The sequence below is a fragment of the Amorphoplanes friuliensis DSM 7358 genome (assembly GCF_000494755.1).
GTDB classification, from domain to species: Bacteria; Actinomycetota; Actinomycetes; order Mycobacteriales; family Micromonosporaceae; genus Actinoplanes; species Actinoplanes friuliensis.
In genome coordinates this window covers 3,418,085-3,475,755 of sequence record NC_022657.1, presented here as the reverse complement: position 1 = coordinate 3,475,755, position 57,671 = coordinate 3,418,085, and the positions used below count along the sequence as shown (strand labels likewise).

The 57,671-nt window shown below is 70.0% G+C and carries 49 protein-coding genes and 1 pseudogene (1 of these 50 cut by a window edge); 25 read left to right on the top strand and 25 right to left on the bottom strand.

All coding sequences use genetic code 11. The annotated features are described in order from the left end of the window. Window positions 1–12 precede the first annotated feature (12 nt). On the top strand, window positions 13–1,248 hold the full coding sequence (locus tag AFR_RS16170) for an MFS transporter (protein WP_023361573.1): 1,236 nt from the start codon (window positions 13–15) through the stop codon (window positions 1,246–1,248). Between the two features lie 993 nt (window positions 1,249–2,241). Here AFR_RS16170 and AFR_RS16165 read toward each other — a convergent pair. Together AFR_RS16165 and AFR_RS16160 are read right to left on the bottom strand one after the other, a co-directional pair. Then, a complete protein-coding gene (locus tag AFR_RS16165) occupies window positions 2,242–3,645 on the bottom strand; it encodes an Nramp family divalent metal transporter (protein WP_023361572.1) in 1,404 nt (467 codons plus the stop codon). Window positions 3,646–3,676: 31 nt separating this feature from the next. Next, a complete protein-coding gene (locus AFR_RS16160; RefSeq protein WP_023361571.1) occupies window positions 3,677–4,525 on the bottom strand; it encodes a shikimate dehydrogenase in 849 nt (282 codons plus the stop codon). 137 nt (window positions 4,526–4,662) lie between these two features. On the opposite strand from AFR_RS16160, the gene AFR_RS16155 reads away from it, so the two are divergent. Together AFR_RS16155 and AFR_RS16150 are read left to right on the top strand one after the other, a co-directional pair. Next, the gene (locus tag AFR_RS16155) at window positions 4,663–5,313 is read left to right on the top strand and encodes a TetR/AcrR family transcriptional regulator (protein ID WP_023361570.1); all 651 of its coding nucleotides are present in this window, start codon (window positions 4,663–4,665) and stop codon (window positions 5,311–5,313) included. An 11-nt stretch (window positions 5,314–5,324) separates the two neighbouring features. Then, window positions 5,325–7,175, top strand: coding sequence for a bifunctional sugar phosphate isomerase/epimerase/4-hydroxyphenylpyruvate dioxygenase family protein (locus tag AFR_RS16150; RefSeq protein ID WP_023361568.1), 1,851 nt, complete (start codon window positions 5,325–5,327; stop codon window positions 7,173–7,175). A gap of 7 nt (window positions 7,176–7,182) precedes the next feature. Here the strand turns inward: AFR_RS16150 and AFR_RS16145 are convergent, their stop codons facing one another. Then, window positions 7,183–8,067: a sulfotransferase domain-containing protein gene (locus AFR_RS16145; protein WP_023361566.1), complete on the bottom strand. Its 885-nt coding sequence runs from the start codon at window positions 8,065–8,067 to the stop codon at window positions 7,183–7,185. Window positions 8,068–8,215: 148 nt separating this feature from the next. Here AFR_RS16145 and AFR_RS43670 point away from each other — a divergent pair, with 148 nt between their 5' ends. After that, complete coding sequence (locus AFR_RS43670; RefSeq protein ID WP_023361564.1) at window positions 8,216–8,893, top strand: hypothetical protein; 678 nt, start codon at window positions 8,216–8,218, stop codon at window positions 8,891–8,893. Window positions 8,894–8,972: 79 nt separating this feature from the next. Then, complete coding sequence (locus AFR_RS16130) at window positions 8,973–9,944, top strand: zinc-binding dehydrogenase (RefSeq protein WP_023361562.1); 972 nt, start codon at window positions 8,973–8,975, stop codon at window positions 9,942–9,944. Window positions 9,945–9,946: 2 nt separating this feature from the next. Here AFR_RS16130 and rfbD read toward each other — a convergent pair whose 3' ends face one another. Further along, complete coding sequence (gene rfbD / locus AFR_RS16125) at window positions 9,947–10,789, bottom strand: dTDP-4-dehydrorhamnose reductase (RefSeq protein WP_193786362.1); 843 nt, start codon at window positions 10,787–10,789, stop codon at window positions 9,947–9,949. Further along, a complete protein-coding gene (rfbB, locus tag AFR_RS16120) occupies window positions 10,789–11,763 on the bottom strand; it encodes a dTDP-glucose 4,6-dehydratase (RefSeq protein WP_023361558.1) in 975 nt (324 codons plus the stop codon). Before rfbB ends, rfbD begins: the two co-directional genes overlap by 1 nt. 46 nt (window positions 11,764–11,809) lie before the next feature. Between rfbB and rfbA the strand changes: the two genes are divergently transcribed. The 5 genes from rfbA (at window position 11,810) to AFR_RS16095 (ending at window position 17,475) form a co-directional block, all read left to right on the top strand. Next, window positions 11,810–12,694: a glucose-1-phosphate thymidylyltransferase RfbA gene (gene rfbA, locus AFR_RS16115; protein WP_041842277.1), complete on the top strand. Its 885-nt coding sequence runs from the start codon at window positions 11,810–11,812 to the stop codon at window positions 12,692–12,694. Further along, a complete protein-coding gene (locus tag AFR_RS16110) occupies window positions 12,691–13,320 on the top strand; it encodes a dTDP-4-dehydrorhamnose 3,5-epimerase family protein (protein WP_023361554.1) in 630 nt (209 codons plus the stop codon). Before rfbA ends, AFR_RS16110 begins: the two co-directional genes overlap by 4 nt. A gap of 320 nt (window positions 13,321–13,640) precedes the next feature. Further along, window positions 13,641–15,137 carry a sugar transferase gene (locus AFR_RS16105; RefSeq protein ID WP_041840903.1) on the top strand — a complete coding sequence of 499 codons (1,497 nt, stop codon included), beginning with the start codon at window positions 13,641–13,643 and terminating at the stop codon, window positions 15,135–15,137. Continuing rightward, entirely contained in the window at window positions 15,137–16,450 is a 1,314-nt protein-coding gene (locus tag AFR_RS16100) for a UDP-glucose dehydrogenase family protein (protein ID WP_023361550.1), read from the top strand. Before AFR_RS16105 ends, AFR_RS16100 begins: the two co-directional genes overlap by 1 nt. Window positions 16,451–16,542: 92 nt before the next feature. Then, a complete protein-coding gene (locus AFR_RS16095) occupies window positions 16,543–17,475 on the top strand; it encodes a glycosyltransferase (protein ID WP_023361547.1) in 933 nt (310 codons plus the stop codon). On the opposite strand, the gene AFR_RS16090 is transcribed toward AFR_RS16095, so the two are convergent. The 3 genes from AFR_RS16090 to AFR_RS16080 are packed head-to-tail and all read right to left on the bottom strand — an operon-like array spanning window position 17,472 to window position 20,287. After that, window positions 17,472–18,137, bottom strand: a complete 666-nt coding sequence (locus AFR_RS16090; RefSeq protein WP_023361545.1) for a polysaccharide deacetylase family protein — start codon at window positions 18,135–18,137, stop codon at window positions 17,472–17,474. The two genes, AFR_RS16095 and AFR_RS16090, sit on opposite strands and share 4 nt — an antisense overlap. Window positions 18,138–18,143: 6 nt before the next feature. Further along, window positions 18,144–19,010: a glycosyltransferase family 2 protein gene (locus tag AFR_RS16085; RefSeq protein ID WP_023361543.1), complete on the bottom strand. Its 867-nt coding sequence runs from the start codon at window positions 19,008–19,010 to the stop codon at window positions 18,144–18,146. Next, window positions 19,007–20,287, bottom strand: coding sequence for a glycosyltransferase family 4 protein (locus AFR_RS16080; protein WP_023361541.1), 1,281 nt, complete (start codon window positions 20,285–20,287; stop codon window positions 19,007–19,009). The genes AFR_RS16085 and AFR_RS16080 overlap by 4 nt, the downstream gene beginning before the upstream one ends. Window positions 20,288–20,703: 416 nt before the next feature. On the opposite strand from AFR_RS16080, the gene AFR_RS16075 reads away from it, so the two are divergent. Both AFR_RS16075 and AFR_RS16070 read left to right on the top strand, forming a co-directional pair. Beyond that, a complete protein-coding gene (locus AFR_RS16075) occupies window positions 20,704–21,672 on the top strand; it encodes a hypothetical protein (RefSeq protein ID WP_023361539.1) in 969 nt (322 codons plus the stop codon). Next, a complete protein-coding gene (locus AFR_RS16070; RefSeq protein WP_148307977.1) occupies window positions 21,669–23,048 on the top strand; it encodes an O-antigen ligase family protein in 1,380 nt (459 codons plus the stop codon). The genes AFR_RS16075 and AFR_RS16070 overlap by 4 nt, the downstream gene beginning before the upstream one ends. Window positions 23,049–23,058: 10 nt before the next feature. Here AFR_RS16070 and AFR_RS16065 read toward each other — a convergent pair whose 3' ends face one another. Then, window positions 23,059–24,123: a glycosyl transferase gene (locus tag AFR_RS16065; protein WP_023361537.1), complete on the bottom strand. Its 1,065-nt coding sequence runs from the start codon at window positions 24,121–24,123 to the stop codon at window positions 23,059–23,061. Window positions 24,124–24,646: 523 nt separating this feature from the next. On the opposite strand from AFR_RS16065, the gene AFR_RS16060 reads away from it, so the two are divergent. Genes AFR_RS16060 through AFR_RS43660 form a run of 3 tightly spaced genes read left to right on the top strand, consistent with a single transcriptional unit; the run spans window position 24,647 to window position 27,545 of the window. After that, a complete protein-coding gene (locus tag AFR_RS16060) occupies window positions 24,647–25,693 on the top strand; it encodes a glycosyltransferase family 2 protein (protein WP_023361536.1) in 1,047 nt (348 codons plus the stop codon). Then, on the top strand, window positions 25,690–26,718 hold the full coding sequence (locus tag AFR_RS43665) for an ABC transporter ATP-binding protein (RefSeq protein WP_023361535.1): 1,029 nt from the start codon (window positions 25,690–25,692) through the stop codon (window positions 26,716–26,718). The genes AFR_RS16060 and AFR_RS43665 overlap by 4 nt, the downstream gene beginning before the upstream one ends. After that, a complete protein-coding gene (locus tag AFR_RS43660) occupies window positions 26,715–27,545 on the top strand; it encodes an ABC transporter permease (RefSeq protein ID WP_023361534.1) in 831 nt (276 codons plus the stop codon). Before AFR_RS43665 ends, AFR_RS43660 begins: the two co-directional genes overlap by 4 nt. Before the next feature lie 84 nt (window positions 27,546–27,629). Here AFR_RS43660 and AFR_RS16045 read toward each other — a convergent pair whose 3' ends face one another. After that, a complete protein-coding gene (locus tag AFR_RS16045; RefSeq protein WP_158510550.1) occupies window positions 27,630–28,640 on the bottom strand; it encodes a right-handed parallel beta-helix repeat-containing protein in 1,011 nt (336 codons plus the stop codon). Between the two features lie 544 nt (window positions 28,641–29,184). Between AFR_RS16045 and AFR_RS16035 the strand changes: the two genes are divergently transcribed. The 5 genes from AFR_RS16035 to AFR_RS16015 all read left to right on the top strand — a co-directional run bounded on the left by AFR_RS16035 (window position 29,185) and on the right by AFR_RS16015 (window position 37,168). After that, entirely contained in the window at window positions 29,185–30,045 is an 861-nt protein-coding gene (locus tag AFR_RS16035; protein WP_023361531.1) for a hypothetical protein, read from the top strand. A gap of 49 nt (window positions 30,046–30,094) precedes the next feature. Further along, window positions 30,095–31,660, top strand: a complete 1,566-nt coding sequence (locus AFR_RS16030) for an acyl-CoA ligase (AMP-forming), exosortase A system-associated (RefSeq protein WP_023361530.1) — start codon at window positions 30,095–30,097, stop codon at window positions 31,658–31,660. After that, complete coding sequence (locus AFR_RS16025; protein WP_023361529.1) at window positions 31,657–32,883, top strand: pyridoxal-dependent decarboxylase, exosortase A system-associated; 1,227 nt, start codon at window positions 31,657–31,659, stop codon at window positions 32,881–32,883. The genes AFR_RS16030 and AFR_RS16025 overlap by 4 nt, the downstream gene beginning before the upstream one ends. Beyond that, window positions 32,880–33,167 carry an acyl carrier protein gene (locus AFR_RS16020; RefSeq protein ID WP_023361528.1) on the top strand — a complete coding sequence of 96 codons (288 nt, stop codon included), beginning with the start codon at window positions 32,880–32,882 and terminating at the stop codon, window positions 33,165–33,167. The genes AFR_RS16025 and AFR_RS16020 overlap by 4 nt, the downstream gene beginning before the upstream one ends. A gap of 248 nt (window positions 33,168–33,415) precedes the next feature. After that, a complete protein-coding gene (locus tag AFR_RS16015; protein ID WP_023361527.1) occupies window positions 33,416–37,168 on the top strand; it encodes a DUF4082 domain-containing protein in 3,753 nt (1,250 codons plus the stop codon). A gap of 629 nt (window positions 37,169–37,797) precedes the next feature. Here the strand turns inward: AFR_RS16015 and AFR_RS16010 are convergent. From AFR_RS16010 to AFR_RS15980, 7 genes are all read right to left on the bottom strand, one after another. Then, window positions 37,798–38,847: a TolB family protein gene (locus tag AFR_RS16010; protein WP_023361526.1), complete on the bottom strand. Its 1,050-nt coding sequence runs from the start codon at window positions 38,845–38,847 to the stop codon at window positions 37,798–37,800. After that, window positions 38,844–40,103 (bottom strand): MFS transporter, encoded by a 1,260-nt coding sequence (locus AFR_RS16005; RefSeq protein WP_238547288.1) that lies wholly within the window; start codon window positions 40,101–40,103, stop codon window positions 38,844–38,846. Before AFR_RS16005 ends, AFR_RS16010 begins: the two co-directional genes overlap by 4 nt. Window positions 40,104–40,215: 112 nt before the next feature. After that, window positions 40,216–41,316, bottom strand: a complete 1,101-nt coding sequence (locus AFR_RS16000) for a DegT/DnrJ/EryC1/StrS family aminotransferase (RefSeq protein ID WP_023361524.1) — start codon at window positions 41,314–41,316, stop codon at window positions 40,216–40,218. Window position 41,317: 1 nt separating this feature from the next. Further along, window positions 41,318–41,974 carry an acetyltransferase gene (locus AFR_RS15995; RefSeq protein ID WP_023361523.1) on the bottom strand — a complete coding sequence of 219 codons (657 nt, stop codon included), beginning with the start codon at window positions 41,972–41,974 and terminating at the stop codon, window positions 41,318–41,320. Next, window positions 41,971–43,110, bottom strand: a complete 1,140-nt coding sequence (locus AFR_RS15990; protein ID WP_041842270.1) for a DegT/DnrJ/EryC1/StrS family aminotransferase — start codon at window positions 43,108–43,110, stop codon at window positions 41,971–41,973. The genes AFR_RS15995 and AFR_RS15990 overlap by 4 nt, the downstream gene beginning before the upstream one ends. Then, window positions 43,107–44,072 carry an NAD-dependent epimerase/dehydratase family protein gene (locus tag AFR_RS15985; protein WP_023361521.1) on the bottom strand — a complete coding sequence of 322 codons (966 nt, stop codon included), beginning with the start codon at window positions 44,070–44,072 and terminating at the stop codon, window positions 43,107–43,109. The genes AFR_RS15990 and AFR_RS15985 overlap by 4 nt, the downstream gene beginning before the upstream one ends. Continuing rightward, window positions 44,069–45,142, bottom strand: coding sequence for a Gfo/Idh/MocA family protein (locus tag AFR_RS15980; RefSeq protein WP_023361520.1), 1,074 nt, complete (start codon window positions 45,140–45,142; stop codon window positions 44,069–44,071). The genes AFR_RS15985 and AFR_RS15980 overlap by 4 nt, the downstream gene beginning before the upstream one ends. A gap of 315 nt (window positions 45,143–45,457) precedes the next feature. Here AFR_RS15980 and AFR_RS15975 point away from each other — a divergent pair, with 315 nt between their 5' ends. Further along, a complete protein-coding gene (locus AFR_RS15975; RefSeq protein ID WP_023361519.1) occupies window positions 45,458–46,066 on the top strand; it encodes an acyltransferase in 609 nt (202 codons plus the stop codon). A gap of 177 nt (window positions 46,067–46,243) precedes the next feature. Beyond that, on the top strand, window positions 46,244–48,550 hold the full coding sequence (locus tag AFR_RS15970) for a tetratricopeptide repeat protein (RefSeq protein ID WP_023361518.1): 2,307 nt from the start codon (window positions 46,244–46,246) through the stop codon (window positions 48,548–48,550). A 31-nt stretch (window positions 48,551–48,581) separates the two neighbouring features. Here AFR_RS15970 and AFR_RS15965 read toward each other — a convergent pair whose 3' ends face one another. Further along, window positions 48,582–49,250 carry a response regulator gene (locus AFR_RS15965; RefSeq protein WP_023361517.1) on the bottom strand — a complete coding sequence of 223 codons (669 nt, stop codon included), beginning with the start codon at window positions 49,248–49,250 and terminating at the stop codon, window positions 48,582–48,584. After that, window positions 49,247–50,806, bottom strand: coding sequence for a sensor histidine kinase (locus AFR_RS15960; protein WP_023361516.1), 1,560 nt, complete (start codon window positions 50,804–50,806; stop codon window positions 49,247–49,249). Before AFR_RS15960 ends, AFR_RS15965 begins: the two co-directional genes overlap by 4 nt. A gap of 100 nt (window positions 50,807–50,906) precedes the next feature. Between AFR_RS15960 and AFR_RS15955 the strand changes: the two genes are divergently transcribed. Next, a complete protein-coding gene (locus AFR_RS15955) occupies window positions 50,907–51,860 on the top strand; it encodes a Bug family tripartite tricarboxylate transporter substrate binding protein (protein WP_084298049.1) in 954 nt (317 codons plus the stop codon). Window positions 51,861–51,900: 40 nt separating this feature from the next. Here AFR_RS15955 and AFR_RS15950 read toward each other — a convergent pair whose 3' ends face one another. The 4 genes from AFR_RS15950 to AFR_RS15935 form a co-directional block, all read right to left on the bottom strand. Next, window positions 51,901–53,448, bottom strand: coding sequence for a tripartite tricarboxylate transporter permease (locus AFR_RS15950; protein ID WP_023361514.1), 1,548 nt, complete (start codon window positions 53,446–53,448; stop codon window positions 51,901–51,903). Further along, on the bottom strand, window positions 53,445–53,969 hold the full coding sequence (locus AFR_RS43655) for a tripartite tricarboxylate transporter TctB family protein (protein ID WP_052359400.1): 525 nt from the start codon (window positions 53,967–53,969) through the stop codon (window positions 53,445–53,447). Before AFR_RS43655 ends, AFR_RS15950 begins: the two co-directional genes overlap by 4 nt. Then, window positions 53,970–55,019 carry a tripartite tricarboxylate transporter substrate binding protein gene (locus AFR_RS15940; protein WP_023361512.1) on the bottom strand — a complete coding sequence of 350 codons (1,050 nt, stop codon included), beginning with the start codon at window positions 55,017–55,019 and terminating at the stop codon, window positions 53,970–53,972. 113 nt (window positions 55,020–55,132) lie between these two features. Beyond that, a complete protein-coding gene (locus AFR_RS15935; protein ID WP_023361511.1) occupies window positions 55,133–55,717 on the bottom strand; it encodes a TetR/AcrR family transcriptional regulator in 585 nt (194 codons plus the stop codon). Between the two features lie 89 nt (window positions 55,718–55,806). Here AFR_RS15935 and AFR_RS15930 point away from each other — a divergent pair, with 89 nt between their 5' ends. Both AFR_RS15930 and AFR_RS46095 read left to right on the top strand, forming a co-directional pair. Next, window positions 55,807–56,811: an aldo/keto reductase gene (locus tag AFR_RS15930; protein ID WP_023361510.1), complete on the top strand. Its 1,005-nt coding sequence runs from the start codon at window positions 55,807–55,809 to the stop codon at window positions 56,809–56,811. A 22-nt stretch (window positions 56,812–56,833) separates the two neighbouring features. Beyond that, window positions 56,834–57,073, top strand: a pseudogene (locus AFR_RS46095) (chromosomal replication initiator protein DnaA); the annotation flags it as partial. Between the two features lie 240 nt (window positions 57,074–57,313). On the opposite strand, the gene AFR_RS15920 reads toward AFR_RS46095, so the two are convergent. Further along, a complete protein-coding gene (locus AFR_RS15920; protein WP_023361508.1) occupies window positions 57,314–57,595 on the bottom strand; it encodes a DUF6881 domain-containing protein in 282 nt (93 codons plus the stop codon). Between the two features lie 20 nt (window positions 57,596–57,615). Beyond that, window positions 57,616–57,671 carry the 3' end of an SMI1/KNR4 family protein gene (locus tag AFR_RS46780; RefSeq protein WP_023361507.1) on the bottom strand. 493 nt of this gene lie beyond the right edge of the window, so only the last 56 of its 549 coding nucleotides appear in the window; its start codon lies beyond the right edge, outside the window — the gene reads right to left on this strand; the stop codon is at window positions 57,616–57,618.

Below are 57,671 nucleotides of genomic sequence, written 5' to 3'. Positions count from 1 at the left end.
TCAGGGGGCAACATGGGACGCTCGTTCGGCTGGTTGTGGACGGCTTTCGCGGCGAGCACGCTGGGCACGTGGCTCGGGTTCGGGGCGTTCCCTCTGATCGCCATCCAGGTCCTCGGCACCGGCCCGGCCGCCGTCTCCGCCCTGGCCGCAGCCGGACTGGCCGCGGGTGCCGTGCTCGCCCTCCCCCTCGGCCCGTGGGTCGAAGGCCGGCGCAAGAAGCCGATCATGGTCGCCACCGACGTTCTGCGCGCCGCTGCCCTGCTGAGCATCCCGATCACGTACGCGCTCGGGCTTCTGACCTATGCCCAGCTCCTGGCCGTCTCGGTCATCGCCGCGGCCGCGAACATCGGCTTCACGTCCGCGAGCGGCGCGTACCTGAAGTCGCTCGTCCGCCCCGACCAGCTGCTGCCGGCCAACGGCCGCATCGAATCAACAATGTGGACCGCCACCGCGATCGGCCCACCACTGGGCGGCGCGGCCATCGGCCTCCTCGGCCCCGTCGCCACCCTGCTCGCCAACGCATCCGGCTTCCTGCTCTCCGCCGCCGCAATCGGCATGATCCGCAAACCCGAAGCCGCCCCACCGCCCAGCCCCACCCGCCTCCGCGCGGCCGACCTGGCGCAGGGCTGGCGTTTCATCCTCGCCGACCGCGAACTCCGCCCCCTGTTCCTCAACACCGTTGCTGTGAACGCCCTCATCCTGGCGACCGAACCACTCCTGGCCGTCCTGCTCCTGGGCGAGCTCCACTGGGCGCCCTGGCAGTACGGCCTCGCCTTCGGACTCCCCTGCCTCGGCGGCCTCCTGGGCGCCCAGCTCGCTCCCCGCCTCACCTCCCGCTACGGTCACCGCCGGGTCCTGCTGACCACGGGGGTGCTGCGGGCGGTGTGGCCGCTCGGCCTGATCTTCGTCACGCCGGGCCTGCAGGGGGTTTTGCTGGTCATCACTGTCGAGTTCGCTCTGATCACCTGCATTGGTATCTTCAACCCGCTCTACGCCACGACCCGGCTCAATCGTGTGCCGCCCGGGCGTGTCGGGCGGGTTCTGGTCTCCTGGAGCATCAGCAGCTCGATCACGATCGCTGCGTTGACCGCCGTGTGGGGCTTGCTGGCCGCGGTCACCAGTCCCCGCTTCGCCATCGGCGCCGCCGGCGTTCTTCTCCTGGCCACCCCGTTGTTGCTCCGTCGCCCGGGGTCTGAGCCTCTGCCGACGGCTGTTGACGCCCGATCAGAGGCGCAACCTACGGTGTGACTGTGGGACTCACCGCTGAGTGGTTTCAGCCCCACCATCTGCCCGTAGACCTTGTCCACGGTGCAGGACGAGAACGGCTGGACGACCGATCATCGACCACCCTGTGGGCGCCCCGACATCGTCACCGAGACCGGCTCCGCGTCGCTCCTCGTCGGGGTCGGCCGCACGCTCCACTTCGTCGCTACGTCAGCGTTTTCTGCTGGTTTCCACCCCGTCAATCTGGTCCTATGCTGCTCCCGGGAGGGCTATGGGCGTGGACCGTCCCGCACTCGCAGTCGATCGCTTAGGTCTCTCGCCGGTGGAGGCCGCGCGAATTGGACAGGGACCGCGGGTCAAGGCCGCGGCGATCGGACGAGGACCGCCGTTCAAGGCCGCAGCGAGGAAGCCGTAGATCACCACAACATCAGCGATGTCGGGGCTAAAACCGGCCCGGTTAGGCCCAACTTCAACGATGTCGGGCCAGCCCGAGCCCGCATAGCCCCAACTTCAACGATGTCGGGCCCACCCCAGCCCGCAAAGGCCCAACTTCAACGATGTCGGGCCCACCCCAGCCCGCATAGCCCCAACTTCAACGATGTCGGGCCCACCCCAGCCTGCATAGCCCCAACTTCAACGATGTCGGGCCACGGCAGCGCGGCGATCGCGGGCCTCAACAAATCCCCGTAAGCCCAAACTCACCGAAGTCGGGCCAACCCAACCCCTGAAGGCCCAACCTCACCGAAGTTGGGCCACAGCGGCGGCGAACCGCAGGCCCCCCGAACCCCCGTTGACCCAACATCACGGAAGTCGGGCCACCCCAGCCCGCGAAGGCCCAACCTCACCGAAGTTGGGCCTTAGCGGCGGCGGCGGCGAACCGCAGACCCCGCGAACCCGAAAGCCCAACATCACCGAAGTTGGGCCAACGCCCGCCCACGAAGGCCCAACCTCGCTGATGTTGGGCCACGGCGGTGGCGGATCGCGGAGGCGTTGAGGTCCAATGGGCACCCGAGGCGGTTACAGGCGTTGGAGTTGGGTGATGAGCATGGCGATGGCGAAGAAGCCGTAGAAGCCGATCGCGATGAGCATCCCGCCGAGGCGCCAGCCACGCAGGCGTACAGGGGCAGGCAGGTCTCGGGTGTTGAGGCGGACAAGAAGGACCGAGTAGAGCAGCGTGACCACCGACGCCGCGCAAGTTGAGACGATCAGGAGGCCGAGGGGCTGGGTGAAGCCGGCCAGCAGGATCAGTGAGCCCAGCACGATCTCGGCCCAGACGACGACCAGGTAGAGGCGGGGTTCGGTCCAGCGGGCCGAGTTCGTCAGGTAGTTGCGGCGCAGGAAGTCGGACGCGACCCGGCCGATGATGTCCAGCAAGCCCATCGAGGCCGCCCAGAGGGAGACCGCGGCGACGGCCAGGAAGAGGATCTTTAGCCAGGTGCCGACCTGGTCGGCGAGGATGTCGGCCTCGATGCGCAGGAACGATGCGTCGCTCTTGAGGTCGTCACGGCCGAACAGCGTCTCGTACGCGAGCAGGCACATGATCGTGATGGTTGCGAAGCACACGGCGACGAAGGTGACGAGGTGTTCGGCGTTGGCGCGCTTCCACCAGATGTTCCAGCGGCTGAGGTTGGCGTCGTCGAGGGCGAGGGCGTACCGGTCGGTGGTGCCGGCGGCTTCCTCGCGGCCGGTGATGGGTGAGACCAGGCGGGGGACGTGGGCGCCCATGCCGTAGCGCTTGTCGCGGATCCAGTTGCTCAGGACGAGGTTGTGGACGCCGCCGGCGCCGGCTGCGCCGATGGCGCTCAGGAGGAGGGTGAAGGTGATGCCTTCGGGGATGCGGCCGAAGCCGGTGACGGTTTCGCGGGCGCCTTCGCCCCAGGTGCTCAGTGAGATCACGAAGATGACCACCACGAGCAGGAAGAACAGGGTCAGGCCGACCTTGACGATCTCGACGCGCTCGACCGTGGTGTAGACGACTTTGGAGACGGAGAGCAGCACACCGACGATGACCAGGCTGGCCACTGTGATCCAGACCGGGTCACCGCCGCCGACCAGGTACGTGAAGACGGTCGAGCCGCTCGTCGCCCAGCCCGGCCACACGTACTGGAAGGCGCCCGCGAGACAGATGATGATGCCCCAGCCTTTCCACCAGCGGGAGAAGCCGGCGACGACGGTCTGGCCGGTCGCCAGGGTGTATCGCTCGATCTCCATGTTGATGACGAACTGGACGGCGAGGGTCGTGAAGGCGAGCCAGAGGAGTCCCAGCCCGCCGATCGCGGTCAGGTACGGCCACAGGATGATCTCGCCCGCGGCCATGCCGATGCCGACGGCGACCACGCCGGGGCCGACCATCCGGCGCAGGGAGAGGGGTTCGGGGAGGGACCGGGTGTCGAGGTCGTCGGTGGTCTGAGAACGGGCCATGACGCGCTCCAGGGAGAAGGTGAACGGGGGGTCACGCGGCCAGCAGCACGTCGAGGTGGCGCAGCATCCGCGTGGTGTCGGGGGTACGACCGGTGAAGAGCTCAAAGGCGGCGGCGGCCTGGTACGCGCACATCGCCGCGCCGCCGAGCGCCCGCAGGCCGGCGGCACGGGCGGCACGCAGCAGCGCCGTCTCGACCGGCATGTAGACGATGTCGAAGACCCACAGGCCGCGGTGGAGCAGCTCGGCGGGCAGGGGCAGGAGGGGGTGGTCGTGCATGCCGGCCGGGCTGGCGTTGACCAGCCCGTCCGCGTCCGCGAGCACCACCGGCAGTTCCGGAGGTGCCACGGCGGTGATGCGGGCCCGGTCGAAACGGGTGGCCAGTGCGGCGGCGAGCTGGTCACGGCGGCCCGCGTCCGGGTCGGCGATCGTCAGGTGGGTGACGCCCAGGCTGAGTTGTGCGTACGCGCAGGCGGCACCGGCTCCGCCCGCCCCCAGCTGGACGACGCGGCCCGTGGCGGCGCCGGGGAGGTTCGCCCGAAACGACTCCGTGAAGCCGTACGCGTCGGTGTTGTAGCCGTACCGCCGGCCGTCGCGGAAAGCGACGGTGTTGACCGCGCCGATCGCGGCGGCCTGGGGTGACAGGTGGTCGAGGAGCTCGATGACCTGCTGTTTGAAGGGGTGGGTGATGTTGAGGCCGGCAAAACCGTCACGTTCGGCCTCGTCCAGTGTCCGGCCGAGCTCCGCCGGGGTGTCCGGCCGGGTCACGTCGAACAGCTCGTAGGTCAGGTCGAGGCCCTGGCTGCGGGCTTCGGCCTCGTGCAACGCCGGTGACAGCGACGTGCCGATCCCGGCTCCGATCAGTCCGCACCGGCTTCCCATCCCGCACTCCCTCTCACAGATGCCAGTCAATGTACGAACTGGTACGTTAGTTATCCGGTGTGACGGCGGCCACTGTCAAGCCCCGCACGCCCCCACGGTTAACTGGATCCATGACGAGCAGCCCGGAGGAAGAACCGATGTCGGTGGATGTTGCCCCGCCCGCCACCGGGCAGCGGCGGCGCGACGCGGAACGCACCCGCGCCGAGATCCTCGACGTGGCCACCGACGAGTTCGCCGAGCGTGGGTACAGCGGCGCCCGGGTCGACGAGATCGCCGGGCGCACCCGCACCACGAAACGGATGATCTACTACTACTTCGGCGGCAAGGAGCAGCTCTACCTGGCGGTCCTGGAGCGTGCGTACGCGGAGATCCGGGCCGCCGAGCGCACCGTCGACATCGACCATCTCGACCCGGTCGCCGCGGTCCGCCGCCTCGCCGAGGTCACCTTCGACCATCACGAGGCGCATCCGGCGTTCATCCAGCTCGTCGGGGTCGAGAACGCCCAGCACGCCAAGCATCTGGCCCACGTGGCCCATCTCGTGGACCTCAACAGCTCCGCCGTCGCCGTGCTGCACGGCGTCCTGGACCGCGGCCGGCGCGACGGCGTCTTCCGCACGGACGTCGACGCGCTCGACGTCCACATGATGATCAGCTCGTTCTGCTTCTTCCGCGTCGCCAACCGCCACACCTTCGGCGCGCTCTTCGACCGGGACCTGCTCGACCCGGAGCGGCGCGGCCACTACCGCACCATGCTGGGCGACTTCGTGACCGGATATCTGCGACTCTGACAGGAGGCTCGATGACCGCACCACTGCGCCGGTCGATCGCGACGGTGTGCCTCTCCGGCACGCTGGACGACAAGCTCACCGCGGCCGCCGCCGCGGGTTTCGACGGCATCGAGCTCTTCGAGAACGACCTCGTGGTGGCGCCCTGGTCACCCTCGGAGATCCGCACCCGCTGCGCCGGCCTCGGCCTGTCCATCGACCTGTACCAGCCGTTCCGCGACTTCGAGGCGGTGCCGGCCGACCGGTTGCGGGCCAATCTGGCCCGCGCCGAGCGCAAGTTCGCGGTGATGGCCGAGCTCGGCACGTCGACGGTCCTGGTCTGCTCGTCGGTCTCCCCGGAGGCGATCGACGACGACGATCTGGCGGCCGAGCAGCTGTCGCTCCTGGCCGATCGGGCCGCGGCGCACGGGATGCGCATCGCCTACGAGGCGCTCGCGTGGGGACGGCACGTCTCGACCTGGGACCGGTCGTGGCGGATCGTCGAGCGCGCCGGCCACCCCGCGCTCGGGCTCTGCCTCGACTCCTTCCACGTGCTGTCGCGCGACGCCGACCCGGCCGGGATCGCCGGCATCACACCCGGCAAGGTCTTCTTCCTCCAGCTCGCCGACGCGCCGAAGCTGCACATGGACGTGCTGCAGTGGAGCCGCCACCACCGGCTCTTCCCCGGCCAGGGCGCCTTCGACCTGCCCCGCTTTGTCGGGTCGGTGCTCACCACCGGGTACGACGGGCCGCTGTCGCTCGAGGTCTTCAACGACGTCTTCCGTCAGTCGGACCCCGCGCGGACCGCGGTCGACGCGATGCGCTCCCTGACCGCGCTGGAGGACCGTCTCGACCCGGTCCGCGAGGTTCCCCTGCGGCGGCTGCCCGCCGCACCGGCGCTGACCCGGCACGCCTTCACCGAGTTCACGGTGGACGGCAACTCCGGTCCGGAGCTCCGCGAGGCCCTGCGCGGCCTCGGTTTCACCCACACCGGCCAGCACCGCACCAAACCGGTGGAGCTGTGGGAGCAGCAGGCCTGCCGCATCGTCCTGAACAGCGCGGTGACCCGGGCACAGGCACCGGGAGCAGCGGCGATCAGCGCTCTGGCGATCAGCAGCAGTGACCCGCTGAGCTCGCTGCGCCGGGCCGCGGCGCTGCTCGCGCCGGCCTCCCCCAACGTCCGCGAGCCCGGCGAGACCGAACTCGCCGCGATCACCGCGCCCGACGGCACCAGCATCTTCGTGACCCGGCCCGACGACGCCTGGCGCAGCGACTTCCTGCCGACCGGCGAGACGCCCGCGCCCGGAGCCGGCCTGACCGGCGTCGACCACCTCGGGCTGGCGCAGCCCTTCGACCACTTCGACGAGGCCGGTCTCTTCTACCAGTCGGTGCTCGGCCTGGACCACCTGGCGACGGAGGAATACGCGGCGCCGTTCGGGCTCACCCGCTCACGCGCCCTGGCCGACCCCGGCCGGACCGTGCGCCTCGCCCTGACCGTCTCGCTGCTGCGCCGCGGTGACTGGGCACCCGCGGTCGCCGACCCGCAGCACGTCGCCTTCGCCACCACGGACCTCGTCGCCAGCGCCGAGGCACTCACCCGGTCCGGCGCGATCCTGCTTCCGGTCCCGGACAACTACTACGCGGACCTCGCGGCCCGGTTCGGCCTTTCCGACGGTACGGTCACAGCGCTGCACCGCCACGGCATCCTCTACGACCGCGACGAGGACGGCGGCGAGTTGCTGCACCTCTACACACCGGTCCTCGGCGGCCGGGTGTTCTTCGAGCTCGTCGAGCGACGGCACGGATACGACCGCTTCGGCGAGCCCAACGCGCCGGTCCGGATGGCGGCACAACGCCACCGCCGCCTGCACCCGGCTACCCCCTGAGACGTCCTCACTCGGTCCGCTGGTGCGGGATCCGGCTCGGCACCGGGTAGCCGAGCAGCTCGACGAGGTCGCCGGTCGCCGCGGCGAAGGCCTCGTGGATGTCGTCGTCGAAATGGTTCTCCCAATCACCGGCCTCGCCTTTGCGGTAGTGCGAGATCGCACCGGCAACCTCTTTTTCACTCCGCATGCGGGAGAAGCTGTAATGGGAAAGAAGGCTGTCCAATTCAGCGGGAGGCAGGACGATCCCGCAGTGGCGCAGTAACCGGTCGACCTCCGCCCGCTGATCGGGTCCGGTCAGATCCTCGTAGCGGAACAGGCGGATGTCGTCCGCTTCCGGAGCGACCGCCCACGACCGCAGTGCCTTGAAGGAACCTTTGGCGGTCAGATGACTGATGACGTACAGCAGGCCCTCCTTCCGCGGCTTTTCCAGCAGCACCTTGCGGACGCGGGGAATGTCGCCCATGGGCGTGTGCGAGCTGCGCGTGGAGAAGTAGCTCGACACGACGATGTCGCGCGGATCGCGCATGACGAAGAAGGCCCGGCACCGCTCGGGACGGGGTATGGCCTGGAACTTCTTGTGGGAGAGGAAGAGCGACGAGACGATCCGCCCGGACGGGAAGGGCTCCGGGTGCTGCCACTTGTACGGGCGCGGATCGTAGGGCAGCAGACCCGAATGACGGTAGACGAGAGGGTCGCTGAGCATCGCCTTGATCCACTGACTCGCCGTCTTGCGCATCGCACAGTGGAAGACGTTCTCGTACGCACTCGGCGCTTGCACCGGCACCGTCATCCGCACCTTGGCGTTGTGCGCCTCGAGCAACATCCGGCGTGCTACGACGCGTACGGAATTGGGTGTGTGATGTTTGGCGAACGTGACGGTGCGATTGATCATCGCCTTTACCCCTCGCGTGCTGCAGGCATTGTCCGTCGTGCCGCCCAGCCGACGGACCATGCGAGTTCCGAAACTGTACCGCACAAGTCAACAAGGCTTTCCTGATGCCTTTCTGACTGTATTCAGCAGCCAGGAATAGGCTGACGGTGTGGCTCAACGCAAACTGGACGTGGTCGTGGTGCGCTGGTACGAGCGCCTCGACCGGTCACCGGACGTCGTCCCCCGCTGGCTCGCGGCCGCCCGCGACCACCTCCCGGAGGCGACACCCCGCCGCTACGGCGACTCCGAACCCCTGCGCGACCGCTTCGACCGCGACGGCGAGGCGGGACTGGCCCGGGCGTACGCGGAGGCGGACTCGCTGCTTTTCCTGGCCGGCACACCACCGGTGTTCCACGCCTCGCTGTCCACCCGCGGCACCGGACGCCTCCGTGGCGGCCCCGTCGGCGCGCACACCCTGCACGCCGAGCTGGACCCGGCCGACGAACGCCTGCACCGTTTTGCGCTCGCGCTGACCCACCCGGGCACCATCTACGTCTCTGCCTCGGTGTCCGGCGGCGAAACCCTCGACCGCGGCACCCTGTACGGCCCGGGCGACCGCCCCGCGGAGCCGTACCTGGCGCCGCTGGGCTTCTGGCTGGGCCTGCCTCCCACCCGTCCGGCGTGGCACTTCTTCGGAACCGCCTACACCCGCGCGCTACCGGCCGACCTCGGCACGGGCTGGGTGCCCGAACGCTTCCAGGCCCGCCTGCAGGAGGACGACATCGCCCAGCGCCACGCCCCGCGTCTCCCCCGAGGCCTCGGCCGCTCCCGCCTGCGCTTCTGGTAGTCCCCGCGCATGTTGACCTCAACCGGGCTTAATGTTCGACGATGCTCCGCACTGCTGGTGAGCGGACGGGGTGGGTCGAATGCGGGTGGTGCGGGCGACGGGATTCGGTGGACCTGAGCTCCTGGTCGTGGGTGAGGCTCCCGATCCGGTGGCCGGCCTCGGTCAGGTGGTGGTCGAGGTGTCGGTGGCGAGCATGACGTTCGTCGAGACCCAGATCCGGCAGGGTGTGGACAGGTGGCACGAACCGCCTCGGCTGCCGTACGTGCCCGGCGGGCTGGTGGCCGGGCTGGTGATCGAGACCGGGGAGCGCGTGGACCCGGCCTGGCTGGGGCAGCGGGTGGTCGCCGGCACCGGAGAGACCGGCGGCTTCGCCGAAAGGGCCGTGGCGGAGGCCGAGGACCTGTTCACGGTGCCGGAAGGGTTGGGTCTGCCGGAGGCCGCCGCCCTCTGCAGCGACGGCAGCACAGCGCAGGGTCTCGTCGAACGCGCCGGGATCAGGGCCGGCGATCGGGTCCTGGTCGAGGCTGCGGCGGGTGGTGTGGGCACGCTGCTGGTGCAGCTCTGCCTCACGGCCGGCGCCCAGGTGATCGGTGCAGCCCGTGGGCCGGCGAAGGTCGATCTGATCCGGCGGCTGGAAGCCGACGCCGCTGTCGACTATTCCGGTTCGGGCTGGACCGCGGAGGTGCTCGAGGCCACGGGCGGCCTCGGGCCGACTGTCGTGTTCGACGGCGTCGGGGGCCGGATCGGGCGGGCCGCGTTCGAGGTGACTGCTCGCGGTGGCCGGTTCTCGGTGCACGGCGCGTCCAGCGGCGAGGTCACCGGCATCGACGCGGCCGAGGCGCGGGATCGCGGCGTGCAGGTGATCGGTATCGAGCAGCTCTTCGAATTCCGCCCGCAGGTGCGGCGGTGGGCGGCACAGATCATGGCGGCGGCCGTCGGCGGGTCGGTCCGGCCCGTCATCGGGCAGACCTTCCCGCTGGAACGCGCCGCCGACGCTCACGCCGTCGTCGAGAACCACACTGCTCTGGGCAAGACCCTGCTGGTGATCTGAGGTCAGCTCAGCGTGGGCATCGCCGAGGTCAGCATCGAGCGCCAGTCGGGCAGCGGGTCGACGCCGGACCTGGACCAGGCGGCGTGGCCGAGGACGCTGTAGGACGGGCGGGGCGCCGGGCGGCGGAAGGTGGCGCTCGTGGTCGGGCGTACCCGGTCCGGGTCGAGGCCGGCCTCCTCGAAGACCGCGCGGGCGAGGCCGTACCAGGTGGTCGAGCCGGCGGCGGTGCCGTGGTACGCCCCGGGCGCGGCTCGGCCGTCCCGGGCGGCGCCGGCGAGGTCGACGAGCTGCCGGGCGAGGGCGTACGACCACGTGGGCGGGCCCTGCTGGTCGTCGACGACGTCGAGGGTGTCGCGTTCGGCGGCCAGGCGCAGCATCGTGCGCACGAAGTTGGGGCCGTGCGCGCCGTAGAGCCACGCGGTCCGTACGACGTAACCACCGGCAGCCAGGACGGCCTGCTCACCGATCGCCTTGCTCCGCCCGTACGCGTTGACCGGAGCCGGGACCGCGTCCTCCGGATAGGGGGCGGTGGCATCTCCGGCGAAGACGTAGTCGGTGGAGAGATGGATCAGGTGTTTGCCGGCGGCCGCCGCCAGGGTGTGCACGGCGTGACCGTTGACGGCGGTTGCGGCCTCCTCGGCGGTCTCGGCGCCGTCGACGTCCGTCCAGGCGGCGGTGTTGAGGACAACGTCGGCACCGGCAACCGCTGCTCGCACCGCGGACTGGTCGGTGACGTCGAGGTCGGCGCGGGTCGCCGCCACCACATCCGTCTCGCCCGCCTCGGCCAGGACCGTGCGGAGGTCCCGGCCGAGCATGCCGCCGGCACCGGTCACGAGCCAGCGCATCAGGCTGACCCGGCCTTCAGCGGCTCCCACCAGTCGCGGTTGTCGCGGTACCAGGCGACGGTCGAGGCGAGGCCTTCGTCGAGGGTCACCTGCGGGGCGTACCCGAGCTCTTCGCTGATCTTGGTGATGTCGAGCGAGTAGCGGCGGTCGTGACCCTTGCGGTCCTCGACGGGCCGCACCATGTCCCAGCCGGCGCCGCAGGCGTCGAGCAGGCGGCCCGTCAGCTCGCGGTTGCTGAGCTCGGTGCCGCCGCCGATGTGGTAGACCTCGCCGGCCCGGCCCTTCTCGAGGGCCAGCTGGATGCCGCGGCAGTGGTCGGCGACGTGGAGCCAGTCGCGGATGTTGCCGCCGTCGCCGTAGAGCGGCACCTGTTTGCCGTCCAGGAGGTTGGTCACGAAGAGCGGGATGACCTTCTCCGGGAACTGGTACGGGCCGTAGTTGTTGGAGCAGCGGGTCACGACGACGTCCATGCCGTGGGTGCGGTGCGCCGCCAGCGCCAGCAGGTCCGATCCGGCTTTCGAGGCGGCGTACGGGGAATTCGGCATCAGGGGCCAGGTCTCGGTCCACGAGCCCTCGGCGATCGAGCCGTAGACCTCGTCGGTCGAGACGTGCACAAAACGACCGATCCCCGCGGTGCGGGCCGCGTCGAGCAGCACCTGCGTCCCGAGCACATTTGTGGTGACGAAAGGGACAGCACCCGCAATTGACCGGTCCACATGGGATTCCGCCGCGAAATGGACCACGGCGTCGTGCCCGGGCAGGAGGTCGCGCAACAGCGCCGCATCGGCGATGTCGCCCTGCACAAATCGGAGTCGGGAATCTGCCACCGGCAGGTTGGCCCGATTTCCCGAATAGGACAACAGGTCCAGAACCGTCACGGAGGCCCCGGCAGCACCGGGGTACTCATCCTGCAGGAGGGCACGGACATAGGCCGAACCGATGAATCCGGCGCCGCCGGTGACAAAAATCTGCACGGCTGGCGAGTGTAGTCGCATGGTCGCTTCTGTCTAACCTTCCGTGGTGCGCGGAATCCTGCTCGCCGGTGGCACCGGCTCGCGACTCTGGCCCATCACCATGGCCATGTCGAAACAGCTCATGCCGATCTTCGACAAACCGATGGTCTACTACCCCCTCACCACGCTGGTCTCGGCCGGGATCAGCGAGATCCTCGTCATCACCACACCCGAGGACCAACCCCATTTCCAGCGGTTGCTGGGCGACGGGAGCCGTTTCGGGCTCTCCCTGACGTACGCGGAACAGCCGAAACCTGACGGTATAGCCCAGGCGTTCCGGATCGGGGCCGATTTCATCGGTGATCAGCCGGTCGCGATGGTTCTCGGTGACAACATCTTCCACGGTGTCGGCCTGGGCCGGCAGCTGGCCAAGTACGCCCAGCCGGCCGGTGGGCGGATTTTCGCTTATCCGGTGGCCGATCCGCACCGGTACGGCGTGGTCGAGTTCGACGACAACGGCAAGGTGCTCTCGATCGAGGAGAAGCCGGAACGCCCGAAATCCACGTACGTGGTGCCGGGTCTCTATTTCTACGACGCCGACGTCGTCCGGATCGCCGAGAAGCTGGAGCCCAGCGCCCGCGGCGAGCTGGAGATCACCGCGGTCAACGAGGAGTACCTGCGCCAGGGCCGGCTCGACGTGACCGTGCTGGACCGGGGCACGGCGTGGCTCGACACGGGCACGTTCCAGTCGATGGTCCAGGCGTCGGAGTACGTCCGCGTCATCGAGGAGCGGCAGGGCATGAAGATCGGGTGTGTCGAGGAGGCGGCCTGGCGGCTCGGGTTCATCTCCGACGACCGCGTCCGCGAGCTGGCGGAACCGCTGATGAAGAGCGGGTACGGCGAGTACCTGGTGCGGATGCTCGAGACCAACCGGTTCGGGGGCGCCCTGTGAAGATCCGCCAGCTCACCATCGAGGGCGCGTACGAGGTGACGCCGGTGCAGCACAGCGACTCCCGCGGCACCTTCCTGGAGTGGTACAGGTTCGACGCGCTGGCCGCGGCGGTCGGCCATCCGCTGGATCTGGCCCAGGCCAACCTCTCCACGTCGGCGCGGGACGTGGTGCGCGGCATCCATTTCGCCGATGTGCCACCGGGGCAGGCGAAGTACGTGACGTGCGTGTCGGGCTCGGTGCTCGACGTGGTGGTGGACATTCGTGTCGGGTCGCCCACGTTCGGCCTCTGGGAGGCCGTCCCGCTCGACGACGACGCGCGGCAGGCCGTTTATCTGTCCGAGGGTCTCGGGCACGCGTTCTGCGCGCTGACCGAGGGCGCGACCGTGGCGTACCTGTGCTCGTCGACCTACCGGCCGGGGCACGAGCACGGCATCGACCCGCTGGACCCGGAGCTCGGCATCACCTGGCCGGTCGGTACGCCGCTGCTGTCCACCAAGGACGCCGGGGCGCCGTCGCTGTCGCAGGCGCGGGCCGCGGGGCTGCTACCTGAATACGCTGCTTGTTCTACCTATATCGAAACAAGACGTCGGATGAAAGACACGGGGTCGTCCCCGTCGGCCGATTGACCCGTTCGTTATTCATGTAGTAGGACCGCCGTTTTGCCGTGCAATTCCGCCGGAGACCGTACTGGGAATCTTAAAAGTCCGATCTGACCACCTTGCACGGGTTTGAAAATTTGTATCATCCGATTCGCCATCCGTATCGAACGGAAAGGTGTAGCGCGAACGGGTCACAGTTGAGCAGTCTTCTCATGTGTCTCACAGGTTTCCGCCGGGCGGCAGATTTGTCGCCGTTGTCCGGCGGGGGCCGGTGTTTCGGACACCACTGACAGGCCGGGGACAACGGACGTCAGGATCGGCTGCAAAATCACTGACGGGGGCGAGGCGTGCAGACCATCGAACCAGTGTCGACGCTTGATATCACTGGGGTATCTGCGCAGTTCAACCCGCACCAGCGAGCCGGCAAGGCGCGCACAGGGTGGCAACACCGTTACGCTCTGACGCTTTACCTCATCGACTCCGCCGTGGTGCTCTGCGCGGCGGTCCTGGCATTGTTCCTGCGGTTCGGCACCGCGGGCAGCGAGCCATACATGCGCGGCTATTTGTTGCTGACCGCGATTCTGCCCGTGGCCTGGATCGCCTGCCTCGCCGTCAACCGCGCCCACGAGCCCCGCCACCTGTTCGTCGGCACCGACGAGTACGCTCGCGTATTTCGTTCCGGATTGGCGCTGACCGCCGGGCTGGCCATTGTTTCCTTTGCGTTCGACCTGCGTCTGGCGCGCGGTTACGTGATTATCGCCATGCCGCTGGTCATCATCGTCGATCTCGGCGCCCGGTTCGTCTTCCGGCAGATGCTTCACCGTTCCTGGGCCCGCGGCGAGAAACTCCACCGGGTCATCCTGGTCGGCCACGAGCGCGCGGTCGCCGACATGACCCGCCGGCTGCGCCGCGAGCACCACCACGGTCTCGGCATCATCGGCGCGTGCCTGCCTCCCGGTCAGCGCCGGCAGGGCTTCTCCCCCGGTCTGCCCCCGATCTACGGCACCTTCGACGGGGTCGCCGCGGCGGTCACCCGGTCCGATGCGGACACGGTGGTCGTCCTCTCCTGCCCGGAGATCGACGGTACGGCGCTGCGCCAGCTCGCCTGGCAGCTCGAACGTGACGACATCGACCTGATCGTGGCCAGCACCCTGGTCGACGTGGCCGGTGACCGCACCACGATCCGCCCGGTGGACGGCCTGCCGATGCTGCACGTGGAGCACCCCCGGCTCAAGGGCAGTGCCCGTGTCGTCAAGACGGTCTTCGACTGGGTCGGCGCGCTCGTCCTGCTGATCCTCGCGACACCACTGCTCCTGACCATCGCCGCCGTGGTGAAGTTCGCGCCGGGTGGCCGCGGCCCGGCCATCTTCCGGCAGGAGCGGGTCGGCAAGAACGGCCGGCCGTTCATGCTCTTCAAGTTCCGCACCATGCAGGTGAACGCCGAGGCGCGCCTGACCGAGCTGAGGAACCTCAACGACAACGACGGCGCGCTCTTCAAGATGCGCAAGGACCCGCGGGTCACACCGGTGGGCCGCTGGCTGCGACGGTTCTCCCTGGACGAGATCCCGCAGCTGGTCAACGTGCTCAAGGGCGACATGTCCCTGGTCGGCCCGCGCCCGCCGCTGGCCCGTGAGGTGGCCGGATACCCGGCCGACATGCGCCGGCGGCTCGTCGTCAAGCCGGGTCTGACCGGTCTGTGGCAGGTGTCCGGGCGTTCGGACCTGTCCTGGGAGGAGTCGATCCGGCTCGACCTGACGTACGTGGAGAACTGGTCCCTGGCCATGGATCTGGCCATCCTCGCCCGTACCGCCAGCGCGGTCGTCCGCAGCTCGGGAGCGTACTGATGAATCTCACGGTGATCGGCACCGGCTATCTCGGTGCCACCCACGCGATCTGCATGGCCGTGATGGGTCATGACGTCGTCGGCGTCGATGTCGACGCGAGCAAGGTCGAGCGGCTGAGTTCCGGCGAGGTGCCGTTCTTCGAGCCCGGCCTGCCCGAGCTGCTCACCAAGGCCCTCGAGAGCGGACGGCTGCGCTTCACCACCTCGTTCCAGGAAGCCGGCGAATTCGGCGACGTCCACTTCATCTGCGTCGGCACCCCGCAACGCAAAGGCTCCGAAGCCGCCGACATGACCTACGTCGACGCGTCAGTCACCGAGCTCTCCAAGCACCTGCACCGCCGGGCGCTGGTCGTGGGTAAGTCGACCGTGCCGGTGGGTACCGCTGCTCGGCTGGCCGAGCTGATTCGTACGACCGCGCCGGCCGGGGATCAGGTCGAGCTGGCCTGGAACCCCGAATTCTTGCGCGAAGGCTTTGCCGTCGACGACACGATGAAGCCCGACCGGATGGTCTTCGGCGTCACCTCCGCCTGGTCCGAAGAACAGCTCCGGGCCGCGTTCGCCCCCGTCCTGGCTCAGGGCGTGCCGGTGAAGGTCACCAGCCTGCAGACCGCGGAGCTGGTCAAGGTAGCCGCGAACTCGTTCCTGGCCACCAAAATCTCCTACATCAACGCCATGGCCGAGGTGTGTGAAGCGACCGGCGCCGACGTGCACGACCTGGCCGAGGCCCTGGCCTACGACGAGCGGATCGGCGGGAAGTTCCTGCGGCCCGGGCTCGGCTTCGGTGGCGGGTGCCTACCCAAGGACATCCGCGCGTTCGCCCACCGAGCCGAAGAACTCGGTGTGGGCCAGGCTGTCGGCTTCCTGCGCGAGATCGACGGCATCAACGGCCGCCGCCGCGCCCGCACCGTCGACCTCGTTGTCGAACTCTGCGGCGGCAACGTCGCCGGCAAGAAAATCGCCGCCCTGGGAGCAGCGTTCAAGCCCAACTCCGACGACATTCGCGACGCACCCGCCCTGGACGTCGCCAGCACCCTGGCCGGCCTCGGCGCCGACGTGCACGTCTTCGATCCCGCCGCCATGGACAACGCGCGCAAGGCACACCCCGAACTCTCGTACGGGAGCAGTGCTTTTGACGTGGCTCGTGATGCTGATGTGGTGGTGCTGCTCACGGAGTGGACCGAGTTCCGGGAGATCGCACCCGAGGCGATGGCCGAGGTGGTCGGCGCCCGCCGGATCTTCGACGGGCGGCACGCGCTGAACTCCGATGCCTGGCGCGCCGCGGGCTGGGAGTACAAGGCGCTGGGTCGTCCCTGAGCCATCGATCGGCGTGACGGAAGAGCCGTCCGGCCGTACCGGCTCAGCGAGGCCGGCGGCAGGATGAAGGCGTCGCAGCACTGGGAGGACATGTGGTCAGCACAGCCGAGACGGTGGCCGTCGTCGTCGTCACGTACAACAGCGAGCGGTTGATCCCCGACCTGCTCGCCTCCCTCGGGCCCGGTCTCGAGGGCATCGACTGGCACCTCACCGTGGCCGACAACGCGTCCGCGGACGACTCCGTGGGTGCGGTGCGGCGACTGGCCCCGGACGCCACGGTGGTCGAGATGGGCCGCAACGCCGGGTACGCCGCGGGCATCAACGCGGCCGTCGCCAAGGCCGGTCCGTTCACCGCCGTCCTGGTGCTCAACCCCGACGTCCGGCTCACCCCGGGGTGCATCGGCACGTTGCTGGGCACTCTGCGTACCCCAGGGACCGGAATTGCCGTGCCGCTGCTCGTGGACGGCGACGGCAAGCTGATCCAGACGATGCGCCGCGAGCCGTCGATCCTGCGGACGCTCGGTGACGCCGTCCTCGGTGCCGGCCGGGCCGGGCGTTATCCGGCGCTCGGCGAGGTCGTGACCGAGGAACGCGCGTACGACATCGCCGCGATCACCGACTGGGCCGAGGGTTCGACCGTGCTCTTCAGCGCAGAGTGCTGGGAGCGCTGCGGCCCGTGGGACGAGTCGTTCTTCCTCTACTCGGAGGAGACCGACTTCGCGTTGCGCGCCCGCGACGCCGGACTGGTCACCCGCTTCACCCCAGCCGCACAGGCGATCCACCTGGAGGGCGACTCGCGCGTCTCGCCCCGGCTGTGGATGCTGCTGACCCTCAACAAGGTCCGGCTCTACCGCCGGCGGCACAACCCGGTGGCCGCGGCCGGCTTCTGGGCGGCCCTGGTCCTCCGGGAGGGCAGCCGGGCCGCTCTGGGCAAGACACCCAGCCGTACGGCGGTCCGCGCGCTGCTGAGCCCGTCACGGCTCCGCGAGCAGCCGGGGCCGCGCATGGTGCACCCCAACGGCTAACGCAGGCGCTTGACGGTGCCGATCGCGGCGAGCTTCGCCCGGCGTACCAGCGGCGGGCGGTGCAGCACCTCGGCCCGCAGGCTCTCGGGTGTGTCCTCCCGCCGCACGCTGAACCGCGGCTGCAGCCAGCTCCCACCGCGCGCGTGGCGCCGGTCGCTGGTGTAGACGCGGGTGTACCCGAGGCTGCGCATGCTGTTCAGCAGCTCGCGGTCGTACCGGCCCAGCGGGCAGGCGGCCGCCTCGACCGGGCTGCCGCTGACCCCGGCGATGCGGTCGCGGGCCTCGACCAGCTCGGCCCGGCGGGTCTGCTCGTCCATGCCGCGCCACGACCGGTGGGCCATGCCGTGGCTGCCGACGCCCATCCCCTGCTTGCCGAGCTCGCGGACGTCGTCCTCGTCGAGGCTGCCCGCGGTGCCGAGCCGGCCGGCCAGCACGAAGAAGTCGGCGGTGAGCCCCCGCTCGACGAGCGCGGGCAGACCGATCCGGGCGTCGGAGGCGTTGCCGTCGTCGAAGCTGATCCGGACCGAGGGCCAGGTGCGGATCTCGTCGAGGACCGCGTGGAACTGGTCCTCGGTGACCCAGTAACGGTCCTCGCCCGGCTCCAGCTCCCGGGCGGGGACACCGATGCCGTGGAAACAAACGTTGACGACCTGCTCGCCCATCGGGCCCTACCTCTTTCCGCCGGCGGGTGACTCCACCCGCCGGGACGATTCGTCACGTCCCCACGCCGCTCCGCCGTCGCCGGCCCGTCGTGCGGCCCGCGCCGCGACGACGGTGATGGCCACGTAACAGACGGCCGCGGGGGCCAGCCAGGGCCGCGGCAGCACCACGTCGCGCAGCCAGGACATCCGCGCCGCTGATCGTACCGGGGCTGCGACCTGGCCGTTCGCCGCCGCGGCGCGCATCGCGGCGTTCCCGCCGCGCACCCGGACCAACCGGCGGACCAGATCTCCGGTACGCCGGGGCGTGGCGACGCGGGCGGCGAAGGACGTCACGTGCCTCTTCTCGTCGCTGCCGAACTGCGAGTCGAGGAACAGGTCGTCGGCCACCAGCTCGGGGAAGGTCCCGAACCGTGCGCGGCCCTTCTCGGACACCGCCATGACACCCCGCCCGAACAAGCCGTCGCGGAAGACCGGCAAACGGCCGTTCACCGCGAAGTAGGCCCGGACCAGCAACGGCCGCCCGGTCAGATCCAGCTCACGCCCGACGGTGGCGGCGAGCGCCGTGTCGTCCAGCGCGTCCGCCACCGACCGCACCGCCGCGGTGCTCAGCACGATGTCGGCATCCAGATAGACGCGCGGAAACCCGACGGCCACTGCATCACCGGCATTGAGCGCCGGCACCTTGCCGGCGGTCTCCAGCTCCACCACGCGTACGCCCGGACGGGCCGAAGCCACCGCGGCGGTGTCGTCGGTGCAGCCGTTGGCGACCACCGTGACGTCGAACTCGCCCGGAGCCGCATCGGCCAGCAGCGCGTCGAGGCAGCGGCCGATGACCGCGGCCTCGTTGTGCGCCGCGATGACGATGCTGGTCATCCCTGGTCCACCGGCGCCTTGACGTCGGAGGGCTTGCGCTGTGCCGGAATGCGCGGAGCCGTGACCGGCGTCCGGCCCTTCAGGCGACGGGCGAGCAGGCGCTCGAACACCGCGGCGTACGCGCCGGCCTGGTGCTCCCAGGAGAGCAGGCTGCGGAACCGGTCGCGGCCGAGCTTGCGCATCTGCAGGCGCCGGTCCGGGTCGTCGAGCAGCGCGTTGATCGCCTCGGCGAACTCGGCCGGGGCACCGGTGGGCACGTAGACACCCGCGTCGCCGAGGGTCCGGCGGGTCTCGGTCAGGTCGGCGGCCACGACGGGCACACCCCGTCCGACGTACTCGACGGTCTTCGCCATGGTCGACAGGTCGTTCATGCGGGTCGGCAGGTCGGGCTGGATCGCCACGGTGGCCTCACGCAACAGCGTGTCGACGGCCGCACCGTCGAGCCAGCCGGCGATCGTCACGACGTCCTCGAGTCCACGCTCGGTCACCAGGCTCCGCACCGCGGGCATGCTCTCGCCGTCACCGGCCAGCACCATCCGCCAGCCCTCACGCCCCCGCAGCCGCACGAGCTCCTCGGCCGCCAGCACCGCACCCTCGACGTTGTCCTGAGGCCCGAAGACACCGAGATAAACAACACGCTTCACGTCGTCCGCGGGCTCGACGTCGTCCGGCGCGTCCGCGGTCGCGATCTCACGGGCCGCGGGACCGTTGCGCACCACAGTGACTTTGTCCGCTTGCACACCTCGGCGTACCGCGTTGTCCTTGAACGATTCGTTCGTCGCAACCACTTCGGTCGCCGTACGCAGCGTCAACCATTCCAGAGCGGAGAGTGTGCGGGAAACCCATTTGTTGGGGGTGCCGACACGCGCTGCGTAAACCTCCGGGCACAGGTCGTGGTGGTCGAACACCCACGGCCGCCCGATCGCGCGGAGCAGCAGCGCAAGGGGCCAATAGACGTCCGGCGGATTGCAGACCTGGACAGCGTGGGCGCGACCGGATAAAACCTCACCGACAAGACGGACGGCGATACAGAGGAACGACCAGCCGAATTCGAATGCGAAGGAAAGGACACCGCCGCCGTAGACGACGACGGGATATGGCTTGAGCCGCGTATTGCGGCTGCCCGGCAACGTCCTCAGACTCCGGTCCCCGCGCGGGGCGATGACCGTGACGTCGAACCCTTTCTCCTCCAGCGTAAGGCATTCGCGGATGACCCGGCGGTCACGCTCGGCCGGCAGATTGGCGATGAGAATGGTGACGTGCGGATTTCCAGCCATCGTGTCGTCCGTCCCCCTCAATAGTCGGCGAAACTCGCACCGAACAGTGCTGGACCGGGCGAGGCTGAGGCAACCGGCTGTCCGGGCGGGACCGTATCATCCGTTTCAGTGGCCGGCCGCCTTACTATGACTTCAAGGCTGATGTCCGATTAGTAACTGTTTACCGATTCAAGTGGATCATCCGGAAACCGGTTCAGGACATTGACGTCGATAACCACGTTATCGGGACTGCCGTCATCGCAACAGGAGGCAAGAAGGGTCTTGTCGGCTTGACGACAAGCCCCGAGCCGGTACGCAGTACAGTCCGGCAGGCTGATGCCAAGGACCGAAGGCCGAGTACAAACTGGGCGCGCCGCTGCCGTCTCGCACCCCTGAGGCGTGCCTGGCCGGCCGCGACCCGCCAACGAGAGGGAACCGTGGATCTCTGGGATCTCACCAGGCTGCTGCTGCGCCGGTGGTACTTCGCCGTACCGATGCTGCTGCTCTCAGTGGTATTGGTGATCGTGGCTGCCCAGACGGTGTCGCCCGACTACAAGGCGAACGGCTACATGCAGCTGATCCCCGCGCCCAGCACCGGTAAGCCGCTGGATCCGAAGGCGAAGCCCCGGCCGGCGAACCCCTGGCTCGATCTGGGCTATGCCGCGCTGGGCAACGCCGCCGCGCTCACGGTGACCGACCAGGCGAACCTCGACAAGCTCGCCGACGAGGGATTCTCCGACAGCGTCACCGTCGTCCTCAACGAACGCACGCCGCTCTTCGAGATCGAGGCGGTGGGCGACTCCCGGCAACAGGCGACCAGCACCGTCCAGCGCATCATCAAGCTGCTGCAGGACGACATCGCCGCCAAGCAGAAGCAGTACGGCACGCTCACCGAGGACACCATCTCCACGCTGGTGATCAACGACGGCAGCGCGCCGGAACAGGACGGCGGAAAGGTCAAGCGGGTCCTCATCGTCGCCGCGGGTCTGGGTGTGCTCCTGACCACCGCGTCCACGATCGCGCTGGACTACTGGTTGCGCCGCCGCTCCCGCCGCCGGCCCGAGGATGACGACGATGACGCCGGCCAGGGAAGCGCGACCTCCGATCCCGTTCCCGTGGGCAAGGCCCAGACGTCCGACGCCTCCCGTGCCGGCCTGCTCGAGTCCGCCGAGAAGACCCGGGTGCTCCGCCCGACGCGGCAGACCCCACCCACCAACGGGAACGGGAACGGCAAGGTGTACTCCGGTGAGCGGCGGGCAGCCGAGGCCGGTGCCCGGGACGTGAACCGCCCGGCGAACGGGGTCCGGGAAAGCGCCGCAGCGGCCGAGCCGGAACCCCCGGTCGACGCCACGATCGTCCTGCCCGTTCCTCACCAGGTGCGGCGGGGGCAAGAGAACAGGTCATGACGGCATCAACCGTGCACCCGGTCGATCTGGAACCGTCTCTGATCGCACCGGGTATGTACACCTCGCGGCGGCTGCGGGTACGCCTCGACGTGGCCGGGGTCATCTGCCTGCACATCGTGCTGCTGTACATGCTGCCGGCCACGCTCATCGTCCCGAACCTGACGTTCGCGGGACGGCCGGCGCTGCTGCTCGCGCTGGCGCTCTTCGCCTGGTGGATGCTGGCCCGGCTCAGCGCCCCGTTGCTCATGGTCGGGCCGCAGCCGCTGCGCTGGGCCTGCCTGCTCTACCTCTCGTCGATCCTGCTGTCGTACATGGCCGGGCAGCTGCGCGGGCTGCCGACTCTCGAGGCCAACGCCCAGAACTTCACCCTGCTCATCACCTTCGAGTTCCTCGGTCTGGTGCTGATGGCGGCCGACGGCATCGCCAACTGGGAACGCCTGCGCAGGGTGCTGCGGGTGTTCGTCTGGGCCGCCGCTTTCATGGCGGTCATCGGCCTGATCCAGTCGCTGTTCGAGTACGACATCGCCCAGCGCCTGGTGATCCCGGGCCTGGAACTCAAGTCGGACCTCGCCGACTTCCAGAAGCGCGGTGACGGGCTGTTCCGCGTGGCCGGCACCGCGATCCACTACATCGAGTTCAGCACCGTCCTGGCGATGGCCGTGCCGTTCGGGCTGCACTTCGCGCGGTTCGCGCCGCTCAAGCGCCACCGCCGCATGTTCGCTGTCCTCACCCTGATCATCGCGGCCGCGGTGCCGGTCGCCATCTCGCGTACCGGCGTGCTGGCTCTCGTCGTCGCGATGGGGGTGATGTTCGTGGCGGCATGGAACTGGCGCGCCCGGTACAACATGGCGCTGATCAGCGTGGCGGTCCTCGGCGCGATCACGGTGCTGCGCCCCGGCCTGCTCGGCACCCTCAAGGCGATGTTCCTGTGGGCCGACGCCGACCCCAGCATCACGGGCCGCACCGACGACTACGAGCTCGTCGGGCACTGGTTCTCCCAGCGGCCCTGGCTCGGCCGGGGCCCGGGGACGCTCATCCCGGACCTCTACATCATTCTCGACAACCAGTGGCTGATGACCCTGATCACGTGCGGCATCATCGGTGTCGCGGCCCTGGCGATCTTCCACTTCACCTGCATCGGGCTGGCCACCATCGCGCTGCGCCGGTCGGTGACCGAGGAGGACCGGCACCTGTGCGCCGCCCTCATCTCCTCACAGGTGGTCGCGATCCTGGTCGGCGCCACCTTCGACTCGTTCAGCTTCACCACGTTCGCCTTCACGCTGGCTCTGATGTCCGGGCTGTGCGGCGCGGTGTGGCGGTTCACGCATCCGACCCGGCTCATCCGGACGTCGACCGTGAAGCGGCTGCTCGAGTAGAGGCGGTCTTTTACCGCAGCGATCCGTAGAACGTCGTCAGATCGGCCCGGAGACCTTCCTCGTGGTACTGCCCGAGGATCTGCTTGGCCGCATCACGGCCGGCGGCGGCGAGCGTCTCAGGGTCCTCCTCGTGGCGCCGCAGGGCCTCCTCGGCGGCGAGGGCAAAAGCCAGCAGATCGGCCTCGGCGACCGGCGTGCAGAACCGGGGGTCGAAGTAGTCCCGGCCCGCCAGCCCGGTGAACCCGACGACATAGGCCCCGCTGGCCATCGCTTCAGCAGGCGGCAGGCCGAAACCCTCACGCTCGCTGAAACTGAGGAAGATCGCGCACCCGCGCAGCGCCTCGGCGGTCTGCGCCTCGGAGAGCCCGTCGATGGCAACGAGCTCCCAGCCGTCGAGGCAGCCCCGGCTCCGCAGGATGTGGAGCAGCTGCTCCTGTTCGGCGGCGCGGCGGCGTGGCATGTAACCGAGACGCCGGCCCGCAGCCCTGGTGCCGGGGTGGAACACCTGCTCGTCAACCACGACCCGGGCGAGGTGCACCGCGAGGTCCGGGAAGGCGTACCGCAGCAGGGCCGCGTTGTCCTCGGACACGGTCAGGAGCGCCTCGATGCCGTTCACGCCCGCGTACGGCGCCCCCGGACCGGTTCCCTCGAAAGGCACCTGGGTGAAGGTGGAGTAGGCGTTCTGGTTGAAGACGACTTTCCGGCAGTCCGGCGGCAGGGCGCCGAGTCCGGGGCCGTAGAACTCCGGGACCACCAGGATGTCGTCCGGCCCGAGCGTCACGTCCCGCGCCGAGAGGACCCGGGTGTCGTTGCCGAACCAGGTCGCGCGGAAGCCACGGCGGTCGTGCAGGACCGCGGCGTCCCGGCCGGTGGCGTTGAGCAGGTCGACGTGCCGGTAGAGCATGCGGATGCCACCGGACGGCACGTCGTCGTCGGGGCTGAGGTAATAGATCGTCGGCCGGACGGACAGCGCGGCGTCGTAGCGGACCACCGGTGGTGTGCGCCGGCGGAGATCCCGGTGGCCGGCCGCGCGACGCAGGGCGTTCCGGACCGGCCGGACCAAGGCCTGCGTCATGACTCCACCGCCATAGATGTCCCTTCCCAGCAGATCGGCCGCACCAGGTTCGGGCCTCCTTGCCACCCTTGCGGGACCGACCGGTGCCGGACAACCTCCATTGGTACCGCCGCAGCAGTCTTAATGCCGACATCGCCTGATGCGTTCGGTGAACCGGATTCATCTATCCTGAAACCCGTTGCGCCGGCGTACGGCGGATCGGCGGAGTGGCTGTCCGGTCGTACACATTAATTGGCCGACTCGCGGTAGGGCGTCCCGTCGCCCGGCGCTACGCTCCGCCTGAGCCTTGCCGAGCGCGTCCCGGCGCCGTCGCCGGGGGGTCGCGCCCGCTCACCGGAGCACCCTGACCGTCCAAGGGGGACCGGACATCCGTCTGGTCCGGAGCCGGCACAGCGCTTGCAGACCGAGCAGTCGCCGGGCGCGGCCGACGGCCGTCTGCGACGGGCGCCGAACGAAAGGTTGATGGCAGTCGATGGTGACGCGAGAGCGGCCGCGGCCCTTGCGGGGGCGGCCACGTGTCTCAGTGGTGATTCCTTGCTACAACTACGGTCATTACCTCCAGGACTGTGTCCAGGGCGTCCTGGACCAGGACGGTGTCGACGTCGACGTCCTCATCATCGACGACGACTCACCGGACGGCAGTGTCGCGGTGGCGCGCAAGATCGCCGACGGTGACGCTCGTGTCAGGCTCATCGAGCACCACGTCAACGCCGGCCATATCGCCACCTACAACGAGGGGCTGGCCGCGGCGGAGGGTGACTACGTCGTGCTGCTGTCGGCCGACGACCTCGTCACGCCGGGCTCGTTCCAGCGGGCCACGGCGCTCATGGAGGCACACCCCGAGGTCGTCATGGTGCACGGCTTCGCGCGGACCTTCAAGGACGTGCCGCCTCCCCCGCGTACCGAGATGCGGTCCTGGACCGTGTGGCCCGGCGCGGAATGGGTCGCCCGGATCTGCCGGGCCGGGGGAAACCCGGTGGCGACCCCCGAGGTGATGCTGCGCACCTCGACCATGCACCAGCTGGGTGACTACGACCCCCGCGTCCCGCACGCCGGTGACTTCCTGATGTGGCTGCGCGCCGCGGCCCTCGGCGGTATAGGCCGGGTCAACGACGTCGACCAGGCCTACTACCGCGTGCACGGCAACAACATGCACGTCCAGCAGTTCGCGGGTGCGGACACGGACCTGCGCCAGCGGTACGAGTCCTTCGAGATCTTCTTCGACGAGGACGGGCGTGACATGCCGGACGCGGACCGGCTGCGCACCGCCGCCCGTCTGGCCGTCGCCCGCGAGGCGCTGGTCATCGCCTGCGCCTGTTACGAGACGAAGCCCTCCACCGAGGAGGCGGCACTGGCCGGACGGCTGGTCGCACTGGCGGAGGAGATCTACCCGCCTGCCCGCGACAGCCGGCTCCGGCGCACGTACACGCGGCTCGTGAGCCGCACGGAGCAGGGCAAGGGGCCGCTCGTGCCGCGGAGCATCAGTGCCTTCAACAAGCGGGTCCGGCAGCACGTCGAATGGCGACGATGGAGGCGGTACGGGGTGGAGAGCGCGGTGAAGCTGCCATGAGCGAGCTCGGGCACGAGCCCGACGACGACGGTGTCATCGTGTTGTCGGGGCTGACAAAACTCTACGAGCCGACACCACGGTGGATGCGCATGTTCGCGCGTTCACACCTCACGGAGCCGGTCAAGGCGCTCGACGGCATCGACCTGGTCGTCCGGCCGGGTGAGATCTGTGCCGTCGTCGGCCCGAACGGCGCCGGCAAGACGACGCTGTTCCGCATCATCATCGGCCTCACCGAGGCGAGTTCCGGCCAGGGCCGGGTCCTCGGACTCGACGTGGCACGGCAGTCCGAGCAGATCCGCCAGGTGGTGGGGTGGATGCCGGCCGAGGACCGCAGTCTCCTGATGCGGGCCACGGTCCGCGAGAACCTCCAGCTGCACGGCCGCCTCCAGGGCATGTCGCGCACCGAGCTCCAGGAGCGGATCCCCTACGTCCTGCAGACGGTCGACCTGACCGCGAAGACGGATGTCGTCATCGCGAGCTTGTCCGCCGGCATGAAGGCACGCGTACGCCTGGCCCGGGCGCTGCTGCCCGGTCCCCGCGCGCTGATCCTCGACGAACCGACCGGCGCGGTGGACCCGATCGCCGCGCACGACCTGCTCAAGCTCATCATGGACCTGGTCAAGCAGGAGCAGCTGGCCGTGCTCATCTCGTCGCACCGCCTCGAGGAGATCGAGGCCCTGCAGTCCAAGGCGCTGCTCATGGACGGCGGCCGCATCAAGTATTCCGGCGACCTCGACAGCCTGCGGCAGAAATGGGACCGGCCCCAGCTCGAGCTGGTCATGGCCGACGAAAGCGCCACGCGGCTCGTCGCGGACGGCCTTCAGGCCCAGGGCCTCGACGTCGTGGTGGACGGTTTTGCCGTCCGGTGCCGGCTCGGCGACACCCTGACCATCGGCGCGGTCCTCGGCCGTCTCGGCGCCTCAGCCGCGTCGATCCAGCACATCCGTGAGATTCCCATGCCGCTGCGCGACCTCATCGCCCAGATCTACCGGCTCGACCCGGCGGCCGACGGAGGTACGCAATGACTCTCGCCTATCCGACCACCATCCGGCACCGCAGCCGGACCCGGAAGGTGTACGAGACGCTCGAGGCGTACATCCGCCTCGACCTGGTCGAGGAGCGGATGTTCCCGGCGACCAGCATCATGCGGTACATCGCCGTCGTCTTCCCGGTGCTGCTGTACTTCTTCCAGAGCAAGTTTCTCGGTGCCGGTGCCGACGTCTTCGGCGTGATGCTCATCGGTACGGCTGTGACGGTCGGCCTGCAGGATGCACTCACCCAGCTCACCGCCCGGCTCAACTTCGCCATGGAGCGGGGAACGCTCGAGACCTACCTGGTCGAGCCGGTGCCGTGGGTGCTCATCCCGCTCGCCATGAACCTGTGGCGCAGCTTCACCGGCGGCCTCGTGGCGTGCTTCATGATCGCGGTCGGCTGGTTGCTGGGCATGCCGATCGACCCCGCGGGTATCCCGCTGGGGCTCGCCGTGCTGTTCCTGGGAATCCTTGCCTGCAACGCTCTCGGCACCCTCGCTGCCAGCTTCCTGCTGCTGTTCAAGCGGGGCGACCCGGTGGTGATGCTGTTCTCGCTGGCCGCCGGAGTGCTGGGTGGCGCGCTCTTCCCCGTGAGCGTCCTGCCCGACTGGATCCGCTGGGTGAGCTACCTGGTCCCCCACACGTACGTGATCAGCGCCGAGCGCCAGTTGCTGATGCCGAACCCACCGGCCGGTGAACTCGGCGTCGGGCTTTCCCTCGTGGTTCTTGCCGTTCTGTGTGTGGTCATGCTCACCGCCGGTCTGTGGATCTTCGACCGTTCCCTGCGGCTGGCCCGCCGGCTCGGCATCCTGAGCATCTGAGGTTTCGCCGCGTTTGTTGTTCCGGCTGACAGAAAACGGCCCCGGGCGCAGTTACCCGGGGCCGTTTTCTGTGGTTGAGCGTGGTCAGCAGTCGTTCAGCTTCTTGGTCTCCTCGAGGACAGTTCCCTTGTTCCAGTCGTACGTGACGACCGCGTTGTCTTTCCAGGTACCGACTTTGGAGCACTCGACCTCGACAGGCCCGTATTCGGCACTGCCGCTGACAATCTTGTTGCCCGTCACCGACGAGAACGACCCGCCCGTCAGTCGCAGGGCGTAACCGCCGCCCGCGAGGAGATTGTCCTCGATCACTCCACCGGCGTTGTCCTGGTCCGGGATGAAGATGGGCGCGGTCGGGCAGTCGTCGCCCCGCTGATCGATGGTGTTGTGCCTGATGACCGCGGCCGGTCCGCCGTAACCCTGGATGCCGTCGCCGTGCGGGTCGGCGCTCGCACACATGCCCGGCGGGACGGCCAGCTGGGCGAAGGAGTCCTCGATCGTCACCTTTCCCGAGCCGCTGAAGCTGCTTGCGCCCATGCGCCAGCCCTCCATGCGGTTCACCACCTTGCACCGCCGGCACGTGTAGTTGGCAACGCCGAAGGCGTACTGCTCGTTGGTGGAGAACTCCTGCCCGGGCGGGTTGACGACCTCGGTGTCCTCAATGGTCAGGTGGCCGTAGATCTGGTCGGACAGGAAGTTGTCGACGGTGCCGTAGACCCGCGTCCGGCGGATCGTCACATCGGCCGCCTTCACCCAGATGGTGCCCGTGACCAGGTAGTCGGACAGCACGGTGCCACGCTTGGTGATGGTGAGGTCGCCGTCCTTCGTCGTCTTGGGGCGCCAGCCGCGAGGAACACCCGTGCAGCCCTCGGTGGGGTACGCCGGCAGCGCACAACGGCCGCTCTGCACGGGACGGCTGGACTTCTCGCGTGAGGGCTTGGCCGAGCTCGGCGGCGCCGAGGGGCTCGGCGCGGCCGAGGCGGAGGGCAGCGGTCCGGCCGGCGAGGAACCCGGGGGCGAGGCGACGGGCGCCGGAACGGCGAGCTGTTCGTCACTCGCCGCGATGGTGGCGTCGTTCCGGCCGGCGTAGGAGAACAAAGCGAATCCGGCCGCTCCGAGGACGATTACGCCGACTACCAAATAAAGGGTGACAGCATGGCGGAACCCACCTCGAAAAAGGAATATGCGACGGTGCTTCATGCGGGAAGACTCCTCATGGATCCGGCTGAGCCGGCGTGCCCGTGCGGTTCGTGCTGGCCGCACATATATACCAAGTCCAGGGGCGAGTGTGAAACGCTCCGGACTGTCGGAAGAGCGCTTCGGCACCGTTCCGAAGATCGGCGGCGGCGCTGTCAAGCGGCTGTTCGAATGAGGCCGTGGCGACGCCCGGCCCGAACTGTCGCGCGGTCCGGGCGGACGGCACGAACACCTCTCGGGACATATGACAATATCCGTCACAGCGGCGTTCGCCGGGCGGGCTGCGAGTTATCGTCAGCGCGGTCAGGCGCGCCGGCCCGGCAGGCAGGTCCGGGGTCGCCAACCCGTCCGCACACCCCGGAAGGTCGAGGGAGCACACGTTGACCGACCGCATCGCTTCCGCACGCAGACCCTGCGTCACCCGCTGCGCCCGGCGGGCTGTCTGATGGCCCTGGGAGTCGCACCCATCACGACGACCGACGTACCCGCGGTGGCGCGGTTCCTGCACGAGAACCTGAACGACCGGGTCACGCCCGAGGCCTGGGAGCGGGCGGTCCAGGTGCCGTGGAAAGTGTCCGCGCCCAACCACGGCTTCCTCCTCCGGGACGCCGACGGTGCTGTCGTCGGGGCCTACCTGGCGTTCTACTCGGAGCGCACGATCGACGGCCGGACACGCCGCTTCTGCAACCTCGGCGCCTGGTGCGTGCTGCCGCAGCACCGCTTCCACAGCCTCAAGTTGCTCAAGGCGCTGCTCGCCCAGGACGGTTACGACTTCACCGACCTGTCGCCGAGCGGCACCGTCGTGCCGATGAACACCCGGCTCGGCTTCACCACGCTCGACACGGCCACCGCCCTGGCCCCCAACCTGCCGTGGCCGGCCGTGCCGGGTCTCGGGCGGGTCAGCACCGACCCGGTCACCCTGGAGAACACCCTGACCGGTGACGACCTCCAGATCTACCGGGACCACACCGGTGCGGCAGCCACCCGGCACGTGCTGCTGACCCGTGGAGACCGGTACTGCTACGTCATCTACCGGACCGACCGGCGCAAGAACCTCCCGTTCTTCGCCTCGATCCTGTACGTCAGCGAGCCCGAGCTCTTCCGCGCTCTCCAGCGCCGCTTCCAGAGCCATCTGCTGGTCCGCCACGGGATCCTCGCCATGCTGGCCGAGCTCCGCGTGGTCGGCCGGCGGCCCGCGCTCTCCCGCATGCTGCCGGACACACGTCGCAAGATGTTCCGCAGCGCGGACCTCAAGGCGCGGGACATCGACTATCTCTACAGCGAGCTGACCTGCCTGAGCTGGTGATCCCGGCCGCGCCCCAGCTCACCCTCACCGGAAGAGGTACCAACGGAAGATGCGCATCCGACTGCACGACCTGCTGGCTGACGCCGCGGGCCGGTCCGGCGACGCTCCGGCCCTGACCTACCGCGAGGACACCCGCTCCTACGCCGAGCTCTGGCGCGACGTGCGCGCGACCGCGGCGGGGCTGCTCGAGCTCGGTCTCGCCCGGGGCGAACGCGTCGCGGTCTACCTCGACAAGCGGATCGAGACGGTCACCGCAGTGTTCGCCACGTCGGCCGCCGGTGGCGCTTTCGTGCCCGTGAACCCGGTGCTGCGGGCGCGGCAGGTCGCGTACATCCTCGCCGACTGCGACGTCCGCGTGCTCGTCACGACGCCCGAGCGGCTGCAGACCCTGCGGACCGAGCTGGAGCAGGTCAAGTCGCTGGAGCACGTCATCGTCGTCGGTGCTGCGCCGGTGGAGACGCCTCCCGGAGTCAGCTATGCCGTGTCCTCCTGGGATGACCTGCCCGCCGAGGCGAGCCCGCCCGTCGTCGCGGGGATCGACATCGACCTGGCCGCGATCCTCTACACCTCGGGGAGCACCGGCAAGCCGAAGGGTGTGGTGCTGTCCCACCGCAATCTCCTGGCCGGCGCGGAGAGCGTCAGCCAGTACCTCGGGATGACCGGCGAAGACGTGGTGCTCGCCGCCCTCCCCCTGAGCTTCGACGCCGGGTTCAGCCAGCTGACGACGTCGTTCGCCGTCGGCGCCCACGTGGTCCTGGTCAACTATCTCCTGCCGCGGGACGTGGTGCGCCTCTGCACCAAGCACGGGGTCACCGGTCTCACCTGCGTGCCACCGCTCTGGATCCAGCTCGTCGAGCAGGAGTGGCCCGAGGAGACCGGCCGGCGGTTGCGCTACTTCGCCAACACCGGCGGGCGCATGCCCAAGACCACTCTGGACAAACTCCGGTCCCTCTTCCCGGCCGCGAAGCCCTTCCTCATGTACGGCCTCACCGAGGCGTTCCGGTCCACCTACCTCGACCCGGCGGAGGTCGACCGGCGGCCGGACTCGATCGGCAAGGCCATCCCGAACGCGGAGATTCTGGTGGTCCGCCCCGACGGCAGCACGTGCGACCCGGGCGAGGAGGGTGAACTCGTCCACCGCGGCGCCCTCGTCGCCCTGGGGTACTGGAACGACCCTCAGCGCACCGCCGAGCGCTTCCGGCCGCTGCCGGGCGCCGAGGGTGCCCTCTCCACCGAGTTGGCCGTGTGGTCCGGTGACGCGGTCGTCCGCGACGAGGAGGGTTTCCTCTACTTCGTGGGCCGCGCCGACGAAATGATCAAAACGTCCGGCTACCGCGTGAGTCCCACCGAGGTCGAAGAGGTCGCGTACGCCACGGGCCTCGTGCGCGACGCCGTGGCGCTCGGCCTGCCGGATGCTCAGCTCGGTCAGCGCATCGTGCTCATCGTCAGCCCGCAGGCCGGCGCCGAGCTCGACCCGGCCGCGGTCAAGGCGCTCCTCAAGAAGGACCTGCCGCTCTACATGCTGCCCAAGGACGTCGTGGTCCGCCCCGAGCTGCCCCGGTCGCCCAACGGCAAGTTCGACCGCAATCTGCTACGTCAGGAGTTGAGCGCGTGACCCAGCACCCCACCGCGGCCGCCTTCGCCCGGATCGACGGGCAACTCGCCGTCGGCGGCGTCCCGGTCGGCCGCCTCGCCGAGCGGGTCGGCAGCACGCCCTTCTTCGCCTACGACCGCGGACTGCTCACCGGCCGCGTCGGCCTGCTGAGGGCCACCCTGCCGGCGGACGTCCAGCTGAGCTACGCCATCAAGGCCAACCCGATGCCGGCCGTCGTGCAGCATCTCAGCGGGCTGGTGGACGCGTTCGACGTGGCCTCCGCACTGGAGATGCGGACGGCACTCGACTCGACGATGCCGGCGACCCGGGTGAGCTTCGCCGGTCCCGGCAAGACCGACGCCGAGCTGCGCCAGGCCGTCGCCGCGGGTGTCACCATCGAGCTGGAGTCGGAGAACGAGGCCCGGCGGATCGGCCTCGCCGGTGCGGCGCTGGGCATCCGGCCCCGGGTCGCCGTACGCGTCAATCCGGACTTTGCCGTCAAGGGCTCCGGCATGCGCATGGGTGGTGGGCCGCAGCAGTTCGGCGTCGACGCCGAACGTGTGCCCGCGCTGCTCAAGGATCTCGCCGGGACCGACCTGGAGGTCCTGGGCTTCCACGTGTTCGCCGGCTCGCAGAACCTCCGCGCCGACATCATCTGCGAGGCGCAGCAGCGTACGGTCGAGCTGTTGCTGCGGCTGGCCGGGGACGCGCCGGAGCCCGTGCGCTACCTGAACCTCGGCGGGGGCTTCGGCATCCCGTACACCGATCGGGACGTACCCCTCGACCTGGCGATGATCGGGGACAACCTCACCACGCTGATGCGCGACGAGGTGCGTCCCCGTCTGCCCGAGGCGCGTGTAGTCGTCGAGCTCGGCCGCTACCTCGTCGGCGAGTGCGGCGTCTACGTCACCCGGGTCGTCGACCGCAAGGAGTCGCGCGGCAAGACGTACCTGGTCGTCGACGGCGGGATGCACCACCAGCTCGCGGCGTCGGGCAACTTCGGTCAGGTCATCCGCCGCAACTACCCGATCGCCGTGGCGAACAGGATCGCGGAGGAGCCGGCCGAACAGGTCAGCGTCGTGGGGTCCCTCTGCACGCCGCTCGATCTGCTGGGCGACAATGTGACACTCCCCGAGGCCGGTGTCGGCGACCTCGTGGTGCTCTACCAGGCCGGTGCATACGGCCTGACCGCCAGTCCGACCGCATTTCTGAGCCACCCGGCGCCCGCCGAGGTGCTGCTGTGAACCCGACCGTCTCCGGAGGCAAACCCATGGACCTGACCACGACGACCCAGGACGTCAAGGCCGTGCTGGTGTCCGTGCTCGGCATCGAGGATCGCGCGGCGACGATCGACGCCGCCACCCCGCTGCTCGACAGCCTGCCCGAGCTCGACTCGATGGCCGTGCTGGAGCTGGTCGCCGCGCTCGAGCAGCGTTTCGGGGTCACCATCGACGACGACGAGGTGACGGCGGAGGTCTTCGACACCCTCGGCAGCCTCACCACGCTGGTCGAGGACAAGCTGCGCTGAGCCCGCAAAACGGCTCGGGAAATCCCCCGGAATTCGAACTCCGTCGATTATTCACGAGCTGATCGCCGGCGATATTCGTCGCGGCTGGCCGAACGGCTGAGTTACAGAGACTGACCGGTGTTGCCTTTCGAGGCTGATGTGTCTTGCGTGGACTATTCGGCACCACCTACCGTCGGCTCACATTCATGGGTGGGCGTATCGGTGCGTCCTGATCCATGGCGTCGTGGGGAGTTATCGCGGTGAGCACAATGCCCGGCACCACCGTCGGTGCGCGTTTTGTCAGAGCCTTGCGGCGGACCGCCGCGGGTGCCGGCCTGTCCGGTGATTCTCCGCAGCGCACCGGTCACCATCGGTGGCGCCCGATCGTCGCGGTGGCCGCCTCGGTGACCCTGGTGCTGGCTTTCGGGGTGCAGGCGTCCCCGGTGCTCGCCGCCGACCCCTGCGCGACCCCGGTCAACGCGATCGCCTGCGAGAACAGCAAAACAGGCTCGCCGCCCTCGGAGTGGGACGACATCTGGGGTGCCGGCGACGACACCATTCAGGGCTTTGCGACCGACATGAGCGTCAACGTCGGACAGACGGTGAGCTTCAAGGTCAAGTCGGCCGGTCCGTACCGGATCGACATTTACCGGCTCGGTTACTACGGCGGTAACGGCGCGCGAAAGCACGCCACCCTGAATCCGCCGCAAGGCCCCACCCAGCCCGCTTGCGTCGTCAATCCGACAACCGAGATCTATGACTGCGGAACGTGGACGGTTTCGGCAAGCTGGGCAGTTCCGGCGGCGACCGTTTCCGGGGTATTCATCGCACGTCTCACGCGCACCGATACCGGTGGCGCGAGTCAGATCCCGTTTGTCGTCCGTAACGACGCCAGCACCTCGAAGCTGTACTTCAAGACCTCGGACGCGACCTGGCAGGCCTACAACACCTACGGCGGCTCCAACTTCTACTGGGGCGGCGCCAACGGGCGGGCGCTGAAGGTCAGCTACAACCGGCCGTTCGAGACGCGGAACATCGGCGAGGGCCGCGACTACGTCTTCAGCAACGAGTTCCCGATGATCCGGTTCCTCGAGCGCAACGGCTACGACGTCAGCTACACCTCCGACGTCGATGCCGACCGCCGGGGCCAGCTGATCCGCAACCACAAGACGTTCCTCTCCGTCGGTCACGACGAATACTGGTCCGGACCCCAGCGTGCGCACGTCGAGGCAGCTCGCGACGCCAACGTCAACCTCGCCTTCTTCAGCGGCAACGAGGTCTACTGGAAGACCCGCTGGGAAAGCAGCGTCGACGGTACGAACACGCCGTACCGGACCCTGGTCTGTTACAAGGAGACGTGGGCGCAAGCCAAGATCGACCCCTCCTCGGAGTGGACCGGCACCTGGCGTGACCCCCGGTTCAGCCCACCGTCGAACGGCGGCAAACCGGAGAACGCCCTGACCGGTACGGCGTACATGTCGAACAACACGGACCTGGCGATGAAGGTGCCGGCGGATCAGGGAAAGAACCGGTTCTGGCGCAACACCTCGGTGGCGAACCAGTCGGCCGGGCAGACCGCGACGCTCGCACCGCACACGGTCGGCTACGAGTCGGACGAGGATCTCGACAACGGCTTCCGCCCGGCGGGCCTGTTCCGGTTGTCCACCACGACCGGCGAAGCACCCGAATACCTGCGTGACTTCGGCACCGCGGTGACGCCCGGGACGACGACCCACAACATGACGCTCTACCGTGCCGCCAGCGGCGCCCTGGTCTTCGGCGCCGGAACCATCCAATGGGCGTGGGGCCTCGACTCGGAGCACGACGGTACGCAGTCCCCCGCCGACTCCCGGATGCAACAGGCGACCATCAACCTGCTCGCGGACATGGGCGCCCAGCCGACGACGCTGATGACCGGCATGGTCGCGGCCTCCGCCTCCACGGACACGATCGCACCGGACACGGCCTTCGCCTCGCCCGCCGAGGGCAGCAAGGCCACCAATGGCGCCAAGGTGACCGTCACGGGTACCGCCACCGACAGCGGTGGCGGCCGGGTCGCCGGCGTGGAGGTTTCCACCGACGCGGGTGCCACCTGGCATCCGGCCACCGGCACCTCGTCGTGGGCCTACAGCTTCTACAGCAACGGCGCCGCGGCCCAGGTGCTCAAGGCCCGGGCCGTGGACGACAGCGGCAACCTCGAGCAGAGCCCGGCAAGCCGGACGCTCGACCTCGACGGCTCCAGCTCGCTGTTCGGTCAGCGGGTGCCCGCGGTGCCTGCGGCGGACGACGCCTCGGCCGCCACCCTCGGCATCAAGTTCGTGCCCCAGGCCGACGGCAACATCACCGGCGTGCGCTTCTACAAGGGCGCGGGCAACACCGGCAGCCACCGCGGCGCGATCTGGTCCTCGACCGGCGAACTGCTGCGCAACGGCACCTTCTCCGACGAGACCAGCACCGGCTGGCAGACGCTGAAGTTCTCCAGCCCGCTGCCGGTCACCCGCAACACGACCTACGTCGCGTCCTACTACGCGCCGAACGGTCACTACGCCGCGGACGACCGGTTCTTCAGCGCGCTGCCGCACAACGCGTTCCCGCTCAGTGCGCCGCGCGGTGTCACTTCCGGGGGCAACGGCATCTTCCGGCCCGGCAACGGCTTCCCGGCCGAGCCGTCCACCACGGACGCGAACTACTACGTGGACGTGCTCTTCGTCGACGGCGACACCGCGCCGCCGAGCGTGCTCGCGACGACGCCCGACGGCGGCGAGACGGGAATCGACCTCGACACGCGACTCTCGGCGCTGTTCAGCAAGCCCTTGGACGCCTCCAGCGTTCAGGTCACCGTCAAGGACGCGGCCAACGTCACGATCACCGGCAGCACCTCCTACGACAGCTCCACCCGAACGGTGCGGTTCACGCCGGCGAACGGCTTCGGCGTGGGCCTGACCTACACCGCGACGGTCACGGCGAAGGACACCCAGAACCGCTCGATGTCGGCTCCGTACACCTGGTCGTTCACCACGACGCCGTACGCGCAGGTCGTCACGCTGATGCCGGCCGGTGCACTCCCGCAGAACGCGTCCTCCGGTGACTCCGACTCGGTGAGCCTGGGCGTGAAGTTCACCCCGACCGTCAACGGCAAGGTGATCGGTGTCCGCTACTACCAGGGACCCGGCAACACCGGTACGCACATCGGCACGCTCTACGGCGCCGACGGCAGCATGAAGGCCAAGGCGACCTTCGGGGCGGGCACCGGCTCCGGCTGGCAGAAGGTGCACTTCTCCCAGCCGGTCGACGTGACCGCCGGGACCACCTACGTCGCCGCCTACTGGGCCTCGAACGGCAACTACTCGAACAACCCCGGTTACTTCAACGAGCCGTACGCCACCGAGGACCGCTACCTGACGGCACCCGCCGGCGAGAACGGCGTCTACGCCTACGGTGGCGACGTCTTCCCGAACCGCAGCTACGGCTCGACGAACTACTGGATCGACCCGCTGTACGTGCCGGACGGCCCGCCGCCGGCGCTCCCCACCCAGCCCGATCCTCCGGCCGGTGCCGCCACGATCCTCGGCACCCGGACACCCGCGGTGGCATCGTTCGACGACAACTCGACGATCGAGGTCGGCGTCAAGTTCAAGTCCAGCGTCGCCGGCACCGTCCGCGGCCTGCGCTTCTACAAGGGCTCGCAGAACACCGGTGTGCACAAGGGCACGCTGTGGGCGGCCGACGGCCAGGAGAAGGCCAGCGGCACGTTCACCCACGAGTCCGCGTCCGGCTGGCAGACCATGCTGTTCGACCAGCCGGTCGCGATCACGGCGAACACCACGTATGTCGCCTCGTACAACACGACTCGCGGTTACTACGCAGCGGACCTCAACGGCTTCGCCGACACGACAACCAACGGCGCCCTGACCGTCGAACCCGGCGGCGGCCTCTACAAGTACGGCTCCTCGGCCTTCCCGACCGGCACCTCGAACCACAACTTCTGGGTGGACGTCTACTTCTTCCCCTCGGGAAGCTGACGACCGGACAAACCACGCACCAAGCGGCGCGCCACCCCCGCCAGGGCGGCGCGCCGCTGCATGTCCGGACCCCTGGCTCATAGCGGGTGGCCACAAAGCGGGCGTTCCAAGCTCGGTCGCAGTGGATCCGAAGTCGACGGCTACTACACGCGCGCCGCGGACCTCTCCGCCGACCTCTCACTCAGCTTGCGCACGCGGGGCCCTTCGGAAGACCCACTAGGCCCAACTTCAAGGAGGTCGGGCCTAAAGCAACCCCGGAAGGCCCAACTTCAACGAAGTCGGGCCTACAGCAACCTCGAAAGGCCCAACTTCAACGAAGTCGGGCCTACAGCGAACCGCCAACGCCCAACTCCGAGAAAACCGGGCCCACGGCGAGCCCGGAAGCCCAACTCCGAAGAAGTCAGCCCCACCGCAGCCCCACAAACCCCAACTTCGAGGAAGCCGGCCCTACAGCAAGCCGACAAAGCCCAACTTCACGGAAACCGGGCCGGGGAGCACGGACCTGGCAGGGTGGGGGTGGCTGCTCATGAGCCGCCAGGCGATTGGCCGCCCCCGGCCGGTCTCGGCGTGAGCGACGGTCTGTGCCATGCAACCACGCACGACAGGAATCGCCCGGGAGCTTCAGGCTGTCATGGTGTACGGACGACCGCGGGCGACCAGGCGTCCTGGATCAGGGTCTGCGGCGCCCCGCTGCCGTCCGCGGGCACCTTCCAGACGTCGCTGGAGGCGGAGCTGGCGGTGTCGCGGGGCAGGCCGTAGACGACGGTGCTGTCGTCGAGCCATTCGACCTGGTCGTCGATGCTGCGGGTCTCGGCCAGGAGGGTTTCCGTGCCGGAGCGCAGGTCGTAGACCGCCAGGCGCCAGCGGCCCGCCGGGAGGTCGCCGTGTTTCTTGAAGGCGATGCGGGTGCCGTCCGGGGACAGCGACGGGCATTCCACGTCGCCTCGGAGTGCCGTGACCGCACGGCTTTTCAGGCTGCCTTCGACGAGCCAGGTTTTTCCGCCGGATGCCGCGGTGGCGTAGAAGCGGTCGTCGTCGACGAACGTGACGCCCCAGAAGTTGCGGTCGGCGGCTTTCACGACCTTGCCGTCGACCGTCAGTTTGAACTTCTCGATGTCCCCGACGACCTCACCGTCGGTACGGGTGACGATCGTCCGTGTGGAGAACTGCCCGGGGTTGGCGTACGAGTCGCCGAAGACGAACGTGGTCGTGGCCGCCAGCGAGCCGTCGCGGGAGAGGCGGGCGCGGCTCGGGACACCGGTCAGCGGCAGGTCACGGGTGGGTGCCCAGGAGGCGTCGAGCAGTCGCGCCTGGTAACTGGTGACGAGTCCGCGCTGCGCCGAGAGGCAGATGGCGTCGCCCTGCGTGGCGTAGACGCGTTCGCAGGTGGCTGGGGTGAACGTGCGGGGGCCGCCTGGGGCTGTCAGCGGGACCACCGCGACCCGGCCGTAGTCCGGGCCCAGGGCGGTGCTGCGGAAGACCAGGTGCGGCTGGGTGCGCAGGGTGGTGAGGTCGCCGCCCGCCGCGACCGCGGGGGCGTTGGCGATCGTTGCGGCCTGGTCCTGGCGGACGTTCCAGACGTAACCGCCGGCGCCGGCCGCCGCGGCGACGACGATCCCTGCGAGCAGGCCCGCACGCATTTTCACGGTGCCCGCCGGGCGCAGGTCGGTGCTGGTCATGCGGCCACCTCGGGGCGGTCGATGCCGCGCAGCAGCCAGGCCGCCACCGGCACTACCAGGGCGAGCACCACCGCGAAGAGCACCAGCGACCGGCTCGGCCCCTGCAGGCTCCACAGCAGACCGAAGAGCACGGACGAGGCGAAGCGGGCCAGCGCCACGACGGTCTGGGCGGCCGCGATGCCGCTCCCCCGGGTCTCGGCCGGCACCAGACGGCTGATCAGGGCGGGCAGCACACCGTCCGTGGCGGCGTAGAAGACACCGAGCAGCAGCAGGACGCCGAGCGTGAGACCGATGCCGCCGGCGGGCAGCGCGGCCATCAGATAACAGGCGAAGAGCGCGCCGTGGCCGGCCACCAGGACCCGGCCGCGGCCGACCCGGTCGGCCAGGCGTCCCATCGGTACGGCCAGAGCCAGGTACGCCACGTTGGTGCCGACGTACAGCAGGGGGAAGTAGCCGGCGGCGAAGTCGTCGCGATTTTGCAGCGACAGGTAGATGAAGCCGTCGCCGACGGTCAGCAGGCCGAGCACACCGGCGGCGAGCAGGGGCCGGCGCAGCTTGCGGCCGCCGACCTCGCGCAGGGCCCGGCGCAGGCCGACGCGGGCGGCACCGGCCGCCGTCCGCAGGTTGGGCACGAAGAGGACGAGGACCGCCAGGCCGGCCAGGGCGAACGCGAACGACACCACGAAGATGGAGTCGTAACTGCCCGGCACGCTGGCCAGCAGCGCGAACGCCACCAGTGGCCCGAGGGCGGCACCGCACGTGTCGAGGGCGCGGTGGACGCCGAACGACCGGCCCAGTGTGGCCGGGTCGGACGCCTCCGCGATGAGTGCGTCCCGTGGTGCTGTGCGCAGTCCCTTACCGAGCCGGTCGGCGGTCACCACGCCGGTGATGGCGGCGAACCCCGCGGCGGGGAGCATGGCGATGCGGCTGAGCGCCGACGCGCCGTACCCGAGGACCGCGACCCACTTGGGGTGACCACCACGGTCGCCGGCATAACCGCCGGCGATGCGCACGAAGGCGCTGACACCCTGGTAGGTCCCGTCGAGGAAGCCGTAGGCGACCGGGCTCAGACCGACCGCCGCCGTGAGGTACAGCGGCAGCACCGAGGCCACCATCTCCGACGAGACGTCGGTCAGGAGGCTGACGATGCCGAGGAGCACCACCGTCGACGAGACCCGGCGGACGGTGCGACCGGCCCCCGGCGCCGCGTCGGCACCGGGCCGGTCCCGCAGCGACACGTACACGTTGCTTGCCACCTTCCGGGCCGTCTGCCTGAATCGGGCGGCCCCACACTATCGGCGGCCTCTGACACCCGCCGAGGCCTGTTCCGCCCGATCTGTCGGCAGTTCGGGCGGCCGGATCCGACGTTCAGCCAGCGATCGCCGCCGTCAGCGTCTCCACGACCCGGGTCTGCTGGTCCGGGGTGATCTGCGGGTAGATCGGCAGCGACATGATCTCGGGCGCCGCCGACTCGGCGTTCGGGAACGAGCCGCCCAGGTGCTCGAACGCGCCCGTGCGGTGCACCGGCACCGGGTAGTGGATCGCGGCGCCGACACCGGCGGCGTTGAGCTCGGCCACGACGGCGTCGCGGCGGCCACCGGGCACCCGGATGCAGTAGATGTGCCAGACGTGCTCGTTGCCGTCCAGTGTCACCGGGCGCACCACGTCGAGGCCGGCGAGCAGCTCGTCGTAGCGGGCGGCGGCGGCGCGACGGCGGTCGTTCCAGCCGGCGAGACGGGTCAGCTTGGCGCGCAGGACGACCGCCTGGAGGCCGTCGAGGCGGCTGTTCACGCCGATCAGGTCGTGCGTGTACTTCTTGAGGCCGCCGTGGCTGCCCAGCGTGCGGACCGTGGTGGCCAGCTCCTCCGAGGCCGTCACGACCGCCCCCGCGTCGCCGTACGCGCCGAGGTTCTTGCCGGGGTAGAAGCTGGTGGCCGCGATGCCGTCCGCACCCGCAGCGACGCCGTGACGGGTCGCGCCCTGGCTCTGGGCGGCGTCCTCGACGATGGCCACGTCACGGCCCGCGAGACCGGCGCGGAGCTGCTCGACCGGCGCCAGCTGGCCGTACAGGTGGACGGGCGCGATGGCCCGCGTGGCGGGAGTGACGGCGGCGAGCGCGGCCTCGACGTCGATGAGGTAGGTCGCCGGGTCGCAGTCGACCAGGACCACCCGGGCGCCGGCGCGGGCGACGGCCTCGGCGGTGGCGATGAACGTGTTCGCCGGCAGGATCACCTCGGTGCCGGGGCCGACGCCGACCGCGCGCAGGGCCAGCTCGAGCGCGTCGGTGCCGTTGGCCACGCCGATGCAGTGCGGCAGGCCGGAGAACGCGGCGTACTCCTGCTCGAACGCCGCCACCTCGGCGCCGCCGATGAACGCCGTCTCGGCGATGATGCGCTTGAAGCCGGTCTCGACCTCCTCGGCCACTTCCGCGTGGGCGGCGGCCAGGTCGACGAGCGGGATGCGGGTCATATCAACTCCTCGGGGACGCCAGGACACCGGCGTCGCGTAACAGACGAGCGGGATTGCCGGCCCAGACCTGGCCGGGTGGGACGTCGCGCAGCACTACCGAGCCCAGGCCGACCAGCGACCAGGCACCGATCGTCACGCTCTCGCGGACGAGGGCTCCGGCACCCACGTACGCGCCGGCTTCGAGCACCACACCACCACCCAGGCGTACGCCCGAAGCGACAGTGGCGTAGTCGGCGACCCGGTCGTCGTGGGTGAGCACGACCTGCGGCATGACCGCGACGTGCGAGCCCACGGTGACGTCGGCGGTCAGCACCGCACCGGCGAGCAGCACACTGCCCGGGCCGACCACACTGCCGGCGCCGATCGAGGCCGACGGGTGCACCACCGTCGTGTAACGCTCGGCGGGCAGGCCGAGGCGCTCGACGATGCTCTTCCGGGCGGTGTAGTTGCGGGGATTGCCGACGCACACCACCACGGCGGCGTCGGTCAATTCCCGCACGCTGTCGACGCTGCCGAGGATCGGCACCCCCGACCGCGTCGTGCCGTGCAGGGCGGGATCGTCGTCGACAAAGCCCAGAACCTGGCGGCCGGCTGCCGTGGCGGCGGCAGCCGTCTCGCGGGCGAAGCCGCCCGCGCCGACGATGACGAGGTTTCTCACCGCCGGGCCAGGTCGCGCAGGATCCCGACGATGTAGTCCTGGTCGTCGGCGGTCAGCGCGTGGTGCAGGGGCAGGATCAGCGAGTCCCGGGTCAGCCGCTCGGTCACCGGCAGCGGGCCCGGTGCAACATCGGCGTACGCGGGCTCGAGGTGTGCGGCCATGATGCCGCGCCGGGCGGACACACCGCGCTCGGCCAGCACGGCGAGCGCCTCGTCGCGGGTGGCACCGAACTCCGGGTTGATCAGGACCCAGAACGACTGGTAGTTCGTCTGCCCGTACGCGGGGTCGCGCACCGGCACCAGCCCGTCGAGGTCCGCCAGCAGCTCCTGGTAACGGGCGGCGAGGGCCCGGCGCTGCTCGACCAGCCCGGCGAGCCGGCCGAGCTGCACGAGCCCGACCGCCGCCTGGATGTCGGTCATCCGGTAGTTGTAGGCCGTCTCCAGGTACGCCTCGAGCACCGGCTGTGCGCTGGCGTGCCGGTCGGCGGCCGAGACGTTCATGCCGTGCTCGCGCAGGCGGCGCAGGCGGACAGCCCGGTCGGCGTCGTCGAGGGTGATCATGCCGCCCTCACCGGTGGTGATGAGCTTGCGGGGGTGGAACGACCACGCGGCGATCGCGGCGCCCGTACCGGCGGGCTGGCCGTACGCGGTCGAGCCGGCGGCACAGGCCGCGTCCTCGACCAGGCCGACACCCCAGCCGTCCGCGGCCTTGCGCAGCGCGGCCACGTCGAACGGGACACCGCCCTGGTGCACGGCGATGACTGCCCGCGTACGCGGGGTGCGGACGGTGTCGACGGTCTCGACCGTGAGGTTGCCGGTGGCCAGGTCGACGTCGGCGAAGACGGGGGTCGCGCCGACGTAGCGGACGGCGTTGGCGGTGGCGATGAACGACAGCGACGGCACGATCACCTCGTCGCCGGGCCCGATCCCGAGCACCACCAGCGCCAGGTGCAGACCGGTGGTGCAGGAGCTGACGGCGACGCCGTGGGCGGCACCCACGGTCGCCGCGAACTCCTGCTCGAAGCGCGCGACGCGGGGGCCCTGGGCGACCCAGCCGGAGCGGACGGCGTCGGCCGCGGCCAGCGCCTCCTCCTCCCCCAGCAGCGGGATCATCACGGGGATCTTGCGCTGCGTCATCGCGACGACCGCCACCACTCCACGAGGCCCTGCAGGCCCTGGTGGAGGTCGATCTCGGAGCGGAAGCCGAGCTTCTCGGCCGCCGCGCTGGTGTCGGCCAGGCGCCGGGTGACGCCGTTGACCGCACGGGCCGGGCCGTGCTCGGGGGCCAGGTCGGACTTCATGACCTCGCTGAGCGCCTGGGCCAGCTCCTTGAGGCTGGTCTCGGTGCCGCTGGCGATGTTGAAGACCTCGTCGGTCACGTCGGCGCGGGCGGCCAGGATGTTGGCGCGGGCGATGTCGGCGACGTGGACGAAGTCCATGGTCTGCAGGCCGTCGCCGAGGATCAGCGGCGGGGTGCCCGACTCGATGCGTTCCATCCAGCGGATCAGGACCTCGGTGTAGAGGCCGAAGATGTCCATCCGGGGGCCGTAGACGTTGAAGTAGCGCAGGGCGACGTAGTCGAGGCCCTTCATGCTGTGGAAGCTGCGCAGCGTGGCCTCGTTGAACGCCTTCGCCGCACCGTAGAACGTGTCGTTGTTGTACGGGTGGTGCCGCTCGGTGGTCGGGAACTCCTCCGCCAGGCCATAGACCGACGCCGACGACGACACGACGAGCTTCTTGACACCCTCCTCGGCCGCCGCCTCGATGACGTTGAAGGTGCCGTCGACCAGCACCTCGTTGGCCAGCCGGGGCTCCTCCGCGCACTGGGTGATGCGGATCGCGGCGAGGTGGAACACGAGGTCCTTGCCGGCGGTCACCTCCCGCACCAGGGCCTGGTCACGGATGTCGCCCTCGACCAGCCGTACCGACCCGTTCGCGTCGGCCCAGGCGAGATTTTCCCGCCGGCCCCGCACGAAGTTGTCGAGGACGACGATCTCCGCGGCACCGCCACGGATGAGTTCGTCGACGACGTGCGAGCCGATGGTGCCTGCCCCGCCCGTGACGAGGGCGCGTGCGCCCTCGATCTGTACGCCAGTCACGCCATGCGCCCTTCGTCGAGCTTGATCATCTTTCCGCCCTCGGCCAGGCTGCGCGAGGCGGCCTGGAGGATCTCGAGCACCCGCAGGCCGGAGCGGCCGTCGGTCAGAGCCGGGGTGCCCGTGGTGATGGCCCGTGCGTACTCCTCGACCATCGTGCGCAGCGCTTCCCGCTCGGTCAGCGCCGGTGCGACCATGTCGCCGGAGCGGTACGAGACGAGGATGTCACGCCGCTGCTCGTCGCCGAGTTCCTCGGGCGCGGCCACGTCGACACCACGGTCGTAGATGGCGAGACGCTGGCTCGGGTTGAGGTCGTCCCACACCAGGGTCCGCTTCGAGCCACCGAAGATGGACGTGCGGATCTTCACCGGGGACAGCCAGTTGACGTGGATGTGCGCGATCGCACCGGTGTTGAGGCGCAGCGTCAGGTAGGCCACACAGGCCCGGCCCGCACCGATGCCGTCGGCGCCGTGCGCGGCGACCTCGGTGACACTGACACCCGGCGGCAGCACGAAGTCCAGGATGGACAGATCGTGCGGGGCCAGGTCCCAGACCACGTCGATGTCGCGCTGCACCAGACCGAGGTTGATGCGGACGGAGTCGAGGAAGTGCAGCTCGCCCAGCTCACCCGAGTGCAGGAGCTCGCGGATGCGCAGCACCGCCGGGGTGTAGCAGTAGGTGTGGTCGCACATCAGGGTCAGGCCACGCTTGTCGGCCTCCTCGACGAGCCGGCGGCCCTCCTCGTAGGTGGCGGCCAGGGGCTTCTCGACCAGGACGTGCTTGCCGGCCTCGAGCGCGGCCATGGCGACCGGCAGGTGGGTGCCGGCCGGGGTGGCGATGGCGACGGCGTGCACCTCGGGGTCGGCGAGGACCTCGTCGAGCTCGGCGGAGACCTGGACGGTCGAGTAGCCGCCGAGGACCCGCTGGGCCCGCTCGACGTCGAGGTCGCACAGCCGGCGCAACCGGAAGGCCGGTGTCGCCTGGAAGTTGCGGACGAGGTTCGGTCCCCAGTAACCGGCGCCGACAACGGCGACGCCGATCGGTCCGGACGCGGGCGGAGGAGTCACAGACATCCGTTTCGTTGGGGAAGCCACGGCTTCGTCGGAAGAGCGAGGGTGCCGGTGCGGGCGGGTCTCCCGCGCGGGGTCCGTGGGGAAGCTATCGATGTCGCCGGGCCCGCCGCCAGATGAGTGACGGAATTACGGCGGAAGCCGGGAGGGTGCTCCGGTACCTTCGGTCACCGCCGCGGCACTTGTCGGTCAGGGCCGACGCCGACCATCGGTCAGATCGACCCGTAGCGTCGGCTTCCCGATATCGTCCGGCCCCCGTCGCCACTACTCTGGCCGGGTCCGCCCGACCGGTGACGGGCCCGCCCGGAAGGACCCGATATGGCCGACGTTTCTCCCGACGGTGCAACTGTCGCGCCGACCGCCGACGTCGACCCGCGCGCCACGATCGGCGCGGGCACCCGGGTCTGGCACCTCGCCCAGATCCGCGAGGACGCCACCCTCGGCAGCAACTGCACCATCGGCCGCGGCGCCTACGTCGGCCCCGGCGTGGTCGTGGGCGACAACGTCAAGCTCCAGAACCACGCACTGGTCTACGAGCCCGCCCGCCTCGGCGACGGCGTGTTCATCGGTCCCGCCGCGGTGCTCACCAACGACGAATATCCCCGCGCCGTCACCCCCGACGGCCGGCTGAAGTCCGGCGACGACTGGACCGCGGTCGGCGTGACCATCGGTGAAGGCGCGGCCATCGGTGCCCGGGCCGTCTGTGTCGCCCCGGTGAGCGTGGGCCGTTGGGCGCTGGTCGCGGCGGGTGCCGTGGTCACCAAGGACGTTCCCGACTTCGCCCTCGTGGTCGGTGTGCCCGCCCGGCGGATCGGCTGGGTCGGCCGCGCGGGCCGCCCACTGGTCGCCAAGGGTGACGGCGCCTGGGTCTGCCCGGAGACCGGCGCGGGATTCACCGAGACCGGCGGGCTGCTGACCGAGGACTGAGCGGCCCCGCCGGTCTCGGACCGGCGAGGCCGGCGCTGCTCGGGTCGTCGCAACCCCCCGTTCACCAGCTGCGGGACCCGGAGTTGATACCACCCCACCGCCGGCCTTCCCGTACGGAATCCAAACGATTCCGTACGACTGCGGGCCGATTGGTATCGTGGCCGCCCGGGAGGTCCGATGGAACACGTGTCCGATCCGCCCGATCCGGGCTCGGCTCGCAGCCTCGACGACCTGGTCGGGTGCCTGCGTGCGCTCAAGCTCTTCGGCGGCGACACCTCGTACGAGGTGATCACCCGCCGGGTCAACGCCCGCTGGCAGGCCGAGGGGCGTCCCGCCGAGGAGCTCGCCCGCCGGGGCACCGTCGTGGACTGCTTCAAGACCGGGCGGCGGCGCATCAACGGCGACCTGGTCGTCGCCGTGGTGCAGGCGCTGCACGACGACGCCGGCTATCTCGCCCACTGGCGGCAGGCCCTGCGGGTCATCCTGGCCGAGACCGCGGCCGCCGCCCAGGTACGCGTCCTCGACCGTCTCCCGGACGACATCGCCGTGTTCACCGGCCGCGACGCCGAGATCGAACGGCTCCTGGCACCCGACGCCGCGGTGCGTGTGCTGGCCGGAATGGCCGGTGTCGGCAAGTCCCAGCTCGCGATCCACGCCGGTCACCTGCTGATGGCCCAGGAACGCTTCGACACGACGCTGTTCGTCAACCTGCGCGGCTTCCACCCCGACCCCGGGCAGCCACCGGCCGAGCCCGCGGCGGTCCTCGACGGCTTCCTGCGGCTCCTGGGCGTCTCCGGGCACAAGATCCCGCACGGGCTCCCGGCCCGGACGGCACTGTTCCGCGAACGCCTCGCCGGCCGTCGCGCGCTGGTCGTGCTCGACAACGCCGCCGACGAGGACCAGGTCCGGCCGTTGCTGCCGGACAGCACCGGCAGCCTGACACTGGTCACCTCGCGGCGCCGCCTCGACGGGCTCGAGCCGGTGCACATCGACGTCGAGCCGTTCACCACGGACGAGGCGGAACTCCTGCTCACCCGGTCGGTGCCCGAGGTCGCGCTGGGGACGGACGTGGCCGCGTACCGGAGGGTGGCTCTGAGGTGCGGGCATCTGCCCCTGGCCCTGAGCGTGGTCGCCGGCCAGATGGTGGCCCGTGACGGCTGGACGGTCACCGACCACGCCGACCGGCTGGACGAACGCCACCGCCACCGCCGGCTCGACAGCGGTGTGGAGCTCGCGCTGCACCTGTCCTACCAGCACCTGCCCGAGGCCCGGCGGACGCTGCTGCGGCACATCGCGGCGCACCCCGGCCCGGACCTCGACGACCACGCCGCCGCGGCCCTGCTCGGCACCGGCACGGAGACCGCCGCCGGGCACCTGCACGACCTCGCCGGTGAATACCTGGTGCAGCAGCCGGTCGCCGGTCGCTACCTGCTGCACGACCTGGTCCGGGCGTACGCGGCGGACCGGGCCCAGGACGAGGACCGGCCCGCGGACCGCCGGGCCGCGCTCACGCGCCTGTTCGACCACTACGTCCACAGTGCGGCCGCAGCGATGGATGCCCTCTATCCAGCCGAACGCCACCGCCGCCCAGAACTCCCGCCCCGGCCATCGGGCGGACCACGCCTGGACGACCCGAAAACCGCGTTGCAGTGGCTGGACGCGGAACGTGCCACCCTGGTCGCGGTCTGCCGGCACGCGGCCCGCGCCGACTGGCCCACGCAGGCCGTCCACCTCGCCGCCATCCTGTACTCCTATCTGGACAACGGCGGTCACCCGGCCGACGCGGTCATCGTCCACACCGAGGCCCAGCACGCGGCCCGGCTCCTCGGTGACGGCGTCGCCGAGGCCACCGCCCTGACCAACCTCGGCGTCGTCTGCTGGCAGCTCGGCCGCTATCCCGAGGCGATCGGGCACCTCAATCGCGCCCTGGCCCTCTTCCGCGACCTCGGCGACGGCCGGGGCGAGGCCCGCACCCTGGGCAACCTCGGCGTCGTGCACAGCGCCTCCGGCCAGGGCGAGATCTCCCTGACCTACCAGCAGCAGGCGCTCGACCGCTTTGTCCAGCTCGGCGACCGCGTCGGCGAGGCCAACACCCTGACCAACCTCGGCAGTGTCTCCGTGCGCCTCGGCCGCCCCGAACCGGCGGTCGAACACAACAGCCGGGCCCTGGCCATCTTCCGGGAGCTGCAGCACAACGGCGGCGAGGCCACCGCCCTGAACAACCTGGGCGACGCCCAGACCCTCCTCGGCCACTACGCCGAGGCCGTCGATCACTACGAGCAGGCGCTGGCGATCTTCCGCGACCTCGGCGAACGGTACGGCGAGACCTGCGTCCTCAACGGCCTCGGCCACGCCCTCACCGGCCAGGGCAAAACGGACGACGCCATCGGCCGCCACCGCGAAGCCCTCGCCCTCGCCACCGACATCGACAAACCCGAAGAACAGTCCCGAGCCCGTACGGCCCTGGCCGAGCTCGAGACCTGACCGTCGGCGATCCGGCCTACGGTGGCCGGGTTCAGCCGATCCAGCGGTAGCGGCGCTGGGGGCGGCCGGCCGAGCCGTAGCGGAGACGGACCTCGGCCTTGCCCGCGGTGACGAAGTGTTCGAGGTAGCGGCGGGTGCTGACCCGGGACAGGCCGATGCGTTCGGCGCACTCCCCCGCTGACAGGTCGCCGTCGCAGGCTCGCATGGCGGTGGCGATCAGGGTGGAGGTGTCGGCGGTCAGGCCCTTGGGCAGGGGTGCGGTGGTGGTGCGCAGGGCCACGAAGAGGTCGTCCACGTCGGCCTGGTCGACGTCCGTCGTCTCCGAGAGCCTTCCGTACGCCGCGGCGTAGCGTTCCAGGCGGTCCCGGAGGACGTCAAAACTGAAGGGCTTCAGGACGTAGTGGACGACCCCGCCGTGCAGGGCCGAGCGGACGGTCTGGACGTCGCGGGCCGCGGTGACCGCCAGGACGTCCGGGCCGTTACCGCCTTCGCGGAGGCGGCGCAGGACCTCCAGGCCGCTGAAGTCGGGCAGGTAGATGTCCAGGAGCACCAGGTCGGGGCGCAGGGCGTCGATCTGGGTGAGCGCGTCCGCGCCCGTGTGGACCACACCGACCGTCGTGTACCCGGGGACGCGGTCGACGAAGCCGCGGTGCACGCGGGCCACCATGAAGTCGTCGTCGACGACGAGGACGCGGATCACGAGATGGCCTCCAGCTCGTACGGGAGACGGGCGGTGAAGGTGGATCCGGAGACCTGGACCGTGCCGCCGCGGTGGACGCAGATCAGCCGGATCATCGCCAGCCCGAGGCCGTGGTGGCCGTGTTTTTCGTCCTTGGTGCTGTAGCCCTGCTGGAAGACGCGGTCGGCCAGTTCGGGGTCGACGCCGGGGCCGGTGTCGACGACCGTGACGGCCACCTCGCCGTCGCTCTCGCGCACGGTCACGGTGATGGCGCCGCCGGGGCCGGTCGCGTCGAGGGCGTTGTCGACGAGGTTGCCGACGACGGTGACGAGGTCGGCGGAGAGGCGGTCGCTGACCGGCGGGAGGTCGGTGCCGTCACCGATCGACAGGGTGACGCCCTGCTCGCCGGCCAGGCTGGCCTTGGCGATCAGCAGGGCGGCCAGCGCGGTGTCGCCGACGACCTCGGTCACCTCGCGGTCGAGGCTCTCGTGCAGCTCGCTGGTGCGGGTGATGTAGCGGACCACCTCGTCGTGCTCGCCCAGCTCGACGAGGCCGGCGATGGTGTGCAACCGGTTGACGAACTCGTGGGCCTGCGCCCGCAGCGTGTCGGTGGTGTGCCGGCTGACGTCGAGTTCCCGGCGCAGCGCGGTCAGCTCGGTGCGGTCGCGCAGGGTGGTCACCGAGCCGACGGTCCGGTCGCGCATGACAACCGGTTGCCGGTTGAGGACCACCACCCGGTCGTCGCTGAGCACAACCTGGTCGATCCCTTCCGACCGCCCGGTGAGCACGTCGAGCAGGGCCGGTTCGAGGTCCTGGTCGTGCAGGGAGCGGCCGACCGCGTCGGCGGGCAGGCCGAGCAGCCGGATCGCCTCGTCGTTGGCCAGGGTGACGCGGTGCGCCGAGTCCGTGCCGATCACGCCCTCCTTGATGCCGTGCAGCATCGCCTCGCGGTGCTCGACCAGGCCGGTGATCTCCCGCGGTTCGAGCCCGAGGGTCTGCCGTTTGACCCGGCGGGCCAGCAGCAGCGAGCCGCCGACACCCAGCACGATGCCCAGGACGAGGTAGGTGAGGAGGTTGGCCAGGGCGGCGGTGAGCTGGTCGGCCAGGGTCGGGTAGGTGCGGCCGACGATGATCAGGCCGAGGAAGCGGCCGTCGCGTTCGTCGAGGACCGGCACGTGCGCGGTCAGCGACTTGCCGCCCTCGGTGCTGACACCCACCCACGACCGGCCGGTCAGCCCGGTGCTGTCGCCCATCGGCGCTGTGCGGCCCGCGTCCGGGCCGGTCACGATGGTGCCGGCCGCGTCGGTGACCATCACGTACGAAGCCCCGGACACGGCGCGGGCGCTCTCCGCGACGGTCTCCAGCGCCTCGCGGCCGAGGGGGTTACCCAGGCCCAGGCGTACGGTCCGGTTGATCGCGGTGTTCTCGCCGACGGACCGCAACCGTTCACCCTCGACACGGCGGAACGCGGCGTCCGCCTCCGTGATCGACACCGCGGCGACGGCGCCGACGACCAGCAGCACGATCGCCAGCTGCAGGATCAGCAGCTGGCCGGCGAGCGACAGGCGCTGTCTCACCTTGGACCTCCCTGTCCGGTGTCCACAGCCAAGTGCGTCCCGGGCGCGGGCGCAAGGGCGCCTGCTGGCGCCGTACGCCGGATCGGGGTTGGATGCGGGGGTGCGGCGGCGGACGATGCTCGCGGGTGCGCTGGGCCTGACGCTCGGCGGGTGCGCCGCGCCCGAGGCCGACCTGCGGCTGATGGTGCCGAACCCGCCCGGCAGCGGGTACGACATCACCGCCCGGGTGCTGGCCCGCGCGCTGGACGCGTCCCGCATCGCCCGCGGTGTCGAGGTGTTCAACCTGCCGGGCGGGAGCGGGGTCGTCGGGTTGCGGCGGCTCGCGTACGAGCACGGCAACAACCACCTGGTCATGCTGATGGGTCTGGGGCTGGTCGGGGCCGAGCTCGCCGCCGGACCGCCGATGATCCTGGCCGACGCCACACCCGTCGCCCGTCTCGTGCAGGAGCCGGCGATCGTGGTCGTCCGCCGCGACTCGCCGTTCGGGTCGCTGGACGAGCTGATCGAGGGCTGGCGCGCCGACACCGGTCTGCGGGCCGGCGGCGGCTCGGCGGTCGGCGGGCCCGATCACCTGGCCACCATGCTGTTCGCCGAGGCGGTCGGCCTGTCCCCGGCCCGTGTCGCGTACACCCGGCACGACGGCGGTGGCGATCTGCTCGCGGCGATTCTCGGGCGGGAAGTGGATTTTGCGCTGTCCGGGCTCAGCGAGTACGCCGACCAGATCGAGTCGGGTCAGCTGCGAGCGCTCGCCGTGACCAGCGAAGGTCCGGTCCCCCGCGTCGCCGTCCCGACCGTACGCTCGGCCGGGTACGACATCGTCGTCAACAACTGGCGGGGCATGGTCGCGCCACCCGGCCTGTCCGCACCGGACACCGAGGAGCTGCGCACTCTCATCGGCCGGCTCGCCACATCCACGGAGTGGGCCGGTGCGCGTGCCCGCTTCGGCTGGACCGACGCCTACCTGGCCGGTGACGCCTTCGCCACCTTCATGGCCGACGAGAGCCGCCGCGTGGCGGGAGTCCTGGACCGCCTCGGAGTGACAGCCCGCCCGTGAAACGGACGCTGCCCCGGTGGCGGCCGGGGCAGCGCCCTGCTCAGTCGTCCTCGGCGAAGGACAGCCGCTTCGCCTCGGCGGGACGGCCGCGCAGCCGCGCCACGATCCGCGGCAGGTACGGCACCAGCACCGCCACCACGACCAGCGCCAGCAGGCACGCCGTGAGAGGACGGGTGAAGAAGACGGTCAGGTCACCGTTCGAGAGCACCAGCGCGCGGCGGAACTGGAGCTCCATCATCGGCCCGAGGATCAGCCCGAGGATGACCGGTGCGATCGGGAAGTCGAAGTGGCGCATGCCGAAGCCGATCACGCCCACCCCGTACGCGATGAAGACCTGGTTGACGCTGCCGGTCGCCGCGTAGACGCCGAGGGTGGCGAAGACGAGGATCCCCGCGTACAGGATGGGCCTGGGGATCTGGAGGACCTTGACCCAGACGCGGATCAGGGGAAGGTTCAGGGCGAGGAGCAGCACGTTGCCGACGTAGAGCGAGGCGATCAGCGCCCAGACCAGCTCGGGTGAGCGGTCGAAGAGCTGCGGGCCCGGCTGCAGGTTGAAGATCTGGAACGCCGCCAGCATGACCGCCGCGGTCGCCGACGTCGGGATCCCGAGGGTCAGCAGCGGCACCAGCACACCGGAGAACGCCGCGTTGTTCGCGGCTTCCGGCCCGGCAACCCCCTCGATCGCACCCTTGCCGAACTCCGCGCGGTTCTTCGAGCGCCGCTTCTCGTACGTGTACGACAGGAACGTCGGGACGTCGGCACCACCCGACGGCAGCGCGCCGAACGGGAAGCCGACCGCGGTGCCGCGCAGCCACGGCCCCCACGAGCGGCGCCAGTCGTCACGGCTCAGCCAGCCGCGCCCGGACGAGCCCGGTTCCAGCGGCGTCACGTGCTCGGGCAGACTGCGCAACCGGCTCGCGACGTGGAGCGTCTCGCCGATCGCGAAGAGCCCGACGATCACCACCACGATGTCGATGCCCTCCAGCAGCTCCATCGTGCCGAAGGTGAACCGCGCCTGCCCGGTCAGCCCGTCGATCCCCACCAGAGCCAGGAACAGACCGAAGATCAGGGACATCAGCCCGCGTACGAGGGAACGGCCGACAAGCGCAGTGACGGCGACCATCGCCAGCAGTGCCAGTGCGAAGTAGTCGGCCGCGCGGAACGTCGTCGCGAGTCTGGCCACCGGCTGGGCGAAGAGGCTCAGCAGCAGCGTCGAGATCGTGCCGGCGACGAACGAGCCGATCGCCGCCGTCGCCAGGGCCGCCTTGGCCCGGCCCCGCCGCGCCATCTGATAACCCTCGATGGCCGTGGCCACCGACGCCGACTCGCCCGGGGTGTTGAGCAGGATGGACGTGGTCGACCCGCCGTACATGGCGCCGTAGTAGATGCCGGCGAACATGATGAACGTGCCGATCGGGTCGTCCAGGCTGAACGTGACCGGCAGCAGCAGCGCGATGGTGAGCGCGGGGCCGATGCCGGGCAGCACACCGACAAACGTGCCGAGGGTGACGCCGATGGCCGCGTACAGGAGGTATTCGGGGGTGAGGACCGTGCCGAACCCGGAGAGCAGGTCACCGAAGACGTTCACAGCGGGAACACCCCCGCGGGCAGGAAGATGTCGAGGAACCGCGTGAAGCTCAGGTAGACCGCGACCGGCAGCACGATCGCGACGATGCCGTCACGGATCAGGTTGCGGCTGCCGAGGACCCGGGCGGTGACGACGGTGAAGAGCGCGGCGGAGACGACGAACCCGGCGTATTCCAGGGCGATCGCAAAGCCGACGAGAGCCGCCAGGACGCCGGCGGGAGCCCACCAGCCCGGCTTGTGCTCCTCCTCTTCGTTCTCCTCGGTCACGTCCGCGGGGGCTTCCGCCGCGATCTCCGGTGTGAGCTGTTCTTCTTCGACTTGCTGCGGCCTGAGCTGCGTCACCAGGTAGAAGGCCGACACGACGACCCAGGCCGCGGTCACCACGACCGGTGCGAGGCGCGGTCCCTGCAGACCGAAGTCCCCCTCGGCCGTCACCGCCGACCAGAGCAGCAGCAGACCGGCGACGAGCAGGACGGCGGCGAGGATCACGTGGGACCTCGCCGCCCGGACGGGTGCGTCCATCTAGCCCAGCCCGATGTCGGTCAGCACCGTCGTGATGCGCTCGTTCTCGCTCGTGAAGAAGGCCGCCGCCGCGTCCCCGCTCTTGTAGAAGTCCTCCCAGCCCTGTGCCTGCATGGCCGACGTCCAGTCCGGCGACGAGTGCAGCTTGTCGACGAACGCGGTGACCGCGGTCTTGTCCGCGGCGTTGATGCCGGGCGGCGCCACGACACCCCGCCAGTTCATCAGCTCGACGTCGAGCCCCTGCTCCTTGATGGTCGGTGCCGGCTTCCCGCCGCCGACGTCGACGCCGGTGGCCCCGGAGACCGCCAGCGCCCGGACCTTGCCCGCGGAGACCAGGTCCTTGAACTCGCTCTGCCCGGACACCGCCGCCGTGAGATCCCCGGCCAGCAGCGCCGCCTTGGCCTCACCGCCGCCCGAGTACGCGACGTACTTCATCGCCTTCGGGTCGGCACCCGCCGCCTTGGCCAGCAACCCCACCAGGATCTGATCGGTACCCCCGGCGGAGCCACCGCCCCAGTTGATCGACGCCGGGCTGGCCTTCGCATCGTCCATCAGCTGCTTGAGCGTCGTGTACTTCGAGTCGGCCGGGACGACGATGACCTCCTGCTCGGCGGTCAGCGTCGCGATCGGCGTGACCTGGTCGAGCTTGACCGGCGACTTGTTGGCCACGACACCGCCGACCATGACCAGCCCCATGACCATCAGGTGGTGGGCGTCGCCCTGGTTCTTGGAGACCAGCTGCGCCAGGCCGATCGTGCCCGCGGCGCCGGTCACGTTGTAGACCTCGACGGCCTGGTCGGTCAGCTTGCCGTCGGTCATCGTCTTCTGCATGGTCCGGGCGGTCAGGTCCCAGCCACCACCGGGCGCGGCCGGCACCATCAGCTGCACCGTCTTGGTTGGATAGGTGGTCGTGCCGCCGGCGTTCTTGCTGCCGCCGGCGGTGTCCTTCTGACACCCGGCCGTGGTCGCGGCGGCGAGGATCGCCACCGCCGTGGCGGCCAGGATCCGGCCCGACCGTACGGTCGGCGCAGGGCAAACCAGGGTCCTCACGGGCGATCCTCCTCAGCTCCACGCATTACCGCGCCGTTGCGCGTGTGTTGCGCTGATGCTGCGTCTCCCCGCCCGCGCCGTCACCCTTTGGGTCGCGGTGTTCGTTTTGGCCTTTATGGTCCCGTGCGCAGCCCCTCGGCGAGCAGAGCGACCATGCGACGCCCGTAGTCCGGCGCCTCGTCCGGCAGCGGCGCGCACAGCTTGGCCACCGCGTAGAGCAAGTCCTTCGGGCTCACCGCGGCCCGCACCTCACCGGCCGCGGTCGCCGTGTCGAGCAGCCCCCCGAGAGCCGGCCCCAGCTTCTCCAGCAGGTACGCGGAGAGCCCGTCGAACGCCGGATCACCCGAGTGCAGTGCCGTGGCGAACCCCCGTTTGGTCGCCACGAACGTGGCCAGCCGGTCGAGCCACTTCACGAGTGCGACACCCGGCGGATGCGCGGCCGCCAGCACCGGAGCTGCGTCGGCGCAGGCGTCGATCTCGCGCTCGAGGACCGCCTTGATCAGGTGTGCGCGCTGCGGGAAGTGCCTGTACAGCGTGCCGACGCCGACTCCCGCCAGATCGGTGATCTCCTTCGCCGGCGCGTCGACGCCGGACGTGGCGAAGACCGTCTTGGCCGCGTCGAGCAGCGACTCGACGTTGCGGCGCGCGTCGGTGCGCTTCCGGCGCGGTGCATTCGAAACCGCGGTGTCGTCGGACACGTCAGACTCCCTTGCTTATCCGGAAAGCTTTTCCGTATAGTTTCGGAAAGACTTTCCGCTTCGTCGACAGTACCCGCGAGGAGACGCTCATGCACTACCGCACCCTGGGCCGGACCGGCATCAAGGTCAGCCCGTACGCACTAGGTGCCCTGATGTTCGCCACGTCGATCGGCAACCCCGACCCGGAGGACTCGATCCGGGTGATCCACCGGGCGCTGGACGCCGGCCTCAACCTGATCGACACCTCGGACGCCTACGGCGACTCGGAGGAGGTCGTGGGCCGGGCACTGCAGGGACGGCGGGACACCGTCGTGCTCGCCACCAAGTTCGGCCGGCCCACCGGCACCGACCCCAACCAGCAGGGCACCTCGCGGCGCTGGATCATGACCGCCGTCGAGAACTCGCTGCGCCGCCTGCGGACCGACCACATCGACCTCTACCAGATCCACCAGCTCGACCCCGGCACGGACCTCGAGGAAACACTGTCCGCCCTCACCGACCTGATCCGCGCCGGCAAGGTCCGCGCGATCGGCTCGTCGAACACCCCGGCCGTCGACATCGCCGACGCCCAGTGGCTCGCCCGGCAGCACGGGCTGCAGCGCTTCCACACCGAACAGCTGCCGTACTCGATCCTCAACCGCGGCGCGGAGAACGACGTGCTGCCCGCCGCCCAGCGCTACGGCCTCGGCACCCTGATCTGGGGCCCCCTCGGCCAGGGAATGCTCACCGGCCGCGTCCGCCGGGGACAGCAGAACGACCTCAGCCGCGCCCGCTACTTCCAGCACCTCAACGACGAACGCCGCATCGACGTCGTCGAACAACTCGTGCCGCTGGCCGAGGAGGCCGGCCTGCCGCTGACCCACCTCGCCATGGCCTTCACCACCGCACACCCCGGCGTGACCAGCACCCTGCTCGGCGCCCGCACCCTGGACCAGCTCGACAACCTCCTCGAGGGCATCGACGTCACCCTCACCGACGACATCCTCGACCGCATCGACAAGATCGTCCCGCCCGGCACCGACGTCACCCGCCTCGACCAGGCGTACGTTCCGCCGGCCGTCCTGCAGCCCGCCCTGCGCCGCCGGAGCGTTTAACGATCGTTGTACAGTGCGCTTCATGGCCGACCTGAACGAGCTCTGGACCGCGGTGACCGACGAACTGACCGACCGGGTGCCGGTGCGGGAACGGGCCTACCTGCGCCTGACCCGCCTCCACGCCATCGTCGAGGACACCGCCCTGCTGTCGGTCCCGGACGCCTTCACCCGCGACGTCATCGAATCACGGCTACGCCCGGAAATCGTCGACGCCCTCGCGAACCACCTCGACCGCCGAATCCAGATCGCCGTGACGGTGCAGTCCTCCGCCCAACCCGCCACACCGGAACCCGAGCCGATGGTGACCCGCGGCGTCCGCCTGCCGGTCACCCTCGACGCCCGCCTGCGCGAGGCCGCCGACCAGGCGGGCGTGCCGTTCTCCCAGCTCATCCGCGAATGGATCGAACTCGGCCTCACCGAGATGAACGACGAGCGTCAGATCTCCCTGGCCACCCTCCGCCGAGCCATCGCCCACGCCGCCCAGACAACCTGACCAGGCAGCTCAACGACGTCCGCCGGCCCGTCCCCATTCCTGCTCGAACCGCTGCCGGTCGATCACCGTCAGGAGAAACTCGCCCGGCTGCCGGCGGATCTCCTCCAGATCGATGGGCACCTCGCTGAGCCCTCCCACATCGGTGCCCCCGAGCCCATCAGCCCACTCCAGGCGTCCGTCCCGGAAGATCTGCACGCGCCTGACCTCGTCGCCGTCCCCATCCACTTCCGACAGCAGCTCGACCGGCTCGTCCACGTAGTCATGCACCCAGCTCACGTGGATGTACTGCATCAGCTTCACTCCTACTCCGGTCAGCTGAACCAGGGCAGCAGCCCGGCATCGCGGACCAGAAGAATGTGAGGGTCGG

Bases quoted from the DNA above. Each gene is read 5' to 3' on its own strand.
- AFR_RS16170 (WP_023361573.1), top strand. From the start codon at position 13: ATGGGACGCTCGTTCGGCTGGTTGTGGACGGCTTTCGCGGCGAGCACG.
- AFR_RS16165 (WP_023361572.1), bottom strand. From the start codon at position 3,645: ATGGCCCGTTCTCAGACCACCGACGACCTCGACACCCGGTCCCTCCCC.
- AFR_RS16160 (WP_023361571.1), bottom strand. From the start codon at position 4,525: ATGGGAAGCCGGTGCGGACTGATCGGAGCCGGGATCGGCACGTCGCTG.
- AFR_RS16155 (WP_023361570.1), top strand. From the start codon at position 4,663: ATGTCGGTGGATGTTGCCCCGCCCGCCACCGGGCAGCGGCGGCGCGAC.
- AFR_RS16150 (WP_023361568.1), top strand. From the start codon at position 5,325: ATGACCGCACCACTGCGCCGGTCGATCGCGACGGTGTGCCTCTCCGGC.
- AFR_RS16145 (WP_023361566.1), bottom strand. From the start codon at position 8,067: ATGATCAATCGCACCGTCACGTTCGCCAAACATCACACACCCAATTCC.
- AFR_RS16130 (WP_023361562.1), top strand. From the start codon at position 8,973: ATGCGGGTGGTGCGGGCGACGGGATTCGGTGGACCTGAGCTCCTGGTC.
- rfbD (WP_193786362.1), bottom strand. From the start codon at position 10,789: ATGCGCTGGCTCGTGACCGGTGCCGGCGGCATGCTCGGCCGGGACCTC.
- AFR_RS16100 (WP_023361550.1), top strand. From the start codon at position 15,137: ATGAATCTCACGGTGATCGGCACCGGCTATCTCGGTGCCACCCACGCG.
- AFR_RS16090 (WP_023361545.1), bottom strand. From the start codon at position 18,137: ATGGGCGAGCAGGTCGTCAACGTTTGTTTCCACGGCATCGGTGTCCCC.
- AFR_RS16085 (WP_023361543.1), bottom strand. From the start codon at position 19,010: ATGACCAGCATCGTCATCGCGGCGCACAACGAGGCCGCGGTCATCGGC.
- AFR_RS16080 (WP_023361541.1), bottom strand. From the start codon at position 20,287: ATGGCTGGAAATCCGCACGTCACCATTCTCATCGCCAATCTGCCGGCC.
- AFR_RS16070 (WP_148307977.1), top strand. From the start codon at position 21,669: ATGACGGCATCAACCGTGCACCCGGTCGATCTGGAACCGTCTCTGATC.
- AFR_RS16065 (WP_023361537.1), bottom strand. From the start codon at position 24,123: ATGACGCAGGCCTTGGTCCGGCCGGTCCGGAACGCCCTGCGTCGCGCG.
- AFR_RS43665 (WP_023361535.1), top strand. From the start codon at position 25,690: ATGAGCGAGCTCGGGCACGAGCCCGACGACGACGGTGTCATCGTGTTG.
- AFR_RS43660 (WP_023361534.1), top strand. From the start codon at position 26,715: ATGACTCTCGCCTATCCGACCACCATCCGGCACCGCAGCCGGACCCGG.
- AFR_RS16035 (WP_023361531.1), top strand. From the start codon at position 29,185: ATGGCCCTGGGAGTCGCACCCATCACGACGACCGACGTACCCGCGGTG.
- AFR_RS16030 (WP_023361530.1), top strand. From the start codon at position 30,095: ATGCGCATCCGACTGCACGACCTGCTGGCTGACGCCGCGGGCCGGTCC.
- AFR_RS16015 (WP_023361527.1), top strand. From the start codon at position 33,416: ATGCCCGGCACCACCGTCGGTGCGCGTTTTGTCAGAGCCTTGCGGCGG.
- AFR_RS16010 (WP_023361526.1), bottom strand. From the start codon at position 38,847: ATGACCAGCACCGACCTGCGCCCGGCGGGCACCGTGAAAATGCGTGCG.
- AFR_RS16000 (WP_023361524.1), bottom strand. From the start codon at position 41,316: ATGACCCGCATCCCGCTCGTCGACCTGGCCGCCGCCCACGCGGAAGTG.
- AFR_RS15990 (WP_041842270.1), bottom strand. From the start codon at position 43,110: ATGACGCAGCGCAAGATCCCCGTGATGATCCCGCTGCTGGGGGAGGAG.
- AFR_RS15980 (WP_023361520.1), bottom strand. From the start codon at position 45,142: ATGTCTGTGACTCCTCCGCCCGCGTCCGGACCGATCGGCGTCGCCGTT.
- AFR_RS15975 (WP_023361519.1), top strand. From the start codon at position 45,458: ATGGCCGACGTTTCTCCCGACGGTGCAACTGTCGCGCCGACCGCCGAC.
- AFR_RS15970 (WP_023361518.1), top strand. From the start codon at position 46,244: ATGGAACACGTGTCCGATCCGCCCGATCCGGGCTCGGCTCGCAGCCTC.
- AFR_RS43655 (WP_052359400.1), bottom strand. From the start codon at position 53,969: ATGGACGCACCCGTCCGGGCGGCGAGGTCCCACGTGATCCTCGCCGCC.
- AFR_RS15930 (WP_023361510.1), top strand. From the start codon at position 55,807: ATGCACTACCGCACCCTGGGCCGGACCGGCATCAAGGTCAGCCCGTAC.
- AFR_RS15920 (WP_023361508.1), bottom strand. From the start codon at position 57,595: ATGCAGTACATCCACGTGAGCTGGGTGCATGACTACGTGGACGAGCCG.